This is a genomic window from Rhizobium sp. CCGE 510 (assembly GCF_000292525.1).
GTDB lineage: Bacteria > Pseudomonadota > Alphaproteobacteria > Rhizobiales > Rhizobiaceae > Rhizobium.
Genome location: NZ_AEYF01000002.1, coordinates 1 through 54771, shown reverse-complemented (window position 1 = coordinate 54771; position 54771 = coordinate 1). Strand labels below are relative to the sequence as shown.

The following is a 54771-nucleotide window of genomic DNA, read 5'->3' as shown; positions in this document are numbered from 1 at the left end:
CAAGACACCCCTCATATTGCGGTGCAGCATTGATTCCGCAATGCGCCACGGCGGGATGCAGCCATGCGGAGAACGCATAGATGAATTCATAAAATATTCAACTTTGGCTAATTTCTGAGCAGAGAGAGGGACTTAAGCTTCGCCTGAAAGGCGAGCAGGTCATTCCAGGCCAGCCGCTTGTTGACCGGCGCGGTCAGCAGATCCTGCGGATGCAGGCTGGCTATGGCAGGAATGACACAGTCCGCAGCGGCAATTTCCTTCCAACGGCCACGCAGGCCGTGGATCGTGTCGTTTTCGCCGAAGAAGAAGCGGGCCGAAAAATTGCCGAGCAACAGGATCACCTTGGGTTCGGCCAGCGCGATCTGCCGTTCGATGAAGGGCCGGCAGATGTCCATTTCCGCCGCCGAGGGCGCACGATTGCCAGGTGGCCGCCAGGGGATGACCTGCGTCAGCAGAACGCTCGAGCGCGTCAGCCCGATCGCCGTTAGCATCTTGTCGAACAGCTGGCCGGATTTTCCCGAGAAGGGCACGCCTTCGCGATCGTCTTCGGCACCCGGCGCCGAGCCGATCACCATGATACCGCTTTCGGCATCACCGCTGGCAAAGATGGTCGAGCGGGCGCTGTGCTTGAGGTTGCAGCCGTTGAAGGCTTCGATCGCAGTCTTGAGCTCAGCCAGGGATCGCGCGGTCTCGGCGACGAAACGCGCCTGCTGCACCGCCTCACCATCCGGGATCGCCGGCTGCGGACCGGACGCGGCGCGTTCGGCCGGGGGCGCCACTGCATTCGGACGCGGCGGTGTCCGGCCATCCCGAGCCACAGGCCGTTCCCCAGCGATGGGAGCTTGTGGCTGGGCCTGTGCCGCCGGGCGCCGGGCGGCCTTCATCGCTTCGAACTCGGCGAAGCGGTCGATCGCCTCTTCCTCCAGCAGCCATTCCACGCCGGCATCCGCATGGAAATGCAGAAGCGCTGCAAGCTCGGCGGGGGAGAGGTCGTTGGCGGAGATCATCTGACAGGTTTAGCGGAGAGACAGGGGCATTGGAAGGGCAGGCGACAGATTGCCCTTCCTTGCCTGATCTATTGCACAGTCCATTGCGAAATGTCGTCGCGTTCGCCGATCAGCGCCAGGCCATGGGCGATCGACAACAGCTCGCCGCCGCTCTCGATCCGGTCGCGCTCGAAGCGCTCGGTAAAGATGCGGCGCACCGCCGGCACGAAGGAGGTGCCGCCGGTCAGGAACACCTTGTCGATATCCCCGGGCTTTGTCTTGGTCTTGTCGAGCACGTCATCGAGCGCGCCTTCGATGCGGGCAAGATCCTCGGCGATCCAGCCTTCGAAGTCGCTGCGTCGGATGCTGCGATGTCCGCCGCGGCCGAGCGGCGCGAAATCGAAAGGCGCTTCCTCCGAGGCCGATAACGCCATCTTCGTCGCCGACACCGCCTGATAGAGCGGGTAGCCCTCGTCATGGTCGATGAGGTCGATGAAGATTTCGAGCTTTTCCGGCTCCAGGCTGGTGCGCACCAGCTTTTTCAGATCCTCGAATTCGCGTGTCGTCTTGAAGATCGACAGCTGGTTCCAGCGGCCGAAGCTGGAATAGTAGTTGGACGGAACTTCAAGGATCTTGTCGAAGCTTTTGAAATGGCTGCCCTTGCCGATCATCGGTGCGACGATGTTGTCGATCATCCTGTAGTCGAAATGGTCGCCGGCGACGCCGACGCCGGAATGGCCGATCGGCGTTGCCGTCAGCTTGCCGGCGGCCGTCTCGAAGCGGATCAGCGAATAGTCGGTCGTGCCGCCGCCGAAATCGGCGACCAGCACGGTCGCATCCTGCTTCAGGTTCTGCGCGAAGTAGAAGGCGGCGGCGACCGGCTCGTAGACATAGTGGATTTCCGGGAAGCCGAATCGTGACAGCGCCTCGTTGTAGCGTTGGGTCGCGAGGTCAGGATCTGGGCTGGCGCCGGCAAAATGCACCGGCCGGCCGGTGACGATGCGGCTGACATCCGAAGGCCAGTGGTCGCCGGCGTAATTGCGCAGGCGCCTGACGAAAACCTCCATCAGATCCTCGAAATTATGCCGCTTGGCGTAGATCAGCGTGCCCTGGAACAGCGCGCTTGCCGCAAAGGTCTTGATCGACTGCAGAAAGCGGCATTCGCCGGGATTGTCGATGAACTGGCGGATCGCCGCATGGCCCGCCTCCACCTTCAGTGCTGAAGCGCCGAGTTGCGCATCCTTCATGAAGGAAAGCGCCGTACGCATGCTGTCGGCCGTGCCTTCCGTGCTCGTGAATGCCATCGAGCGCGTCGCCCCGCCATCCGCCATGGCGAGAACCGTATTCGTCGTGCCGAAGTCCAAACCCAGCGCCTGAGCCATGCCCGCACCTCTTCCTGCCGATTGTTATTGGAAACGGAGCAGCACTCCGCGATAGGGCGAAAGGACGCCCCGGATCAAGGAGGGCGGGTGATGCCACAGTGGCGCGACACATTCAAGAGGATCGAAAGTCGATGTGATCGCGGACGCACTTCTTCTCGCGGTCGGAGAAAGGAAGTTCGCAGCAAGGGCTACTGCATAATCCCGGAAATCGGAATCGATTTAAGGATGGATTATGCAGCAATTCAGAGTGTTACAGCGCCGCGCGTCTGAAAGGACGCGCGGCGCTGTAATTGGCAAGACCGAATTCAGAGGGCCGTCATCATTCGGCTGCCATTGCCCTTGCCTCCTGCACCACCGGCTCTTCGGCCTTCTTTCCGCCGATCAGGCGGCCGAGGAAGTTGCCGAAGCGGTCCATCTCGACGAAGATGACGGGGGTGATGAAGAGTGTCAGCATCTGCGAGACGATCAGGCCGCCGACGACGGCGATGCCGAGCGGCTGGCGCAGTTCCGAGCTTGCGCCGCTGCCAAGCGCGATCGGCAGGGCACCGAGCAGGGCGCAGAAGGTCGTCATCATGATCGGCCGGAAGCGGCGGACGCAGGCCTCGTGGATTGCCGCCGTCGCCTTTTCGCCCGTCGTGCGCATGGTCTCCACCGCCACGTCGATCATCATGATCGCGTTTTTCTTGACGATGCCGATCAGCATCAACAGGCCGATAAGAGCGATGATCGACAGGTCGAAGCCCATGATCTTCAGCGCCAGCAGCGCGCCGAAGGCCGCGGCCGGCAGGCCGGAGAGGATGGTGAGCGGATGGATGAAGCTCTCATAGAGCACGCCGAGCACGACATAGATGGTCAGCACCGCCGCCAGGATCAGATAGGGCGTATTGCCCTGCGACTGCTGGAAGATCTCCGCCGTGCCGCCATAGGAGGTGAAGACGTCTGCCGGCGTGGCGATGTCCTTCTTGATCTGGTCGACCGCTGCCGTCGCATCGCTGAGCGAGACGCCTTCCGGCAGGTTGAAGGAAACCGTGGTCGAGACCAGCTGCCCCGTCTGGTTGATGGTGACCGGGCCGGTGGTGCGTTGCACATGGGCAAAGTTCGACAGCGGCACCAAGCTGCCATTGGCGGAGGCGACACGGATTTCCGACAGCTTCTGGTCGTCCCAGGGTTTGCTGGTGTCATATTCAACGATGACGTCGTAACTATCGCCGGTCGACTGGATTTCCGCAGCCGAATAGCCGCTGAAAGACTCCTGCAGCGTCGTGCGTAGCGTGTCGTTGTCGATCCCATAGGCGGCTGCCCGCTCGGTATCGATGACGATATTCGCCTGCAGGGCGTTGTTCTGGGCGTCCGAAGTCACGTCGGTAAACAGGCGGTTCTTGCGCATCTCCGCCTGAATCTTGCCGGCCCAGAGGTTGGTCTGATCGGCACTCAGCGCCTGCACCACCAGCTGATACTGGCTGGCGGTCTGGCGGCCGCCGAAGCGCAGGCTCTGGTTCGGTGTCACAAAGGCCTGCAGTCCGGGGATCTTGTTGATCGCCGTGCGCAGCTCGCGCAGCGTCTGGTCAAGCGGCGGACGCGCCTTCTTGTCCTTGAGTTCGACGAACATCGAGCCGTTGTTCTGCGGTTTGTTCGGATTGCCGCCGATCGTCGACATCACGTGGTTGACCGCCGGGTTCGCTTTGACGGCCGCCGCCGCCTGCTGCTGCAGCGCTTCCATGGCGGAATAGGAAATGTCCTGCCTTGCCTGCGTGCTGATCGTCAGGCGGCCGATATCTTCCTGCGGGAAGAAACTCGTCGGCAGCGTCATGAAGAAATAGATCGTCAGCGCCACCGAACCGAGGAAAACGCCGAGGACTATGGGGCGATGCTGAAGGCACCAGCCGACCGCCCTGTCGTAGCCTTTGAGCGTCCGCTCGAACCCGGCATCGAAGATGCGGATGATGAGCGGTGGGCGGCTGTGATTGTTGGAGAGACGCGAGCCGAGCATCGGCGTCACAGTCAGCGAGACGATGGCCGACGAGATGATGGCGATGGCAACCACCATGCCGAATTCGTTGAACACGCGGCCGACGACGCCGCCCATCAGCAGGATCGGGATGAACACCGCAATCAGCGAGACCGACATGGAAATGATCGTGTAGCTGACTTCGCCCGCGCCCTTGATCGCCGCTTCCCGCACCGGCATGCCTTCCTCGACATGGCGCAGGATGTTTTCGAGCATGACGATCGCGTCGTCGACCACCAGCCCTACGGCCAGCGTCAACCCGAGCAGCGAGATGTTGTCGATGCTGTAGCCAAGCACATACATCATGCCGAAGGTCGAGATCAGCGACAGCGGAACGGCAAGTCCGGGAATGATCGTTGCTGTGGCATGACCGGTGAAGAGGTAGATGACGAGAACAACGAGACCGATCGTCAAGAGCAACGTGAACTTCACGTCTGAAATGGCATCGCGAATGGGTTTTGCTGCGTCGTTCATGACGACGGTATTCACCGAGGGCGGGATTTCGGCGTGAAGCTGCGGCAGCTTGGCGTTGATCGCATCGACGACATCGACCGTGTTGGCATCCGGCTGACGTTGAATGGCGAGGATGATGCCGCGCTGGCCGTCATACCAGCTACCGGTATACTGGTTCTCGACACTGTCCTGCACATCGGCGATATCGCCGAGGTGGATCGGCGCACCGTTCGGACTGGCGATGACGAGCGAGCGGAATTGTTCGGCGTTGGTGCGCTGTGTGTTTGCCGTGATGGTCATGCTCTGCGAGTTGTTCTGCAGCGTTCCCACCGGCTGCTGGCTGTTGGCCGCAGCTAGCGCCTTGTTGACGGTATCGATGCCGATGCCGCGGGTCAAAAGCTTGTTGGGATCGACCTCGACGCGCACGGCATAGGTCTGCGCACCGTAGACGCTGACCTGGGCAACGCCGGGGAGGGTGGAAAGCGATGGCGAGATGATGTCCTCGGCGATCTCGTCGAGCTTGCTGCGCGGCATGGTGTTGCTCTGCACCGAGAGCAGCATCACCGGCGCATCGGCCGGATTGGTCTTGCGGTAACTCGGCGGCGTTGTCAGGTTGTCGGGCAACTGCCTTGTCGCATGCGAGATTGCCGCCTGCACGTCGGCTGCGGCGGCGTCGATATTGCGGTTGAGGTCGAACTGCAGCACGATGCTGCTGCTGCCGAGCGAACTCGAAGCGCTGATTTCGCTGATCCCGGGAATGGTCTCGAACTGCTTGATCAGCGGTGTCGCAACCGAGGTCGCCATCGTCTGCGGCGAGGCGCCGCTCAGCTGCGCCGAAACGTTGATCGTCGGAAAATCGACCTGCGGCAGTGCCGCGACGGGCACGAGCTGGTAACCGGCAAGGCCGGCCAGAATGACGCCGATGGCAAGCAGCGTCGTCGCGACGGGCCGCTGAATACAGAAATTGGGGATCATTGCTGAGCTCCCACCGCGATCGTCTCGGACTGCTGCTTCCGAGGCTCTTCGGCGGACGCGACATCAAGCGCCTTTTCGTCGAACTGCTCGTTGATCGCCTGCTGGTTGCTGAGCTGGCCCTGGCCCTCGACGACGACGTGATCGCCTGCCGAAAGACCCGATTCGATGGCGGTGAAGCCGCCATTTGCGCGGGCGACGGTGAGCGGTGTCAGATACGATTTGCCGTCCTTGGCGACGAAGGCGAAGAATCCCTCCGGGCCAGGACTGACGGCAACCGTCGGCACCACCACCTGCTGTTCGTCATTGTTGAAATGCACCACGATATTGACCGACTGGCCGGGCCAGAGTGCGCCGGAGGCATTCTCGAATTTCGCCTTGGCGAGGATCGTGCCCGAGGCCGTGTCGACCGTATTGTCGTAGAAGCTGATCTCACCCTTTCGGACCTGTCCCTTGGTGGATTTGGGAACCGTGCTGACCTCGACCGGACCGGCTGACAGAGCGCTCTTCAACGTTCGCAGGTAGCGTTCCTGCAGGTGGAATTTCACATAGATTGGGTCGTATTTGGCGATGGTGACAATTGCCGCGCCGGCACTGAGGAAGGCACCTTTGCTGACGGCGATATCGCCGAGCCGACCATCGAAGGGCGCGCGAATGTCGGTGTGCTCGAGGATGACCTGATCGGAGGCAAGCGATGCTTTGTCGGCGTCAACAGTGGCTGCGGCGGTATCACGGGCGGCGACCGCCTGGTCGAGGCTCTGTTGGGTGCCCGCCTTCTGGTCGAACAGGTCCTGCGCGCGCGTCAATGCGGTCGCGGCCTCCGAAAGGGTGGCGGTGTCGCGCACGATCATTGCATTGTCCTTGTCGACCGCTGCCTTGGCGGTGCGGCCGTCCAGCTTGGCGATCAGGTCGCCGGCTTTGACGGTCGCCCCATCCTGCGCATCGATGCTGACGATCAGGCCCTGTTCCTGTGCGGCAATGGTCGTGTTGTCATCGGCATCGGCCCAGCCTGTCGCCGTCACATCGGTCGGCAGCGTCGTTTTCACCGCTGCGACTGTTTTGACGACAGTCGGGCCACCGCCGCCGCGTCTGCGCCCGCCGCCCTGATGTTGCCCACCGTTCTGCGCTTGATCGGCCTGTCCTTGACTGGCCTGCGCCTGATCGCCCTGTGCTTGCTGCCCATCACCATTGCTGCCGGCCGGCTGCTTGATGAACTGCGAGAGGGTGGGAATGCGAGAGGCATAAGGGACGAGATTTCCGAATTGCCAGACGCCGACGGCGGCAACTGCGATAACGCTGACAGTGATCCAAAATTTCTTCATGGGCGACAAACCGGATGTTGAACAAGGTTGCGAATTTTATGCTCCGATTGAGCCACTTATATTGCGGCGCAAAAAAGACATAATTCCCGGGTCGCAATCACTAAGTGGTTATAACGGCTTAAATTTTTGTAATGAATATTCCGTAATATTCAAACTATACTAATATAGGCGGTATGTACCCGATGGCCGTTTGACGGCTGCGGCGGGAGGCCCTTCGCAAGAAGACGACATCAACCCGCAAGCCGTCGATGGCGCGGGAAGACCGCGGAAAAACCAGAGAAGGCAGGTCGTCATGACCGAGTTGAACGCCAGCGAGTTTCGCTCTCTCATCATAAGCGTGTTTCCCGAACTTACGGCCTCCGCCTTCAAGCTGGCGGCGAAGGGTTGGGATTCGCTTGCCGTCGACGTCGATGACACGCTGATCTTCAAGTTTCCCCGCCATTCGGGCGCGGAAAGAGCGCTTGTGAAGGAAGCAGCTTTGCTCGACATCATCAGGCCGTCGCTGTCGATGGCGGTTCCAGACATGCACATTCACGATGGGCCGCCGATCTTCTCCAGCCATGCCAAGCTCGAGGGCGAACATCTCATTGCCGAGGATTATGATGCGCTTGGCGAGAGTTATCGTCGGCGCCTCGCCGATGATCTTGCGCGTTTTTACGCCGAGCTGCACGTGCTCGATGCCGATCGTATGCGGTCGGCCGGCGCCGGGCCGATCCAGCCATGGCAATCGCCGGAAGCGCTGCGAAGCAAGGCCTTACCGCTGCTGCCACCCGACCTCAGGAGCTTTGCGCAGGCCATTCTTGCCGATTTCGAAACCTTGCCGCCTGATCCTCACGGCAACATCTACGGCTTCTTCGACGGCCATGGCTGGAACATGGCTTTCAACCATGCGCAAGGGAGGCTCAACGGCGTCTACGATTTCGCCGATTCGGGCTTCGGTCCGCTGCACCAGGAATTCATCTACTCGAACTTCATCTCGCCCGATCTGACCGCCCGCATCGTATCGGCCTATGAAATGCTGACCGGACGCCGGCTCGACCGGCGGCGCATTGCGATCCTGACGGGTTTCCATCGTCTCTCCGAGCTCGCCGAATTTGCCGACGATCCGGCCTATGTCGAACAGATGATCCGAAGTGCTGCGACGTGGGCGGGGGCCGTCCACGTCGGCTGAAGCGAAGCCCTCAGACCGATCGGGCCGCGCCGCCGTCGCAGCGGATCAGCGAGCCGGTGATGTAGCTTGCCGGCTGGCTGCAAAGGAAGGCCGCCGTTGCGGCAAATTCCTCTACCCTGCCATAGCGGCCGACCGGAATGCGTGCTTCCTTGTCGGTGCGGATATCTTCGAGGCTCTTGCCCGTCCGCTTTGCCGCCGCCCCGTCGAGATCGTCGAGCCTGGCGGTCAGGATGCTGCCCGGCAAGAGCAGGTTGGTGGTAACGCCGAAGCCGCCTACTTCTGAGGCAAGCGTCTTGCTCCAGCCGGCAAGTGCCGGACGCAGCGTATTCGACAGCGCCAGATTGGCGATCGGTTCGATCACCCCCGAGGAGGCGACCGTCAGGATGCGGCCCCAGCCCTGCGCCTTCATGCCGGGCAGCAGCGCATTGGTCAGCGTGATCACGCGGGCGACCATGGAGATAAAATAGGTCTCGAGCTTTTCACCCGTCATGTCTTCGGTCGTGCCGGGCTTCGGCCCGCCGGTATTGTTGACGAGGATATCGAGGCCGCCGAATTTTTCGGTCACCGCCGAAGTCGTCGTCTCGACGAAGCGTTCATCCCCGAGATCGGCCCAGATCCAGTCGGCCCGGCCTTTGCCTTCGGCATTGATTGCCTTGCAATTGGCCTCCAGCTGCTCGCCGCTGCGCCCGCAGAGCAGCACATTTGCGCCTTCGCGCGCCAGTGCTGTGGCGATGCCGAGGCCGAGCCCACGCGAAGAGGCGAGCACGAGCGCCCGTTTGCCTTCGATGCCGAGATCCATGATCGTTCCCTCCAATATCTTCGAGCGATGTATAAGGCGCATGCGGCGGAAAAGGGAAGGGCGTGTGATCGGTCCGGCGTCGTTTGATAATTGACGTTAACGTCAACGGCATATAATTCTGGCGCGCAAAGCACGTCATTGTGCGAATTGAAGATTGGCTGTCGTATCCCGGCTCGACAACGCTTTCTCGTTTTGACAAGAAAGTGCCTATGACGGGGTGACGGCCGCGTGCCGCCAAGCGGAGACAAGTGAATGACCGAGACGACTGAGCTGCCCGAACGCGAGAGCATGGAATTCGACGTCGTGATCGTCGGCGCCGGTCCGGCCGGTCTTTCGGCGGCGATCCGGCTGAAGCAGGTCAATCCGGAGCTGTCGGTCGTCGTGCTCGAAAAGGGCTCGGAGGTCGGCGCCCACATCCTCTCCGGCGCCGTCGTCGATCCGATCGGCATCGACCGCCTGCTGCCCGGCTGGCGCAGCGAAAGCGACCATCCCTTCAAGACCGAGGTCACCGCTGACCATTTCCTGCTGCTCGGTCCAGCCGGCTCGATCCGGCTGCCGAATGTGCTGATGCCGCCGCTGATGAACAATCACGGCAACTACATCGTCTCGCTCGGGCTCGTCTGTCGTTGGCTGGCAACGAAGGCCGAAGAACTCGGTGTCGAGATCTATCCGGGCTTTGCCGCCACCGAGGTGCTCTACAATGACGAGGGTGCGGTGATCGGTGTTGCCACCGGCGACATGGGGATCGAGAAGAATGGCGAACCCGGCCCGAACTACACCCGCGGCATGGAACTGCTCGGAAAATATGTGCTGATCGGCGAGGGCGTGCGCGGCTCGCTTGCCAAGCAACTGATCGCCAAGTTCGATCTGCAAAAGGATCGGCAACCACAAAAGTTCGGCATCGGCATCAAGGAACTCTGGCAGGTCAAGCCCGAGAACCACCGTCTCGGCCTGGTGCAGCATTCCTTCGGCTGGCCGCTCGGCATGAAGACCGGTGGCGGCTCCTTCCTCTATCACCTGGAAGACAATCTGGTCGCCGTCGGCTTCGTCGTCCATCTCAACTACAAGAACCCCTATCTCTATCCCTTCGAGGAATTCCAGCGCTTCAAGACCCATCCGGCGATCCGCGGAACCTTCGAGGGCGGCAAGCGGCTCTCCTATGGGGCGCGTGCCATCACCGAGGGCGGTTACCAGTCGGTGCCGAAGCTCTCCTTCCCCGGCGGCGCGCTGATCGGCTGTTCGGCCGGTCTCGTCAACGTTCCGCGCATCAAGGGCAGCCACAATGCGGTGCTGTCCGGCATGCTGGCGGCTGAAAAGGTCGCTGCCGCCATCGAAGCCGGCCGCAGCCATGACGAGGTCACCGAGATCGAAAACGAATGGCGCAAGGGCGACATCGGCAAGGATCTGAAGCGCGTGCGCAACGTCAAGCCGCTGTGGTCGAAGTTCGGCACGGCGCTCGGCGTAGCGCTCGGCGGTCTCGACATGTGGACCAATACGCTGTTCGGCTTCTCGTTCTTCGGCACGCTTGGTCACGGCAAGACCGACGCGCAGTCGCTGGAGCCGGCCGCACAGCACAAGCCGATCGCCTATCCGAAGCCGGATGGCGTGCTGACCTTCGACCGCCTGTCCTCGGTGTTCCTGTCGAACACCAATCACGAGGAGGACCAGCCGGTGCATCTGCAGGTCAAGGACATAGGCCTGCAGAAGCGATCGGAACACGATATCTATGCCGGCCCGTCGACCCGTTACTGTCCGGCCGGGGTCTATGAGTGGGTGGAGAAGGACGGGCAGGAGACCTTCGTCATCAACGCCCAGAACTGCGTGCACTGCAAGACCTGCGACATCAAGGACCCCAACCAGAACATCAACTGGGTGCCGCCGCAGGGCGGTGAGGGGCCGGTCTATCCGACTATGTGAGGCGGATTATCAACGCCGCCGACATTTTTTACGTGCTGACGCCTTCGTGATTACTTGCGGAGGGCGGTCGTTAGCCGTTCGTTAACCATAATCTTCTTAGCTTGCGACACCATGTTGACGCACTAAGGACACATTCATGACGATCTCCCGCCGGGGCTTCTTGATCGCTCTGCCGCTTTTTGTTGCCGGCTGCTCTTCGACCGGCCTGAACAGCCAGACAAATTATGCCGCACTCCCGGATGAAAAATTCCCGTTGAGGCAGGTGCCGATCGACAAGATCAAGCCGGAACTCCGCCGTCAGGACGTGACCTACGAAACCACCCATGCGGCCGGAACCGTGGTGGTCGATACACCGGCGCGTCGCGCCTACTATGTCCTCGGCGATGGCAGGGCGGTGCGGTACGGCGTCGGCGTCGGTCGCGAGGGGCTGGCATTTGCCGGCGACGCTTATATCGGCCGCAAGGCCGAGTGGCCGAGTTGGACGCCCACCGAAAACATGCAGCGTCGCGAAGAGCGCTATCGCAAGCTCGCCGGCGGCATGCCGGGCGGCCCGAACAACCCGCTCGGCGCACGGGCGATGTATCTTTATCGCGGCGGCGGCGACACGCATTTCCGCATTCACGGCACCAATCAGCCGCAATCGATCGGTCTTGCAATGTCGAGCGGCTGTATCCGCATGATGAACCACGACGTGATCGACCTCTATAGTCGCGTCGAAGTCGGCGCCAGGGTCGTCGTCATCCAGGCTTGAACAATCAAATCAGCTTCATTGAAAGCCGCCGCAGCAATCGCTGCGGCGGCTTTCGACTTTTGTCGGCCCGGCTGGCGGTCAGCGGCGTTGGGAGGCGATCCCCGTGGAAAGCGCTACGCCGATGCCGGTGATCACGGCGGCGCTGATTTCCGTCAGGCCGATCGGTTCTCCCAGCAGGAAGCCGCCGCCAAGCGTTGCCAGCACCGGCGTCAGCGCCGTGAAGGCGGCGGCCTGTGTTCCGCCGAGTGTTTTGACGGCGGTGCCGTAGGCCACCATGGCGACGAGGCCGGAAAGAATGCCCTGGCTCAGCACCTGCAGACCGATTTCCTGGAACGGAGCCTGCGGCAGCGAGATGCCGAAGATCAGCGCAAGCGCGCCCATGATCAGGAAGGACCAGACGGCGATCAGTGCGCTTGCCTGCACGGCCGTCAGACCGGAGCGGCGGAAAGCATGTGTATAGCTTGCCCATAAAGCGGCGCCGGCCGGCAGCAGCACGAAGCTCGTCCATGGTAGCGAGGCGTCTGCGAGGCTGCGCGTGAGCAGGATCAGCACGCCGGCGACGATCGCGACCAGGCCGGCGACGCGGGTGCTATCGGGTCTTTCGCCAAACAGCACGATGCCGATCAGCGCCGCGGCGAGCGGCATCGAGCCGCCGAGCAGGATGCCTGAAGAGGCAGCCGGCGTCGAATGGATGGCCAGCGTGGTCAGTAGGAAGAAAACGGCGCCGGAGCCGGACACCATGATCGCCAGCAGATGCAGCGGCACGGACTTCGGCAACAGTCCGGTCTTCAGCCAGACGGGCGAAAGCACGAGTGCGGGAATTCCAAAGCGGATCAGCCCGATGTCGATCGAGCCGAGCGGCGTTGCGGCGCTGTGGCGGGTGACGAGAAACCATGTCGCCCAGATCAGTACGGTAACAGTGCCGCCGGCATAACCCAGTGCCTGTGAAGGCGACTTGTCGTTCGTCAATGCAATGCTGGTCATCGTCCTGTCCCTTCCTTCATCCGGAGCCTTTCCGGTTGAGGAAAAGATTAGTCCCAGAGGGCAGGGCATGTCCTTGCTATCTCTAGCTCAAAAATCATGCTATGCGCAATCTTCTGCCAATGGACGCCAGCAGGGATCGCGAAAATGCCAAATCTCGATAAATTCGATATTGCCATTCTGAGGTGCCTGCAGGAGGATGCGCGCGCCACCAATGTCGAAATCGCCGAGAAGGTGAACCTTTCGCCGTCGCCCTGCCTGCGCCGCATCCGCAATCTCGAACGTTCCGGTATCATCCGCGGCTACACGGCCGATATCGACCGCAAGGAGGTCGGGCTCGGCCTGACCGTCTTCGTCGAATTCAAGGTCGTCCATCACAGCCGCGAGAATTCCGAGGCGCAGCAGAAGGCGCTGCTGGCCATCCCCGAGATCGTCTCCTGCTTCCTGATTTCGGGCACGGCCGATTTCCTCGCCGAAGTGGTGGTCGAGGATCTCGCCGCCTATGAGCGGCTGCTGACCGAAACGCTGTTGACCTTGCCGAATGTCAGCGACATCCGCTCCAACTTCGCCATCCGCAGCATCAAGACGCACGGACCGTTGAAGCTGCCCGAGGGAAAATAGTTCCCCTCTGGCCTGCGGGCAGTTTGTTGACGAACAATACTCTTTTTTTCGGACTAGTGCCCGGAGCCCGCCCGTCAGACCTCTCGCAAGGCACGTCCCCTCGCCCCGATTTTACGGGGAGAGGGTTAGGGTGAGTGGCATTTTCGCCCTAGAGCAGCGTCCCGCTGAGGATGAGCAGGGCTACCGAGAAGTAGATAACGAGCCCGGTGACGTCGACCAGCGTGGCGACGAAGGGGGCTGAGGCGCTGGCCGGATCGAGCCGCAGCTTCTGCAGCAGGAAGGGCAGCATCGAGCCGCAGATCGAGCCGAAGGTGACGATCCCGATCAAGGCGGCAAACACCGTGACGGCGACCATCTGCCAGTGCGGACCGTAGTCGTACAGCCCGGCCGACTGCCAGAAGACGATGCGGATGAAGCCGACGAGGCCGAGGATCGCGCCGAGCACGATGCCGGTGGGAAGTTCGCGCAGCAGCACTTTCCACCAGTCCGAAAGCTTCAGCTCGCCGAGCGCTAAGGCCCGGATGATCAGCGAGGTCGCCTGCGAACCGGAATTGCCGCCCGAGCTCATGATCAGCGGGATGAACAGCGTCAGCACCACGGCCTTTTCCAACTCGCCCTCGAAATGCTGCATGGCGCTTGCCGTCAGCATTTCGCCGAGGAACAGGGCGGCCAGCCAGCCCGCGCGCTTGCGGATCATGCCGGCGAAGCCGATCTTCATGTAGGGCTGGCCGAGCGCCTCCATGCCACCGAACCTCTGGGCCGCTTCCGTCGTGTCGGAGATCATCGTGTCGATTACGTCGTCGACTGTGACGATGCCGAGCACCTGCCCATGTTCGTCGGTGACCGGCAGAGCGAGCAGGTCGTGTTTGCGGATCAGCCGGGCGACATCCTCCTGCTTCATCAGCGGATTGGCCGAAACCGGCGTGCCCTTCTGCGCCACCGAGAGAATGGAAGAATCCGGCTCGCCGGTGATCAGGCGGCGCAGCGTCACCACATGCATGAGCGCGTGGCTGATCTCGTCGAGAACATAGATGGCGTAGACGGTCTCGCGCGAGCGTTCGACCTGGCGCACATGGTCAAGTGTCTGGGCGACGGTCCAGTTCACCGGCACGCTGACGAATTCCGTCGTCATGATGCCGCCGGCCGTACGCGGCGGGTAGCCCATCAGGTGCTGGATCGCGATGCGAACCGGCTCGTCGAGGCTGGCAAACAGCCGGGCGCGGGTCTCGCCGTCGAGTTCGAGCAGCACGTCGGCAACACGGTCGTTGGACATGCCATGCAGGAGCCGTGCAGCGTCCTCGGCGCTGATCAGCGCCAGGATCTGTGCAGCGTTGCGAAGCTCCGGCCGGTCGAGGATGTTGACGGCATAATCGAGCGGCATGCCGGTCAGCACGCGACCGGCGTCCTGGACGGTCAGTGCGTTCAACGATTCGACGTGTTCGGCGATCGTTGCGCCGCGGCTGTTGTTGATGAAGGCACGGGCGGCATGACCTGCCCGAAGAGGGAAGCGATTGATGTTCATGTGAGGCTCGCCTTTCCGTCGATCCGCCGTAGCGTTCCGACGGGCGAGCCGACAGGAGTCGGTCAGCGCACGAGGGCCGCGTACGGCAAGGGCAATCGACTGCTACTGTCGCTTGGCATCGTTAAGATGGCTCCGTTGAAATCCGTGGAAGACAGGTGTCATTCACGTGAGATGCTAGGTGGTCCCGAACGCGAAAAAAGTCAAGCGGGGTAAAAGCTTAACGCCAGAATGTCGCACCCTGCGATGCGGCATTATGGGCAGACATGCTTTACGCAGTCTTGCAGAGTTCCAAAGGAGTGGCCTGCAGGGTTGCGGCATCAGAATCCGGCAAGCACTACCTTGCCCTTCATCCTGCCGCTTTCGACCATGGCATGCGCCTTCTTGAGATTCGCAGCATTGATCGGCCCGACGATTTCCGAAAGCGTCGTGCGGATCTTTCCGGCGTCGACAAGCTCGGAAACCTTGTTCAGCAGCTTGTGCTGCTCGATCATGTCAGGCGTGCCGTAGAGCGGGCGGGTAAACATCAATTCCCAATGAACCGAGGCGGCCTTGCGCTTGAAGGGCACGATGTCGAGCGTCTTCGGGTCGTCGATCAGCGCGAAGCGGCCCTGCGGCGCAATCGCTTCGACGACGTCGGCGATATGGCTGTCGGTATTGGTGGTCGAAAATATGAATCCCGGCGCGCCGATGCCGAGCGCTTCCACCTGTGGCGCGACCGGCTTGGAATGATCGACGACGTGTTGCGCGCCGAGGTCCTTCACCCACTCCTGTGTTTCCGGCCGCGACGCGGTCGCGATCACGATGAGATCGGTCAGCGTTCGGGCGATCTGGATGGCGATCGAGCCGACGCCGCCCGCGCCGCCGATGATCAGGATGGCGCGTGCCGCTCCGGAAACCGCATCCTGCACCTTCAGTCGGTCGAAAAGAGCTTCATAGGCCGTGATCGCGGTCAGCGGCAGGGCGGCTGCGGCAGCGAAATCGAGGCTTTTCGGTTTGGTGCCGACGATGCGCTCGTCGACGAGATGGAATTCGGCATTGCTGCCCGGCCGGCTGATGACGCCGGAGTAGAATACCGCGTCGCCAGGTTTGAACAGCGTGACCTCAGCGCCGATCGCCTTGACGATGCCGGCGGCGTCCCAGCCGAGCACCTTGAGTTCGTCTGCGGGTGGTGCGGAATGGGCGCGTACCTTCACATCGACGGGATTGACCGAAATCGCCTTGATCTCGACGAGCAGATCGTGACCGTTGGCCTCCGGCATCGGCAACTCGACATCGATCAGCGAGGTCTCGGCGGAAATCGGTTGGGGCGTTTTGTAAGCGACGGCGCGCATGGGAGACTCCTGTGTTCATTGCACGGAAGCTAGATGCGCACTATGTTCCGACAACGCAAGAATGCACAAATTCTGTACGTAGTACCCAAAAGGATACTGTAAAATGTCGTTGCCGCGCGCCAAGCTCGTCAAGAACTTTCCCGGCTGTCCGGTCGAGGCGACGCTGAGTTACCTTGACGGCAAATGGAAGGGCGTGATCCTCTTCCATCTGATGGAAGGTACTCTGCGTTTCAACGAACTGCGCCGCAAACTGCCAGCCGTGACCCAGCGCATGCTGACCAAGCAACTGCGCGAACTGGAAGAGTCCGGTCTGGTGTCGCGCACCGTCTTTCCGGTGGTGCCGCCGCGCGTCGAATATGCAATGACGCCGCTCGGCATGACGCTGAAGCCGGTCATTCGAGCGCTCGCCGCCTGGGGCGATGATTATGTCTTCTGCAACCCTGAAGGCCGCGAGCTGCGCATGACCTCAGACGGCCTGTGCGCTCCGGTCGCGGCGCTCCAGACGTAGCGAGGCTGCAAAAACGAAGAGGCCGAGGAAGGACAGTGCCGCGCCGACATAGCCGGTTGCCGCAAAACCGTAGCCCCAAGCGATGACGAGGCCGCCGAGCCAGGCGCCGATCGCATTGGCGATGTTGAAGGCGGAATGGTTGGAGGCGGCGGCAAGCGTCTGAGCATCGGCAGCGACATCCATCAGCCGCGTCTGCAGCGCCGGGCCGGCGGCGAAACCGCAGCCGACGAGGAAAACCGAGAGGCCGAGCATATAGGGATTGGCGGCAGTCAGCGAGAAGGTGGTCAGCACGACGATATTATAGACGAGCGAGCCACCGATCGTACCGAGCAGCGATTTGTCCGCGAGCCACGAACCTATGAAATTGCCGGCATTCATGCCGACGCCGAAGAGCACCAGCATGATCGGAACGGCTGTTTCCGGCAGCATCGCCACCTCAGTTGTCGTCGAGGCGATATAGCTGAACATCGCAAACATGCCGCCGTAACCGACGGCGGCGATGCCGAGCGTCAGCCATACCTGCGGCCGGCGGAAGGCGCCGAGTTCGCGCAGGAAGCTTGCCTCCTCGGAAACCCTGTCCTTGGGCACGTAGAACCAGATCAGCGCCACCGTCAAAAGGCCAAGCACGCCGACCGAGAAAAATGCGATCTGCCAGTCGAGTGACTGGCCGAAGAACGTCGTCAGGGGCGTGCCGAGAAGTGTCGCAACGGTCAGGCCGAGCATGACGCGGCCGACGGCGCGCGCGCGGCGGTGCACCGGCACCATCGAGGCCGCGACAAGGGCCGCAACGCCGAAATAGGCGCCATGCGGCAGGCCGCTGATGAAGCGCAGCAACGTGAAGGTTTCGAAGGTCGGCGCCATGGCGCTGAAGATATTGCCGGCGGCAAAGATCAGCATCAGTATCAGCAGCAGCGTACGGCGTGCCATCTTCGCGGCGAGCACGGCGATGACGGGCGCGCCGATGACGACGCCGAGCGCATAGGCGCTGATGACGTAGCCGGCTTGCGGGGTCGTGACAGAGAAGGTCTGGGCGACATTGGGCAATAGGCCCATAATCGCGAATTCGCCGGTGCCGATGCCGAAGCCGCCGCAGGCGAGCGCCAGCTGGACCAGCGCTACTGTCGTTGCCGACGGCAGCCCTTGATCCTGGCTCTCGATGGAATCATTGATGGCGATCTCACTCACGAGAGCTCCTCGATACGGTTTCTGATTTTCGATAGCCTTGGCGCAGGCGCGGCCGCGGACCGATCGTTCAAAATGGCGGGAGGTGGAGACCTAGCTCCGATCCTTCCATCTATCCCTAACGTTCAAGCCGGCGTCGAGTGCGTTTTTTGCAGTGCAGCGTCCTGCTATGTGCATATGTCCGTTGCAATTTTTGCATTTCTATCATCTCTAGGAAAAGGCAGTGGCGCTTGAAATCGCCGATATCGCAACCATCTGATGGGCAAGGCAGGATTATTTCCGCGCCAGAGACGGGAGCCCTCATGAAGCTTGTCGGCTTTTTCAATCGCGACGGCGGTACTTTCAAGACCACCGATATGCTGGCCTACGAAAAGAGGGCGGAGGCAGCGTTCCGCGAAGCGGGGCACGATTTCGACGCCATCGTCTTCTCCGGAAAGGAGATCATTCCCGCCATGGAACGGGCGGCCAAGCGCGACGATATCGATGGCATCGTCGCCGGCGGCGGCGACGGCACGATTTCGGCGGCGGCCTCGATCGCCTGGAAGAACGGCATTGCGCTCGGCGTCGTGCCGGCCGGCACCATGAACCTCTTTGCTCGCTCGCTGCGTGTGCCGCTCGATATCTGGCAGGCGCTCGATGTGCTTGCCTCCGGCGAGATCGACAATGTCGATATCGCCAGCGCCAACGGCCGACCCTTTATCCACCAGTTTTCCGCCGGCTTGCATGCCCGCATGGTGCGCTACCGCAACGCCTACAGCTATCGCTCCAGGCTCGGCAAAATCCGGGCGAGCACCAAGGCCGCCTTGGGCGTCATCTTCAACCCGCCGGAATTCGAAGTCGAGTTCGAGGCGGCCGGCATGCGCGAGCGCCGCAGGGTGTCGGCAATCTCCGTCTCCAACAATCCCTTCGGTGAGAATGCGCTGCTTTACGCCGATAATCTGAGAAGCGGCGAACTCGGCTTCTACACGGCAAATCCGCTGAAACCCGTCGGCGTCGCTTGTCTCGCCATCGACATGTTGCGCGGCAAGGTCCGCGAGAATGCGGATGTCATGGTGATGCATCCGGCCGAGGTGCAGCTGCATTTCCCGAAACTGCGTTCCAAGGCCAATTGTGTCATGGACGGCGAGTTGCTGCCGCTCGAACGCGACGTCTCAATCCGGCTGCATCCAGGCGAATTGAAGGTTCTCGTCAAGCAGGGTCTTGCCGCGCAGGTGGATGCGGCCGAGCGCCGCGAGCCGGCTGTGTAGGTGCTCTGCTGAATTTCAGAGCCGCGGCAGATAAGTGCGATAGTCGAAATCCGAGACGGTGCGCAGATGCGCCAGCGCTTCCTTGCGCTTGGTGTCGCCATAGAGCGCCTGATAACGTGCGCCGAAGATATCGGCGATGAACGGCGAGGCGCGGAAGGCCTCGACGGCGCTCAGGAAATCATGCGTCAGCCGCGCGGTATTGGCCGGTGTGTGCGACGGCGTCGTTTCCTCGCCTGGGTTGAGTTCGCCGTCTAGTCCAAGCAGCATGCCGCCCAGGATCGCCGCAAGCAGCAGATAGGGATTGGCGTCGGCGCCGGCGACGCGGTGCTCGATGCGGGCGGCTGGTCCATCCGTGTCTGGTATGCGGATCGCCGTGCCGCGATGGCCGCTGCCCCAGGTCAGATCGACAGGTGCAAACGAGCCCGGCTGGAAGCGGCGATAGGAATTGGCGAAAGGGGCGAAGATCAGCTGCGCCGCGCGCATCGTGTCGAGCAGGCCTGCTGTCACCGATTTGAGCAGCTTCGGTTCGCCGCCCTTGGCATCGAGAATGTTGCGGCCTTGGCCGTCGATGATGCTCGCATGCACATGCAGTCCGGAGCCGGCATGGTCGGAATAGGGCTTGGCCATACAGGTCGATTTCAGCCCGTGGCGGCGCGCCGCCTGCTCGGCGATGCGCTTGAGGTAGAGGCAATCGTCGGCCGCGGCCAGCGCATCCGGGCGATGCAGCAGGTTGACCTCGAACTGACCAGGGCCGAATTCCGCCGTCGTCGCATCCGCCGGCAGCCCCTGCGCCTTCGCATAGGCCCTCAGCGTCCCGAGATAGGTGTCGAGTGCATCGACGACGCTCATGTCGTAGAGCTGAAAACCGTTCGGCTCGCCGCGATAGGTGAGGCTTTCGGGCGGAGAGGGGCGGCCGGCCTCGCGCCAGTCCCCTGACATCACGTAGAATTCCAGCTCGGTCGCCACCACGGGTGTCAGGCCGCGTGCGCGATAGCGATCGAGCACCGAGGCGAGGATGGCGCGCGGGTCCATGAAGCTCGGGCTGCCGTCGAATTCGTGGATGGTGGCAAGCACCTGCATCGAGCCCTCGGGCGCCCAAGGCATCGGCGCCAGGCTCCGCCGGTCGGGGACGAGCTTGCCGTCCGGGTCGCCGATCGTCAGCGACAGACCGGTAATGTCGTCATTGTCGTCGCCCCAGATGTCGAGCGATTGCGTCGAGGTCGGCAGGCGGATGTCGCCGGCCCAGATCTTGTCTTCGGCGCCGGATGGAAGCTGCTTGCCGCGCAGATCGCCGTTCATTCCGACGATCAGGATCTCGAAACGCGGGTCGCCGCCCTCGGCCTTGCCGTCCGTCCTGTCGCTCGCCATGACCTTGAAAATCCTCCGGGACAAGGCCAAGCTCCTATCCCATCGATAACAGCCTTTCAATCCGCGAGGGTCTTCCCAGTGATGCCAGATACTTCCCCACCCTCGAACCTTGCGGCGATCGACTCTGCGCATCACCTGCATCCCTTCGCCGACATGAAGAAACTGAATGCCGAAGGCACGCGCATCATCCAGCGCGGCGAGGGCGTTCATATCTTCGACAATCACGGCAGGAAATATCTCGACGGCTTCGCCGGCCTCTGGTGCGTCAATATCGGTTACGGCCGCCGCGAGATCACCGACGCCGTCGCAAGGCAGATGAACGAGCTGCCCTACTACAACACCTTTTTCGGCACGAGTTCGACGCCGGCGACGCTGCTTGCCCAGAAGGTCACCGCCCATGCCGGCGCGCGTTTCAACCATATCTTCTTCACCGGCTCCGGCTCGGAGGCGAACGACACCTGGTTCCGCATGGCCCGCGTCTACTGGAGTGCCGTCGGCAAGCCGTCGAAGAAGATCGTCATCGCGCGGAAGAACGGCTATCACGGCTCGACCGTCGCCGGCGCCAGCCTTGGTGGTATGAAATACATGCACGAGCAGGGCGACCTGCCGATCCCGGGCATCGTCCATATCGGCCAGCCCTACTGGTACGGCGAGGGCGGCGATCTCTCGCCTGATGAATTTGGGCTCAAGGTCGCCCGCGAGCTCGAAGCGAAGATCGATGAACTGGGCGAGGAAAATGTCGCCGCCTTCGTCGCCGAGCCGGTGCAGGGGGCTGCCGGCGTCATTATCCCGCCGGAAACCTACTGGCCGGAGATCGACCGCATCTGCAAGGCGCGCAATATCCTATTGGTGACCGACGAGGTGATTTGCGGTTTCGGCCGGCTGGGCGCCTGGTTCGGCTATCAGCATTTCGGCGTCGAGCCCGATCTGGCGCCGATCGCCAAGGGACTGTCCTCCGGCTACCTGCCGATCGGCGGCGTGCTGGTCAACGACCGCATTGCCGATGTACTGATCAACGAGGTCGGCGACTTCAATCACGGCTTCACCTATTCCGGCCATCCGGTCTGCGCTGCCGCCGCCCTCGAAAACCTGCGCATCATCGAGGAGGAAAGACTGGTCGAACGGGTGCACGACGATATCGGGCCCTATTTCGGCAAGGCTTGGGCAGCACTCGCCGACCATGACCTGGTCGGCGAGGCCGTCAGCATCGGCCTGATGGGCGCTCTGCAGCTTGCCGCCGACAAGAGCACACGCACCCGTTATGACAAGCCCGATCAGGTCGGTGCGTTGGTGCGCAACCACGCGCTGGCGAACGGCCTCGTGCTGCGCGCCACCGGCGACCGCATGCTGGCCTCGCCACCACTGGTCATCAGCCACGCGGAGGTGGACGAGATGGCAAGAATTACCAGGCTGGCCCTGGACTTGGCCTGGAAGGAGCTGAAATCCTGAATTCGCTCAGCCTGGTTGGTCGACCCAAGCATAGCCGAAACGGTAGCGATCGTCGCCGCGCCCGTAGAAATAGGGCACGTCGATCACCAATCCCTCAGGCGCGGATGCGCCGAGATTGGCCTGCAGCCATTGAGCCATGGCCGGCGGGAGCGCTTCGCTTCCCCCTTTCGGCGGTATCAGCCAGACGAGGAGAACCGGTCGCCGGCCGGTAATATCGGGGTGGAAGCCGGGATAGTCGACGGAGAGAACCGGCACGCCGGGGATATCCTGCCTGAGATTGCCGGCAAGCAGGCTGTCTCCGGCAAGGATTGCCGCCGGCTCTGCCTGTGTGCGCAAGCGTTCCAGCATCGGGGCATAGGGCCTGTTCAATCGTTCGTAATGACCGGTGAAGCGTGCGGCGGCGACGCTGCCGTAAAGGGCGGCCGGAACGCCGATCATGATGATGGCGACGACGACCATGAAACGCCGGAACGCTATGCCTGTCAGGACGCCCGCGGCCTCGATCTTCAGGCAGAAATAGAGCGGCAGGATGAAGAGCATCGGCACCAGCCAGCGATCCTTGATACCGGCCGCGCCGCCGAAAACGATCAGAAACAGAATGCCGGCGAGGAAGACAAGCATCATCCGCTCGATGAGCCGCGACCATTGCGAGCCCGTAGTGAGTGCCGGACGAAGGCTCTTGCCGAAGACGATGGCGAAGACCGCGACCGTCAATCCGGCAAAGCTGATGGTGGCGAGAGCGAGCGAGCTGACACCCATGGTCACCTGCGCGAGGTAACTCGCATGGCCGCTCGCCGTCATCTTCTCCAGGGTGCGTGCGGTGGCGAAATCGAGATTGTCCTTCAGCCAGAAGAGATGCGGCAGGACGATGATCAGCGCTACACCAGCCGTCACCACCAGCCGCCGGTCGAAGATCCGTGGCCGCAGACGCGCATCCGCCAGCGCGGCAATCAGCGCTGCCGCCGGAAGGATCGCAAAATTATATTTGGCAAGCAGGCCAAAACCGATGCCGATGCCGGCGATCAGATAGGAGGCAAGGCTCGGCTGCTTCAGGCTGCGGATGAAGCCGTAAAAGAAGATGCTGGCCGAGAAAAATACGGCGACCGTATGCGTGAGGTCGCGCTGCATCTCGAAAGCCATTTGCGGGATCGTCAGCATCCCGAGCGTCGCCATCGCCACCAGCGCCTTGTCGCGCAGCAGAAGACGCGCGGTCAGGCCGTAGAGCAGGTAGGACATGAACAGCAGAAGGTTCTTCACCACCGAAAGTGCGGCGAGTGAGACGCCTGTAAATTGGAAGACGGTGTACTGCAGCCAGTTGTAGAAGGGCGGCTGCGGGCCGTAGCCGGCGGCAAGCCATTGCGAGCGGAAGGCCTGTTCGGCTTCGTCGAGATCGAGCGAATGCGAGGTTGCCAGCCGCACGCCGATCTGAACCACGAAATAAGCGGCCAGCAGGACGAAAATCCACCGGATGTCGCGGTTGTTGGTCTCGCTCATCTATCTGGCCCCCGGCTGAACCCAGGCGTAACCGAGCGCGAAATTGTTGCCCTGGCGGCCAAAATAATAGGGAAGCGACAGCGAGCCGATCTCCTGCGGCGTGATGCCAGCCGCCGTCAGCGCCGATGAAAACCGTTCCGGCATCACCGCATCGGCGGCGGTCGCCGTCTTCTTGCCGCGCCAGACGACCAGCACCGGCCCCTTCGCCTCGGCATAGGCCGCGATGCCCGGTGCCGGGAAATCAGGGATCACCACGGGCACATCCGGAAATTGCAGCCGCATGTTTCCGCCGACGTAGGTGTCGGAGGCGATCACCAGCGCCGGTTTCTCCTGCCGCGTCATTTCGCGGGAAAGCCCGGCCATCGGCACGTTCGGCCGGCTGTAGACACCGATCAGCCCGGCGCCGACGACACGCAAGCCGAGTGCGACCAGCACACAGGCCATCAGTATCGGCAGCACTGGCCGGAGGCGGCGCAGCCCGGCGGAAAGGTCGATGCCGCCAGCCTGCATTTTCGCCAGAAAATAGATCGGCAACACCAGCAGGAACGGGTCGAGCCAGCGCTCACGCACGGTGGTGGAGCCGGTGAAGAGCACGATGAGAACGATGCCGGCAAGGCTTGCGAGCATCATCCGCTCCATCATCCCAGTCCAGCGGTTGCCGGCCGAAAGGGCACGGACGAAATCCATGCGGAAAGTGGCGGCGAAAATGGCGACCGGCAGCGCCGCAAAGGCAATGATGGCGACGACAAAGGCGATGAGGCCCTTGCCGATTCGCACCATGCCGGCGGGTTCGTTGCCGGCGGCCATCTTGACCAGAGTATCCGAGGATGCGAATGCGAGATTGTCCCGCAGCCAGATCGCATGGGGCAGGACGATGACAAGCGCGACAGCGATCGCCGCCAGCAAGCGCCGGTCGAGCGCCCTGCGGCGCCATTCGGCATCCGGCAATATGGCGATCAAGGCGGCGGCTGGCATCAGTGCGAAATTATATTTCGAGATCAGGCCGATGCCTGTGGCAAGCCCGAGCAGAAGATAGCTGCCGATATCCGGGCGGTCGAGCGTGCGGAAAAAGCCGTAGAGAAACAGCGAACTGGCAAAGAGCAGCGCCGTCGTGTGGGTCAGATCCTGCTGCGCCATATAGGAGACCTGGGGCAGGGTGACCAGCGCCAGCATGGCGATGGCGGCAAGCGCCTCGTCCTTCAGTGCGCGCCGCCCGGCAAGACCATAGAAGAGATAGGAGAGGAACAGCAGAATGTTCTTCGGCACAACAAGCGCGCCGATCGACATGCCCGTCACCGAAACGACGGCGTATTGCACCCAGTTGTAGAAGGGCGGCTGCGGGCCGTAGCCCGCCAGCAGATATTGCGAGAAGAAGGATTGCTCGGCCTCGTCGAGCTCCAGCGAATGCGGAAGCGCGAGGCGCAGCACGATGTTGAGCACGAAATAGGCCACAAGCAGCAGGCCGGCGGTTTTGATCTTCCTCGTCGCGCGCTCCAGCATCGTGCTGCCGGCTTAGGCTTGGTTTCGATCGTCGAAGATCTGCCGCACGATATAATTCGGAGAGGCATCATCCCGGTAATAGGTGCGCGCGATCATCTCCGCCAGGATGCCGGTTGTGATCATCTGCACCGACGATAGCAAGAGCACGACGCCGACCATCAGCATCGGGCGCGTGCCGATATCGTTACCCATGATGAACTTGTCGAAGCCGAGATAGATGAGAATCAGCATGGCGACCGCACCGAGGCCAAGACCCAGCGAGCCGAAGAAATGCCCGGGCCGTGCCTTGTAGCGCATGAAGAACATCACCGACAGCAGGTCGAGGATGACGCGGACGGTGCGCGAGATACCGTATTTCGAAACGCCGTGTTCGCGCGCATGGTGGGTGACGGCCATCTCGCCGATGCGCGAGCTCGGGACGACGCCGGCCACCCAGGCCGGGATGAAGCGGTGCATTTCGCCCATCAGCTTCACCTGCTTGATGATCGAGGCACGGTAAATCTTCAGGCTGCAGCCGTAATCGTGCAGCTTGACGCCGGTGATCCGACCGATCAGGTAGTTGGCGCACCAGGAGGGGATCTTGCGCAAGAACAGACCGTCCTTGCGGTTCTTGCGCCATCCCACAAGGAGGTCGAGTTCGCGCCGTTCCAGTTCGGCAACCATCGCAGGAATGTCCTTCGGATCGTTCTGCAGGTCGCCGTCCATCGTTGCGATCAGCCGGCCCTGGGCGGTGTCGATACCAGCCTGCATGGCAGCGGTCTGGCCGAAATTGCGCTGCAGCTCGACGATCCTGAGGACCAGCCCGTCGCGTCCGACGAACTTGCGGGCGTTGACGAGCGTCGCATCCGTGCTGCCGTCGTCGACGAGGATCAGCTCCCAGTGATGGGGATAGGCTGCCATCGCAGCCACGACACGCTCGACGAGCGGACCGACGCTATCCTCTTCGTTGAAAATCGGCACGACCAGCGACAGCTCGAGCGATTGTACCGGATCATTCGTACCGCGAATGGGCTCTACGGTTGTCTGCAACGTTCATCTCCAAAAGGCCGGACGGCCGAGCAATCTTACTGCTGCCGTCGCGCTTGCGGAAGGCTAGTACATGAACTGTCTGCCGGTTGCCAGCGGGCAATGCCGGTTTCCCCGCAATCGCTTGACCTGCCGAAACGCTATTTCGCGCCGCCCTCCACCCAGGAATACCCGATGGAGAAGCTGCGTTTGCCGTCACCGAAGAGATAGGGCAGCGTCAGCGTGTTCAACTCCTGCAGATGAATGCCTGATCTCATGAGATCGTTGGCGAAGCCGGGGGAAATCGTCGGGTCATCTGCGGTCTCGCCGCGCCAGATAACCAGCACCGGCCCCTTCGCAGCCGCATATTCGGGAACCCCGGGCCCCGGAAAGAAGGGTATCACTACAGGAACATCAGGTAGTTGAAGCTTCAGGTTGCCTGCTACGAACTTGGTTCCAGCCACGATGAGAACCGGCTTGCGGGTCGCGGTCAGTTCGGCGACGTAGCCCGCAAAGGGTACGTTGGTTCTTGTGTACGAGCCGATATATTGAATGCCGATGATCCGGAAGAGAAGGATCGACAGGATGACGACCATAAAGACCGGCACCACCGGCCGGAAGCGCGCAAGGCCGGCGGAAAGATCGACACCTGCGGTTTCCAGTTTCAGGAACAGATAGAGCGGCAGAACGAGCAGGCAGGGGTCGAGCCAGCGCTCGTGGATATCGCTCGCGCCGGCGAAGACGACGATGCCGACAAACGCAAGCAGGCTGACGATCATCATCCGCTCGATCACCCGGATCATCGGGCTGGACGAGGAGAGTGCACGAAAGAAATCCCGCCGGAAGGCGGCTGCGACGAGAACGATCGGCATTGCAACGAAGCCGAGAACGGCGATGAGAAGAGATAATAGTCCTTGTCCGATGCGGGGGATGCCGGCGGGGGCAAGGTCTTCGGCCGTCATCCGCTCCAGTGTCGGCGCAGAGGCGCTGAGGAGATTGACAGGCAGCCATAGCGCATGCGGCAGTACGATTAGAACGGCGATTGCGATCGCCGGCAGCAAACGCCAGTCGATGAGGCGGCTGCGCCATTCCCGATCCGGCAGCACGGCGATGAGCGCTGCAGCCGGCAGGATGGCGAAATTGTATTTCGAGATCAGCCCGATGCCGGTGGCGATGCCGATGATGAGGAAACTTGTCATCGTCGGCTGGCGCAGCGTCCGGAAAAAACCGAAGAGGAAAAGCGAGGTCGCAAACAGCAGGGCGACGGTATGGGTCAATTCGCGCTGCGCCATCAGACCCACTTGCGGCAGCGTAATCAGGCTCAGCATGGCGACGGCTGCAAGCGAACGGTTCTTCAGCACCTCGCGGGCAACAAGTCCATAGAACAGATAGCAGCCGAAGAGAATGATATTCTTGGGCACCGAGAGCACCCACATCGATATGCCGGTCACCGAAACGATGGCATATTGGATCCAGTTGTAGAACGGCGGCTGCGGGCCGTAGCCGGCAAGCAGGTATTGTGAATAGAAGGATTGCTCCGCCTCGTCGAGATCGAGCGTATGCGGCAGGGCGATGCGAAGCGCGATATTGAGCAGGAAATAGACTGCCAGGAAAATGCTTGCGCTCGTAATGCTTTTGGTAATCCGCTCCAACATCGATCTCCACGTCAAGCCGGCAAGGCGTGTGATTTACCGCTCAGCGCTCGGATCGTCGGCGGGGCGGGTTCGCCGCCATCGCCCATCAACTCCGCCGTTGTGCGCAACCGTCATTTCTCTTAAAAGGCCTGGCGACGGGATCGGGCCCTGCCGACCCAAGGCTGGTCGACCCAAGCCCGGCCGACCTAAGCAAGGAATGCCTACTACATGAAGAGTTCGATCGTTGAAAGCCGGCAATCCTGGTTTATGCGCAATCGCATGACGGTGCTGACGGTCGTCATCGTCGCGGCCTATGCGCTCTTCATCCAATGGTTCTGGGGTTGGCCTGTTATTATCAGGCAGTGGGCCGATGTCGGCGCCGGTCCGGTGATCGGCGCGCTGGTGCTCCTGACGAGCACCTATTTCCTGCGCACCTGGCGCATCTATGATTATTTTCCGAAGGAGACGGCCGGCCGGTTCGCAGTCCTATTCCGCGTCACGCAGATCCACAACCTGTTGAACATCATGCTGCCCTTCCGCACCGGCGAGACCAGCTTTCCGCTGCTGATGCGCGCGGAGTTCGGCATTCCGCTGACGCGCGGAACCTCGGCGCTGTTCGTCATGCGGCTGCTCGACCTGCACGCGCTTGTCGCCGCCGCCGGCATCGGTTTCGCCGTTGCCGCCGCCGATGCGGCTGTTGCCTGGTTGCTCTGGACGGTCTTTCTGCTGCTGCCTGTCGCAGCTTTCGCCGCCCGCAAGCCACTGCTGCGCCTCGCCGCCAAGCTCCTGCCGGAGAAGGTGCAGAAATTCGTCGCCGAGATCGAAACCGGGTTGCCGGTCGATGCCATCTCTTTTGCGCGCGCCTGGGCGATGACCATCGTCAACTGGCTGGTGAAGGTGATGGTGCTGGCCTGGGCGCTCGGCCTGATGGGGGTGCTGCCCATGGCGGCAAGTTTCGGCGGTGCGCTCGGCGGCGAACTCTCCTCCGTGCTGCCGGTACATGCGCCGGGCGGGGTTGGCACCTATCCGGCCGGCATCACCGCCGGCGCCATTGCTCTCGGGGCTTCAAGCGAGCGTATGGCCCTGGCCGCACTGGCACAGGCGAGCGTCAATGCCCATCTGCTGATCATCGTCTCAGCGCTCACCGGCACGGCGATCTCACTGCCGCTCGGGCGTCGCGGCAAGCTCTGAAATCCGTTTTCTTAAGAATGCCTGCTCGGGCTCCTGCCCGCAGAGCGACAGCGCCGTTTCATAGGCCGTGATCGCTTCTTGTCTCCGGCCGAGACGGCGCAGGAAATCGGCGCGCGCCGAATGGGCGAGATGATAGGCCCGCAGTTCCTGGCGTCCCAGAATGGCATCGATCAGATCCAGCCCCTTCGCCGGCCCTTCCGCCATCGCGATCGCCACGGCGCGATTGAGCTCGACGATCGGGGAGGGCTGGGCCGCCAGAAGCAGATCGTAATAGAAGGCGATCCGCCGCCAGTCGGTCTCATCGGCAGCAGCTGCCCTGGCATGCTCGGCGGCGATCGCCGCCTGCAGTGTATAGGTGCCGATTTCTGCCGCCCGCATCGCTTCGGCAAGCAGCGACAATCCTTCCGTAATTTTCGCATGATCCCAGAGCGAACGGTCCTGATCGGCAAGCAGCACCAGCGCCCCCTGCTCATTGCTGCGGGCGGTGCGGCGGGAGTCCTGCAGCAGCATCAGCGACAGCAGGCCACGGACGTCGGGATGTGGCAGCAGTGCCAGAAGCAGCCGCGCCAGACGTATCGCCTCCGCGGTCAGGTCGGCACGGACCACGTCCTCGCCGGAAGAGGCGGAATAGCCCTCGTTGAAGACTAGGTAGATGACGTGCAGCACCTGGTCGAGCCGCTCAGGCAGCGCCTCGCGGTCTGGCACCTCATAGGGGATGTTCGCCGTCCGGATCCTGTTCTTGGCGCGCACGATACGCTGGGCGATTGTCGGCGCCGGGACGAGGAAGGCATGGGCGATCTCCTCGGTGGTCAATCCGCAGATTTCCCGAAGCGCCATCGCCGTCTGCGCATCGGAGGGGATGGCGGGATGGCAGCAGGTGAAGATCAGCCGCAGCATGTCGTCTTCGATTGGTTCCATGTCGCCGATGTAAGTTGCCTCAGGCGTGTAGAGGCTGTCCTCGATGTGATGCTGCGACGCATCGAAGCGCGCTCGCCGCCGGATCGTGTCGATCGCTTTGAAGCGCCCCGTGGAAACAAGCCAGGCGAAGGGATTGCCGGGAATGCCGTCGGCCGGCCATGTCCGGGCGGCCGCGGCGAAGGCGTCGTGCAGCGCTTCCTCAGCCCGGTCGAAATCCCCGAGCAGGCGGATCAGCGTCGCCAGCACCCGGCGCGATTGGCTTCGATAAATCTCTTCGATCACGCTTTCCAACGGCGCACCTCAGTCCGGCAGGGTTAGCATCCGCACGGGCCGGAGTTCGACCGCGCCGAAACGCGCCGAAGGTATCCGCCCGGCGATCTTTTTTGCCGTCGCCATATCAGGCGCTTCGATAACGTAGAAGCCGGCCAGATGCTCCTTGGTCTCGACATAGGGACCGTCGGTCGCCGACAGTGTGTTGTCTCGAACACGCAGCACGCTCGCCTTGTCAGGCATTTCAAGGGCATCGGCATGGATCATCACACCGTCGCGGCGCAGTTCCTCGTCGAAGGCGAAATGCGCTTTGATGAGGTCATCGGTCTCTTCAGATGTCAGCGTGCCGTCGGTGTCGGCGCTGTTATAGATCAGGCAGATGTAGCGCATGACTATTTCCCATCTTGGATGGCATAAGTCGGGCGCACTTCGATCGAGCAATATTTGAGGATCGGAAAACTGGACACGATGGTCTTCGCCTCCTCGATATTCTCGGCTTCTACAAGCACGAAACCACCGAGGTGCTCTTTGATTTCGGCAAACGGGCCATCGGTCGCGGAGGCCTCGCCGTTGCGCAGGCGGACCGTGATCGCCGTTGACGGTTGATGCAAGGCGAGCGCCACCAGCAGATGACCGCTCTCGCGCCAGCGATTGTCGCTGACAATGCACTCCTGTGTGAGCGCATCCCACTCGGTCTGAGGGACCAGCTTGCTTTTCTCAGTGTCGAACCAGATCTGGCATAGAAACTTCATTGGTACCTCCTCATTGAGCCCCGAATTCGTGGATGGGCCGCACCTCGATCGCACCGAGCTTGGCGAGCGGGATACCGGCTGCGACGCGGACCGCTTCGTTGAGGTCCTTGGCCTCGATCAATATAAAGCCGCCGAGCGCCTCCTTGGTCTCGGCAAAGGGACCGTCCGTGACCGACATCTCACCGTCCCGCACCCGGACGGTCACCGCCGATGTCGGCGGCTGCAACGCCTGGGCGACGATCATATGGCCGCTTTCGGCGAGGTCCCTGTCATAGTTAAAGGAATTGATGTCGAGTTCGGTCTTCTCCTCTTTCGTCATGGCGTCGAGTACTCCGCCACCGAACCAGACCTGACAGAGATATTTCATCGCAGACAGCCTCCTTGTGAGTGTTCAATAACCCTGGACGACCGAGCTCCACGCATTTCGACAGCAGCGCGCAAAAATCTTTTGTGCCGGTCCGGTGTCGAAATCACAAGGCAGCGCTCGACAAGGCTTCGTCGAAACCTGTCGAGGAGAATGGCAATGAGTATTCTTGAAATTGCGCTGGCAAGCCAGATCTGGGCGCGCCGCCGCGAAAAGCGTGAGCTGGAGTTCCTCGAAAGCGATGGGCTGAAGATTCTCCTGCGCGTCGCTTTCGCCTTCCTGGCCTTCACCCTGTTGATCGCAGGGCTGAATATTGCCGCCGGCAGGCCGCAGATGCTCGCGCAACAGTCGGTGCCTCATATGGCGGACCGGTGAGGAAACGGCCTACTGGAAGGCCGTTTCGAAGAAGCTGCGCAGCTTGCGCGAATGCAGGGCTTCCGTCGGCATGGCGGCAAGCTTCTGCACGGCGCGGATGCCGATTTGCAGATGCTGGTTGACCTGCGTGCGGTAGAAGGCCGTCGCCATGCCCGGCAGCTTCAATTCGCCGTGCAGCGGCTTGTCGGAAACGCAAAGCAGCGTGCCGTAGGGCACGCGGAAGCGGAAGCCGTTGGCGGCGATCGTCGCCGATTCCATGTCGAGCGCGATTGCGCGCGCCTGGGACAGCCGCTTCACCGGCCCGCGCTGGTCGCGCAGTTCCCAGTTGCGGTTGTCGATCGTCCCGACGGTCCCGGTGCGCATGATGCGTTTCAGCTCGAAACCCTCGTAGCCGGTGATTTCGGCAACGGCTGCCTCAAGCGCCACCTGCACTTCGGCCAGCGCCGGGATCGGCACCCAGACCGGCAGATCGTCGTCGAGAACATGGTCTTCGCGCATATAGGCATGGGCAAGCACATAATCGCCGAGCCGCTGGCTGTTGCGAAGACCGGCGCAGTGGCCGAGCATCAACCAGGCATGCGGGCGCAGCACGGCGACATGGTCGGTGATCGTTTTGGCGTTGGAGGGGCCGACGCCGATATTGATCATGGTGATCCCGGCATGGCCCTTCTTCTTCAGATGGTAGGCCGGCATCTGCGGCAGGCGGGTAAGTGCGGCATCCGTTTCCGGCGCGCTCGAGCCGGGCAGGGTGACGATGTTGCCGGGCTCGACGAAGGCCGTATAGCCGTCGCCGCCCTCCGCCATCAGCTTGCGTGCCCAGCTGCAGAATTCGTCGATATAGAACTGATAGTTCGTAAACAGCACGAAATTCTGAAAATGCTCGGCATGCGTTGCCGTATAATGCGACAGACGGGCGAGCGAGTAGTCGATGCGTTGCGCCGTGAACGGCGCAAGCGGCGAGGGCTCGCCCGGTGGTGGAATATATTCGCCGTTGGCGATCTCGTCGTCTGTGGTGTTGAGGTCGGGCGTGTCGAAAATATCGCGCATCGGAATGTCGATGAAGGCATTGGTCGATGCTTCCACATGCGCACCCTCGCCGAAGGCGAAGTGCAAGGGGATCGGCGTCGTCGATTCCGAGACGATGATCGGAACATTGTGGCTCTTCAACAGGAGCGCCAACTGCTCCTTCAAGTAATGCTTGAAGAGCTTCGGCCGGGTGACTGTCGTCGTATAGATGCCCGGTGCCGTGACATGGCCGTAAGAGAGGCGCGAATCGACATGGCCGAAGCTTGTCGTCTCGATGCTGACCTGCGGATAGAAAGCACGGTAGCGCGAGGAGATCGGAGCGCCTTGCGCCAGCTCGGCGAAGCTCTTGATCAGGAACGCCGTATTGCGCTCGTAAAGCGCCGTTAACGCTTCCACCGCCTTGGCGGGATCATCAAAGCTCTGCGGCTGGAAAGGGGGTGGTGAGGATATGTCGAGCGGTGACAAAGGGGAGATTCGTTTGTTCATGACGCATTATAGAGAGTTGTTTTTGACAAGCAAACGACGCGCGCCGGCGGATTCGGATTATTTATCGTTTTGCCTGTCTGATGCGAATGCCTGTCGCCCAAAAGTGCGCAGCGGTTTTGGGACAACGACATGCATAAATCTAAGACCTAAAGCGCATCGCACGATGCGCTTTAGTCACTGCACCGATGGCGCGCAGAAGGTGCCGTTTCTCTCCAGGCAGGTATAGCTCGCCCCGAAATGCGACTGTGCGCCACCGCCGCCATTGTGCACCACCACCGCCGACAACGTGATGGCGAAGATCGCAGCAAACAGTGTGATGATGCTGAAACGCCTTGCCAGAATATACATGTCCATTGCCTTGCCCCCGATACGCAACTCTATCGTGACAAGGGTTTTGCCATGGGGCGGCTGAATGAGTGCTGAGACATCGGTTCATCCAGCGTTCAGCTTGCTGGGCAGATTCGGATAATCGCTGTGCCGGCGCCTCACGAGCCGCTTCTAAGTTGTTTCCGAGGTTGGCCAATCCCGCGCAGTATGGATCACACGCAAGATGACAACGCTTTCACGTCCAGCGATCGATCGCAGTTCGTAGGAAATTATGTAAGGGAGGCGGGCGAGAGACTTTTCATAAGTGCCAGTTACTCGCCCTGACCGGCCGGTTGCAAACTCGCCCAGTTTCTTGCCGGCATCCTCGATGGCGTTCACAACCCTTTCGGCTGCATCGGGGTTGTCCACTGCGATGTAACGCAGAATTTCCAGGTTATCTCGGTGCGCTGCTTCAGACCAGAAAACTGGCCTCATCCGCGCGCAGCCTTCCTGCGCTTGGCATCCTCGATAACCTCACGCATTTCAGCGACGGCCTTTTCGTGTGGTAGAACGCGCCCGGCTTCCGCATCGGCCACGCCCCGCTTGATGCCCTCGATGATTTCGAGCTCGCGGTCCACATAGGCCGCTACGGCCTCGCCGGCGAGGAATGACTTGCTCCGTTGCGTGTCGGCTGCAATTCGGTCGAGCTTTTCTTTTACCTCGGGGCGGACCCGAATCGTCATGGTCGTGCTGGCGGCCATTTGAAAGCTCCTGTGTTTAACTGTGTACAGTCTAACACATGTCGGTCTTGGCGGCTATCCGCCCCCGTTCTCTCAGAGCCGTGTCCATGTTTGCGCCTTGCAGAGAACCTTCATCACACAGCCTTGCATCCTCAACGAATTGCCGGAGATCTTGCCCGAGCCGCTATAAGTCTTGTCGGCCGCCGGGTCGGTGATCTCGCCGGCATAGCTGCCGCCGGTTCCAGCAAGGGTGCCGATCTTCCGGCCGGCATATTTGCCGGTCTTCAGCGTTACGCAATAACTGCCGCCGCAGGAAGCGATCACCGCCGTATCGCCGGCGGCCGTCTTCCAACTGCCGACGATCGGTTCCTCGGCATGCGCGATCCCCGCGATCATTGATATGGCGCCGGCGAGAACGAAGCTGCGGATCATCTTTTCCTCCATGATGTCTCTGACCGGCCGCGAAAATAACTGACGCGAACGTAAAGATAAATAAGCATGGTCGTTATCGCGCAAACGGGGCAAAAGATGCGAGAAAAAGCCGTGCGGCGAGCTTGCGATGATATCGCTTGCTGATTTCATGATGAACGATCCCTTTATTTTCAAATCTGAATCTTTCGTAAAAGTCGAGCGAAAGTCCTTAATTCGCAAGGCATCTGATGTTTAACAAAAATCCAAATTTACCAAGCATTTGCACTTTGTTTGTCTAGAATTAATCATGCATTTTAGGCGTTTTTTGAAGGCCGTTTGGCATAGTGAACCCATCAAACGAGCGGGGCAAACCCGCCGGACCGTAAGGGCCGCAAGCCGCGACAGACGGCAAGGCCCAGAGGTAAAAACAGGGTAAGTCATAAACAGGCTAACAGGGATAAAACCGATGGCACGCTTTGAAATGCATAATGCTGAAACGGCCACCATGGGTGGCGACAACAGCGCCGATGTCTTCTGCGAAATGGGTCTGATGTATGCGACCGGCCGCGGCTGCGAAATCGATCTGGTCGCAGCTCACAAATGGCTGAACATCGCCGCAATCAAGGGCAACGACCGCGCCGCCGAGCTTCGTGCCGACGTGGCCGCCGCCATGGACAAGATGCAGCTCGTGGCAGCGCTGCGCGCCGCCCGCGAGTGGATGACGGTTCACTGATATTATCCTGCCGGCAAATCGGCAGGAACGATATAACAACCTCGGAAAGAGGGAGCTGGCGGGGCGCTTTGAACGGGGCCGACGCCGGGAGAACGGAACCGCGACCGGATCCTCCACCGGCCGCGGTTCTTGCTGTTTTGCAGCATCGAGTGAGAGCATGATGTCATGAGAAAACCTCTGACACTTTTCGGCATCATGCTCTATCAGCCGACTTTTTTCAGCACTTGCGGCAGCATTTCTTCGAGAAGCGCCATATCCGCCTCCGGTCCGACACTGACGCGAATGCAGCGATTGAGCGGCGCCACGCCGGGCATGCGGATGAAGACGCCGCGTTCCATCAGACCGTCGACGATCGCCCTGGCATAAGCGCCGTCGCGGCCGGCGTCGATCGCCACGAAATTCGTAGCCGAGGGCAGGGGCTCAAGGCCGTTTGCCCGGGCGATACCGGCGATCCTCTCCCGCGCTGCGTGGATTTTCCCGACCACCTCGGCGAGATAGGCCTGGTCCCTGAGAGCGGCGAGCGCTGCTGATGTCGCCAGCCGGTTCATGCCGAAATGATTGCGAATCTTGTCGAAAGCTTCAGCCGTCCCGGCCGTCGAGATCACGTAGCCGGTGCGCGAGCCGGCAAGCCCGTAAGCCTTTGAGAAAGTACGGGTGCGAACGACGTTCGGCATATCGATGAGCGAGGAGATCGACGGCAGCGACCGTGTCGGCCCGGTCTCGCTATAGGCCTCGTCGAGCACCATCAGCGTCGTCTCGGGCAGCGCCCGGGCGAAAGCGACGATCCTGTCGGCATCCCACCAGCTTCCCATCGGGTTGTCGGGATTGGCGAAATAGACGAGCGGCGCGTTCTCGCGCTTCACAGCATCCAGTAGCCCGTCGAGATCCTCACGGTCGTTTGCGTAGGGAACGGTCACCAGTCGGCCGCCGAAACCGGTGACATGGAAGTTGAAGGTCGGGTAGGCGCCGAGCGAGGTGACGACAGGCGCACCCGGCTCGACCACCAGCCGGACGATCTGGCCGAGCAATTCGTCGATGCCGCTGCCGATGGCAATATTGGCGGTGGAGATGCCGAGATAAGCGGCAAGCGCTTGCCTCAGCGCGAAATTCTCCGGATCATTGTATTTCCAGATATCGCCAGCTTCCTCGCGCATCGCCGCAAACACCGAGGGGGCTGGACCAAAGCCGTTCTCATTGGCGCCGATGCGCGCCAGAACGGCAAGTCCGCGTTGGCGCTCGATCGCCTCGGGGCCAACGAAGGGGACTGTGGAAGGCAGGGCGCTGGCAAGAGGCGTGAAGCGCGAAAAGGCGGACATGCGACGGCGGGTTCCCGGATAGCGTGACAATTGGCGAAACAATAGGCCCGGGCACGGCCAACGCAAGCAAGATTATTTCCACAAGGACAGCCCAGCGCGTCTTTTCAGACGCGACACGCCGATCCGGATTCAAGGAATTACGCGGCAGCCTGTTGCCGGCCGGTTCACGCCGGGAAGCCCGCCTGTTTACGCGCGAAAGATTGGCGCGCGCCGGGCGGCGATCGCTTCCATATTGCCGACGAGGAAATCGGTGCGGACGACACGGCGCAGAACCTCAGGGTCCATGATGTTGATGAACCGCACGCCGATGCGTTCTTTGTGACGATAGACCTCGGCGCATCCGATGCGATAGGCGAGGCCGAGAATGTTGAGATAATAATGTTTTGGCAGGCCTGCCGTGGTCGATACGACGAAGGTGGCGCCACCCTGGGAAATATCGATGATCTCGGCGCTTCGCATCGAGACGCCTGTGAGGCACGGCCGGACGGCGACGATGCGGGCTGGCCGCTTGACGCTGAATTCTTCCCAGCGCAGGTCGTAGACAGCGGACTTGACCGTGGCAAGGTGTGTGGCGCGGAGCATAGACATTCACATTCTCCGTCAGTCAGGACGCATTTGAGGTCTTTAATCTCGATCGGGCGGGTTTTGATCGAGCAAGCTGGTCTTCATTCCGAGCAAGCTGGTTCTTGCTCCCAACCAAGGTCACATGAATGTTTTGCACATTCGTCAAATATAAAATTACAATTTTAACGAGTTCAAACTTTGTTCCTATGCGGGACGCCGTCATGTCCATTATCGGGACGTGGGCTTCACTCCTGGGTATCGTTTCAGACAAGAATTCTGACGGCGAGATATCCGCCGGCGGCGGTCAGCGCCGTCAGCAACGTGCCCCACGCCATGTCGACCAGGCTCATGGCGAGCGGCCAGTTGCGGAGTGTGGCAAGATTGGTGACGTCATAGGTGCCATAGGCCGCCAATCCTAGAATGGCACCGTGAAGAAATGCTGTGGCGATCGAGTCTGCCGACAGCGCCGGGAGCACTGCAAGCACGACCACCGCGGCGGCGAAGAACAGGTAGAACAGTGCGGCGACCGCCAGATTGGGGGAAGGCAGCATCAGCGCCCCTAGCTGGTCGCGATAAAAGTTGCGGGCGATGAGGCCAAGCCAAATCCCGTCGCAGACGAGAAGGGTGAGAAAGGTGCCGGCATAGGCCAACAGTGATGTCTTCATCGTTAATCTCCCGAACCTGCCTTTTCTACGCAGCAAAGGCCGATCGGATCGCCGCCCGTTCGATTTCGGCGCATTTTCCCGAACTCTTTCAACCGCCGGACGTTCTGCCTTGATCGATGAAGCACCGCGCGCTTCGAATGACGACAGCGAGGAGTTGAAAATGACCAACGTCAAAATCCCTTGGGAATCATGGGTTGTGGTCTGTGATGGAGCCAAGGCTCTGATCATGCAGAATGCTGGCGATGCCCAACTGATGAACCTGAAGGTGCTGGAAACCCTGACGCAGCCGAGCGCACCGGATCGCGAGATTGGCGCGGATAAGCCTGGCCGGACCCATGCCGCAGACGGCTTCAGCGGCAGCGCCGTCGAGGAGACCAGCTGGCAGGATCAGGCAGAAGCCGAATTTCTGAAACAGGTGGCGGAAAAGCTTGACGCGCTGGTGCAGGAAAAGAATGCCCGCCGCATCGTCCTCGTTGCACCGCCAAAGGCGCTCGGCACATTGCGGCCGGCGCTCCGTGCCGATACGCAGGCGGTGATCACCGCTGAAGTAGCGAAGGACTATACAAATATGCCGGTCGGCGAGATCGAGCGGCATCTCGCCGCCTGAGCCGACAGCAGCCTATCGACAGCGCCGCGCGTCTTCCGGCGGGCAAAGGACGCTGCAACATTTTGAATGACGCTTGGAGGACGCGGGTCGAGGCCCGCGTCTTCGTGTCATATCGCCGGCCTCTGCCCGGCAAACAGGTTTTCATGATCGGCAAAGAGCGCCCCCAGGCGGTCGATGACAATCCTGACCTCCGGCCGTTGCCGCTCGTCGTCATGCGCAATGATCCACATTTCATAGGTCAGGTCGTCGATGAGAGGCCCGGCGCGAACAAGGTTGCGTTCCCGATCGCCGATGAAACAGGGGAGCACGCCACGGCCGGCGCCCCCCCGGATTAGGTAAAACAGCATATGCGGCGTGTTGGTCCAACTGGTGATCCAGTAATCCGGCTGTTCGAACGTCCATTTGTCCGCCGGCGTGAAGGCGGCATCGGTGCCGAGCGAGATCCAGTTGCAGTTGGCCTCGTCATAGTCTGCCGCCTGGTAAACCGCATGCGCCACCTTGACCGAGCGGCGGATCGCGACGTTACCGCTGTCCGGCCGGCTGTGGCCAACGGCGATATGCGCCTCGCGGTAGGTGAAATCGACGCTGGTATCGCAGGTCTTGTAGCACATGCGGAAACTGTCCTTGGGGGTCCAGACACTGGCCAGATGATCGGCGATGAAGCGCGACGTCCAGCTGTCGGCGGCTGTCGAGACGATCGGCAGTGTCAGCACCTCGCCGCGCCAGTCGGAGATCGCACGCGCCGCATCCTGCATCAGCCGGACGCGGTCGAACAATTCCTGTCCATCCCTCGCGAGCAGATAACCGGTGGGGCCGCGGCTGAACAGCGATCGGCCAGTTACCCGTTCAAGTGCCAGCATCCGCCTACCGATCGTCGGCGCGCTGAGCCCGGTGCGCGCAGCTGCGGCCGAGAGCCCGCCGCCGGTTGCGACATGGAAGAAAAGCTGCAGGTCGTCCCAGCTTGCATCTTTCATGGATGAAAACCCCCTTTCCCCAGCGCCTCTACATCCGAAGGGCGCGAAGGCTTAGCTCAAGTGCATGAGCCAATAGATGGAGGATGAAGCAATGGATCTCAACTGGGTTGTTCTCTTCAAGGAAATCGAGATCCGCAATCGCCGGATCCGCCGCGATGCTTTTGCCGACCCGCTCGATCGACCGGAGTGGCGGGGAATTCTCTGGATCCTTCCGATCATTGCGCGCCTGGCCGCAAGGCGGGACGCGGAAACGAAGGTGCCGCGCCGCGTTGATTCGCCGATCGCAAAAAGCCTCAGGTTTCGAAGCTCAGCCGCAGCACGTGGTGGAGGAATTCAGGATTAAGCAGCATGTTGAAGCTGACCGTCACCCACTCGCCTTCGCGCTTGACCATGGTTGAGCCGATCTCGTCATGGATGCCGAGGATTTCGAGGAAGAAATGGCTCGGCATTTCCAGGTTCGGGCTTACTTCGAGCAGTGCGCCGGCAAGCGTGATCGTGCGGATCAGGCAGCGCACCTGCGTTCCGGTGCTGAGGTGATGGCCGACGAAGATGATGTTGCCGGGCCTGTCGAGATTGAATTCCCTGTAAGCACGTTCCGGCTTGGGGTGTTCTGTGTCGAGGTGCATCTGAAAGGCCCTTTTAGCCTCCGCTTGTTCTACCACAGGATATTAGTTGAAGAATGCTGACAGCTGCTGAACAACATCGATAAGATTGGATGTTTATGTGGAACTTGCGGGAAAACCGCATCGATTTCGTGCAGATTTGCCCCAAATTTGCTCATTCCAAGTGCGCATGCGCCATTCTTGACATGCCGGCAGCGTTCGCGCATACAGAGGCCGGTTCGAGGCACCAGCCGCTCGCGGATGAAAATCCATGGTGAAGTCCTTGCGATCATGGTCACGGCCCCTTGTGCATGCTGACTGGCGGCAATGCGAGCTCCCATTCATAGTCGAAGAGCATGCCTTGCGAAGGCTCACTCCATGACGGCGACCTATCCTGCCATTGAAGACTTGAAGGCTCAGGCCAAGCGCCTGCGCCAGGCGATGAATGATCGCGGTACCACACTGACGCACAGTGCCGCCCTCGAAATGATTGCCCGCCAGCACGGCGTCCGCGATTGGAACACGCTTGCAGCCCTCGCGGCAAAGCCCAACGCCAGCCCGAAGACACAGCTCTTCGTCGGTGCCCATATTCGCGGCCGCTATCTCAATCAGCCGTTCACCGGCGAGATCCTGGCGCTTTCGGCTTTGCCGGGCGGCGATCTCCACAGGATCACCATCCATTTCGACGAGCCGGTGGATGTCGTCACCTTCGAGAGCTTTTCGGCCTTTCGCCGGCGCGTGAACGCGCAGATCGATGCCGACGGCGTCTCGCCGAGGAAGACCTCGAACGGCGTGCCGCATCTGGTACTCGATCTCTAGATTGCTCCTTTTCTTTTGAGGCCGTCCGGATCCGCATGATTTTAAGCGGATTGGGTTGCCTCCTATTGCACGGATTTCTCCATGACCGCTCACTCCCAAGGCAATGCCTTTCTCACCGGCCGGCTGCCAGCCGTGTTCATCAAAACGGCGGCGCCGATTGTCGCGATCACCACCGTCAACGGCCTCTTCACCGTCGTCGACGCCTATTTCCTCGGTGCCTATGTCGGCCCGGACGCGCTTTCTGCCGTCAGCCTGATTTTCCCGGGGCTGATGTTGCTGATCGCCTTGCAATCACTGGTCTCGAACGGCATGGCGAGCATTCTTGCCCGCCGGCTCGGCGCCGGCGATCGCCACGGCGCGCGCCGGGTATTCACCGGTGCCCATACGCTGGCGCTGGCCGTCACCTTGATGCTCAACGCGGTCTACTGGACCCTCGGCCGGCAGATCATCGACGCCGGTGCTGCCGGCAATGCTGCGGTGGCCGAGGGCGCCAGGTTGTTCATGGGCGCGATGATCGCCTTTGCGCCGGTCAACTTCTTCCTGTCGCTGCATCTCGACGGATTGCGCTGCGAAGGCAAGATCGGTTTCATGACGCTGGTGACGCTGTCGGCCTCGCTGCTCAACATCTTCGCCAATTGGCTGTTCATGGCGGTCATGCATTGGGGCGTGCTCGGTTCGGCGGTCGGCTCCATCGCAACGCAATTCGTCTGTCTTGCAGCCGTGCTTGCCTATATCCAGCGCCGGCCTGCAGCACTCAGGCCTTCTTTGGAAACCGCATTGAGCGAGTGGCGCGGCATCGTCGCCTTCGGCGCGCCGATGAGCCTCGGTTTCATCGGCATATCGCTGGCCTCGGCGGCCATTCTCATCAACGTCTCGCTATGGAGTGCGCATGACCACGTCGCGACGATCGCTGCCTACGGCATCATCACCCGGATCATGACCTTCACCTATCTGCCGCTGCTCGGCCTCAGCATCGCCCTGCAGACGATCGCCGGCAACAATCACGGTGCTGGTCTAGGGCTTCGTGTCGGCCGAAGCCTGCAGATTGCCATGCTCGCAGCGCTGGTCTATTGCACTCTGGTGGAGATCACCGTCGAGTTGCTGGCTGGCCGCCTCGGCGCCGTCTTTGTCGCCGATCCCGCCATTATCGCCGAGGTCAGGCGAATTCTGCCCTGGACGATCGGCGCCTATTTTCTTTTCGGGCAGATGCTGATTCTGTCGTCCTATTTCCAGTCGATCGGCGATGCGCCGCGCGCGGCGATCTTTGGCCTGTCGCGGCCCTATCTGCTGACCCTGCCGCTCACTTTCTTGATGCCCTTTATCTTCGGCGAGCAGGGGATCTGGATGGTGCCGGTCTTTGCCGAGGCAGGCATGTTTATCCTCGCCTTCCTGGTCCTGTCACAGAATGCAAAACGTCGCGGCTGGCGCTACGGGCTTCTGCCGGCCTGAATCGCAAGAGCCGCGCTGGGGAGCGCGGCTCTTGCCTGATGTCGTCTATTCCTTGCCTGTTGGAGCTGCCGAGGTCGCGGCTTCCGCCTCGTTCAACGCCTCGGCGCATTCCTGGCAACAGACCTCGACGGTCTTGCCGCCGAGCTTGACGGTGATGGTCTCGGCGCCGAGTTCGCAGTCGCAGGCGGCACAGGTTGTCTTCTTCATCTGGTGATCCTCCGGTTGATCGTCCACGGATCGGGACGGGCTGATAAGATCATCGAAGACCGCAATGCCGCTGTCGAAATCTTTAGCGATCGACCTGGACCATCACCTCCGGCGCAGCTGCGTCGCGCGCTGGAATTCGGCCGGGGTCTGCCCGAAGGATTGTTTGAAGGAGGCGCTGAAATGGCTGTGGCTGGAAAAGCCGAGATCGAGCCCGAGCGCAGTCAGATCGTCGTACTCTCCGAGTAGATCGAGCGCGCGGGCAAGTCTCAGCCGCAGCTGATAGCGATAGAGCGGTGTCGCCTCGACCTGCTGGAACACCTGGGTGAGATAAACCGGCGAGACGCCCACTTCGACGGCGATTTCGCCGAGCGTCCAGCGCCGCGCGAGATCGGAGGAAAGCACCAGCTTTGCCCGGTCGACGAGTTTCTGCCGGCCGGTGCTGGCGCCCGGCGCATGCGATGTGCGCTCGCCGAGCGAGCGGCGGACCAGCGTCAGGGCGAGTGTTTCTGCCTCCAGCGTTTCGGCGACATTGCGGCTCAAACCGTGACGGAGGAGGGCGACCAGCGCTTGCGCGCGCGGATCGATCCGTCGGCGCTGGCGCCGGAAGGAAAAGGCCGGGCCGGGCTGCACCTGATCTTTCGGCGCGAGTTCTTCGAGCATGGTCTCGTCGATCGCCAGATCGATGCAGGCGTCGCCGCCCTCGATCGGATGGCTGATGCGATATCCCTGGCCGGCATTGAAGAACAATAGCTGATTGGCTTCGGCCACCGTGTCATTGCGGCCGACATGCCGCATGAAGACGCCGCGATAGGGATAGACGAGGCTTGTTGCGTGGGCGCATTCCTCGTCGCTCTTATGGCGGCACTCACCATTGCAGACGATGTCACGAATGGTGATCATCTTCGTTTGCAGGAGCGGTGCTGTTGAATACTGCGACATTTGATGTTCCGGATCAGCGCAGGCCGCCGACGAGGCGGCCCGAGGCATAGTATCACAACTGACGCCTGTATTTCAGTAGCGACTATAGACGTGAACGTCGCTTTCTGTCTGCCCCCTGGAGAGACCGATATCTTTTAACTGATCGTCGGAAAGTTCCATTAGCGCATTGCTGTTGCGCCGTTCGTCAATCTTGCGCGCCAGCCAGCGTGCTGCCGTGATGACGGCAACAAGCAGGCCGGGACGGAAATGACGCGAAGAGCGAATATTCCGGGCCGAGATTGTCACATTCGGGCTGTACATGGTGGTCCTCCATCCGTGTTTGGATGGAGGCAGTGAACCATTAACGGCGGCTTGCCGCTGTCAGATTATTTAGCGATCTGCCGCAGTCCTCACGCCTTGACCAGCCACTCGTGCTCGACGGCATTGTGGAATTTCCAGATCCGCTTCGGCCCGGCCATGACGTTGAGGTAATAGAGATCGTAGCCATGGCAAGCGGCGCAGGGGTGATAGCCTTTCGGCACCAGCGTCACGTCGCCGTCCTCGATCGCCATTGCCTCGTCAAGCGAGCGATCGTCGGTGTAGACGCGCTGGAAGCCGAAGCCCTGCGGCGGGTTGAGGCGATGGTAATAGGTCTCTTCCAGGAAACTCTCGTTCGGAAGGTCGTCCTGGTCGTGCTTGTGCGGCGGATAGGACGATGTATGGCCGCCGGGCGTAATCACCTCGACGACAAGCAGCGAATGCGCCGAGCTGTCGTCCTCAGGCATGATATTGTTGACGTAGCGCACATTTGTGCCCTTGCCGCGCGTCATCTGCGCATGCGTGCCCGGCGGGATTTCCTTCGCCGGATAGCTGCCACCGCCGGGCGCCGAGCAGACGGCGAGCTCCAGATCGGTCTCCGCCGTCACCGACCATGTCGATCCCATCGGGATGTAGAGCGCATGCGGCGCGCCTTCGAACGGGTTCATGCGGCCGCCGAGCGTGCCGAAATCCTTTGTGCCTGCCGACGCCTTGCCCTTGCCGCTCACCCAGACGAGGCAGACTTCGCGGTCTCCCGTCTCTCCGGAAACGGTCTCGCCCGGCTTCATCCGATGCAGGTCGAAGCCGACATAAGTCCAGCCGGCATTCTCAGGGGTCACGTGCGTGACGCGGCCATGGGTGCCCGATGGTTTAACCTTGAGGTTTGGCATTGGTGTTTCTCCTCGTAAATTGGTGGGCGTGGCCCCTCATCCGGCTGCCGCCACCTTCTCCCCGAGGGGGTCCGAAGGACGGGTCGAGACCCGTGGCTCGACCCCGGTCGGCTTCCGGCGAATGAGGGGGGCGTCTTGCTCCAGCAGGCCGGCAGGTCTTTCGATTATCCCTTAGGAAAACCTTCGGTCTCCACCGTATAACCTGCGGCGGTCATGACCCGCATCAATTCCGCATGGCCGATCTCGGCCATCTTCTGCGGAGGTGACTTGCGTGGATCCTGTTCTGCTTCGACAACGAACCAGCCCTCATAGCCGTGATCGGCCAGCCGCTGGACGATAGCGCCGAAACCGAGCGAGCCGTCGCCCGGCACCGTGAAGGCGCCGAGTGCCACTGCGTCGAGGAAGGATTGCCGGCTGCGGTCGAGCCCGTCGACGACAGGCTTGCGGATGTCCTTGACGTGAACATGGTTGATGCGGGCGTGGTGGTTGCCGATGGCGCGCAGGACGTCGCCGCCGGCAAAGGCGAGATGGCCGGCATCGAGCAGCAGTGGAATGCCTTCGCCCGAGGAACGCATGAAGGCGTCGAGTTCCGGCTCGGTTTCGACCACGGCCGCCATATGGTGGTGATAGGAGAGCGGCATGCCCTGTTCGGCGCACCATTCCCCGAACTCGGTGACGCGGCGCGCATAGGCCTTCATCTCGTCGTCGGAAAGGCGCGGCTTGGTCGCGAGCGGCTTGGACCGGTCGCCCTGGATCGAGCGGCCGACTTCACCATAGACGATGCAGGGTGCATTGACCGCCTTGAACAGCTCGATCATCGGCGCGATGCGGTCCTTATTGGCCGCAAGCTCCTCATTGACCAAGGTGCCGGAGAACCAGCCGCCGCAGAGCGTCACGTCGGCGGCGCGCAGGATGGGCAGCATCTCTTCCGGGTTGCTGGGGAAACGGCGGCCTTGCTCCATGCCGGTGAAACCGGCGCCGCGGGATTGCCGCAGGCATTCCTCGAGGGATACGTCGTCGCTGAGTTCAGGAAGGTCGTCGTTCCACCAGGCGATGGGCGACATGCCGAGTTTGGCCTTCATCAGTAATCTCCTTGAAAATAGTGCGGAGGAGCGCTTCCGCTCCCCCGGAAATCATAGCAATCGATCAACCGACGCGCTGGGCAGCGCGCGCTTTGACATAGGCCTCATGGGCTCTGTTGACCTCGCCGCGCGGGCTGACCTCAGGCACCGCGACATCCCACCAGTGGCCGCCGGCATCGGTCGTGATCAGCGGATCGGTGTCGATGACGAAGACCGAGGTGCGGTCGTTTCTCTTCGAATCGGCGATCGCCTGTTCCAGTTCGGTGATGGAGGAAACCTTGACGGCGATGGCGCCCATGCTTTCGGCATGCGCGCGGAAATCGATCTCCGGCATCACCTCGTGATAGGAGTCCTTCAGCAGATTGTTGAAGTTGGCGCCGCCGGTGCCCATCTGCAATCGGTTGATGCAGCCATAACCGCGATTGTCGAGCATGACGATGTTGAGCTTGAGACCGAGCATGACCGAGGTCGCGATCTCGGAATTCATCATCATGTAGGAACCGTCGCCGACCATGACGACGACATCCCGTTCGGGATGCGCCATCTTGGCGCCGAGCCCGCCGGCAATCTCGTAGCCCATGCAGGAAAAGCCATATTCCATGTGATAGCTGCCCGGCGCAGTTGCCGGCCAGAGTTTGTGCAATTCGCCGGGAAGGCCGCCCGCAGCGCAGAGAACCGTCGTATTATCGCCGCCGATCGCGCGCGCCACCGCGCCGATCACCTGGGCATCGGAGGGCAGGGCGGCATTGGTCGTCGCCATCGCTTTGGCGGCAGCCTCCATCCAGACCTTTTTCTCCGCGGCTGCCTTTTCGGCCAGGGCCGCCGGCGCCTTCCAGCCGGAAAGCCCCGCCGAAAGCGCCTTCAGCCCTTCGCGGGCGTCAGTCACCAGCGGATGGCTGTCATGCTTCAGGGCGTCATAGGCGGCGATATTGAGGCCGATCATCCTGAGGCTATCGTTCTTGAACAGCGCCCAGGAGCCGGTGGTGAAATCCTGGCAGCGGGTGCCGACGGCGATGACGAGATCCGTCTCTTCGGCAATCGCATTCGCCGCAGACGTGCCGGTGACGCCGACCGAGCCGAGCGCCAGCGAATGGGTTTCGTTGATCGCCGACTTGCCGGCCTGGGTAACGACGACCGGAACGCCGTGGGCCTCGGCAAAGGCGGCAAGCTCTTTGGTCGCCTGTGAATAGAGCACGCCGCCGCCGGCAACGATCACCGGCTTCTGCGAGGCCTTGATCAGCGCGATGGCATTTGCCAGCTCGTCCGCATCCGGTTGCGGCCGGCGCGTCGCCCAGATTTTTTCATCAAACAGGCTTTCCGGGTAATCGTAGGCTTCCGCCTGGACATCCTGGCAGAGCGACAAGGTAACCGGGCCGCAATCCAGCGGATCGGTCAGGACTTGCATGGCGCGCTTCAGCGCCGAAATGATCTGCTCGGGCCGGGTGATGCGGTCGAAATAGCGCGAAACCGGACGGAAGGCATCATTGGCTGAAACCGTGCCGTCGCCGAAATCCTCGATCTGCTGCAGCACCGGATCCGGCGCGCGGTTGGCGAAGACGTCGCCCGGCAGGAAGAGAACGGGAATGCGGTTGACATGCGCGACGCCGGCGGCGGTCACCATGTTCAGCGCGCCGGGACCGATCGAGGTGGTGCAGGCCATGAAGCGCGTGCGGAAATTCGCCTTGGCATAGGCGATGGCGGCATGCGCCATGCCTTGTTCGTTGTGGGCGCGATAGGTCGTCAGTTCGCCACGCACCTGATAGAGCGCCTCGCCGATGCCGGCGACGTTGCCGTGGCCGAAGATCGCCCAGACACCGCCGAAGATCGGCACCTTTTTGCCGTCGACAACAGTCATCTGCTTTTTGAGGAAATGCGCGACGGCCTGCGCCATCGTCAACCGTATCGTCTTGCCCATCGGATCCTCCGGACTTTTGACTCTCTGTCTGTTTTCCCCTCCCCAACCCCTCCCCACAAGGGGAGGGACTTAATTGGCGGCGCCGCTTCAAGCAGGTTTCAGCGTCTCTTCCCGCAGGACGGCGCTTCTGATGCCGGATGGTGCCCCGCATAAGTCCCTCCCCCTTGTGGGGAGGGGTTGGGGAGGGGTCTTAATTTTCCTACTGACGCTCGCGCGTCTTCAGCCACGCCTCTGTCAGTTGCCGGAAGCGGCCGGCCATATCGCTGATCGCTTCCTCGTCGTTCATTGCGCCCGAAAGCCAGGCGCGCGCCGCATCGGCAAAGATCGTTCGGCCAACAGCAAAGCCCTTCACCGAAGGAGCAGCCAGCGTCGCCTCGAAGCAGGAAATCAGCTCGTCGGCAGGCGCCTCGAGCCCGAGCAGCACGATACCGCGGCACAGGGGATCATTTTTGGCGATCACCGCATCGATCTTCTTCCAGGCTTCGCTCGATGCCTGCGGCTCGAGCTTCCACCAATCAGGCTTGATGCCGAGTGCATAGAGCTCCTCCAGCGCGGTTGCGATCGTATCGTCCGTCAGCGGTCCGTTCTTGCCGGCAATGATCTCCACCAGCAGTTCGCGCCCGACCTTGCGGGCTGCCTCGAACAGCGTGCGCAGCTTCTCCTGCTGCTCGGTCTTCAATTCGGCCGGGTCGTCGGGATGATAAAAGCACAGGCACTTGATGCAATGACCAAGCGGCCATTCCACAAGCTGCGAGCCGATATCCTGGCTGAATTCGAAGCGCAGCGGCTTCGAGCCCGGCAATTCCACCGGCCGGCCGATCCAGGAAAAATTCTTCGTTGCCGCGTCGAAAAAGGCGTCACGGCCGAAACGTTCGTCGATCAGCATGCCGTAACCGTCGCGGCCATTCGAAACCCGCGACGCTGCGGCGACTGCCAGCCGCTTGAAGGCGACGATCTTTTCGTGGCCGACGCCGAGTTCATCGGCAACGCTGACGAGTTGTGAACGATGATCGATCGCCAGCGCCATCAGCAGCGGGATTTCGCCGCGCCGGGTCGATGCCCAGTGGATATGGTTGATCGCCTCGTCCTTGCGCAGCGCCCGGTGTTTGCTGCCGGTCGTCAGGAAGAAGTCAAGCTCCGCCCAGGTCGGATATTCCGGCGAGCAGAGCAGGCGGGAGACGGCAAACGCGCCGCAGGCATTGGCCCAGGTGGCGCAGGTCTTCAGTGGCTCGTCACGCAGGAAGCCGCGCAGGAAGCCGGACATGAAAGCATCGCCGGCGCCGAGCACGTTGAAGACTTCGATCGGGAAACCCTGGCCGACGATGCCGGCTTCGAGGTCGTCGGCGATCGGCCCGTCATAGACGATGCAGCCCATGGCGCCGCGCTTGAGCACGATCGTCGCCGGCGACAGGCGACGAATCTCCTTCAGCGCGCCGAGCACGTCGTCGGCGCCGGAAGCGATCAGGATTTCCTCTTCGGTGCCGATGATGAGGTCGCAATCCGGCAGAGTCTCCTTCATCTTCGAGGACACCCGGTCGGATTTCACGTAGCGCTCGAAGCCTTCCGCATGGCCGGCAAGGCCCCAGAGGTTCGGCCGGTAGTCGATGTCGAAGATCACCTTGCGGCCATTCGCCTTGGCGATGCGAATCGCCTTGCGTTGCGCGGCCTCGGTATTCGGCCTCGAGAAATGCGTGCCGGAAACGAGAACGGCGCGCGACGATCGGATGAAATTCTCATCGATATCGCCTTCATCGAGCGCCATGTCGGCACAGTCGGACCGATAGAAGATCATCGGCGACACGCCCTCGGCCTCGACCGCAAGCAGCACCAGCGCCGTCAGGCGCTCCTTGTCGGTGACGATGCCGTCTGTTGCCACACCTTCGCGCGCCGATTGCTCGCGGATGAAGCGTCCCATCTGTTCGTCGCCGACGCGGGTGATGAGGCCGGATTTGAGGCCAAGCCGCGCCGTGCCGATGGCGATATTGGCCGGGCAGCCGCCGACGGATTTGGCGAAGGAGGCAATATCCTCCAGCCGCGAACCGATCTGCTGGCCGTAAAGGTCGACCGAGGAGCGGCCGATAGTGATTACATCAAGCGCCGGCTCCGGCTGTGAGCTCGGATTCGATTGTACCATGATGTCCTCCCGCTAGATTTTGCGCGGCTTCCAGTGCCTGCGAATTTTCAATAATGAAACATCGGTTCCGTTATTTTGTCAATTCGGAATGTTTATTCCATTTTCGCTTTTCCAGCTTTTGGATGCTGAAGCTTGCGGCGCCGTTCGGCGATCGCCACCGGAAGCGCCATGGTGAGCGCCATCGAGGCAGAAAGCGAGCGGAAACCGGCGAAATCGGCTTCCGCCACCTCGAACCAGTGCGTGGCGCAGGCGGCAAGCGGCGAGAAAGCCGAATCGGTGATCGCGATGACGGGGACGCCGCGGTCGGCAAGCTCCTGGCTCTGACTGAGGCTGTCTGCCGCATAGGGCGAGAAGCTCGCGGCGATCGCCGCATCCTTCGGTGTTGCGAACTGCACCATTTCGGGGTCGACGCCGTTCGGCGAGGCGACGATCTGGTGGCGGATGTTGAGCTTGGAAAATGCGTAGGTCATGTGCGCCGTCAACGGGTAGGAACGCCGTTTGGCGATCAGATAGATCGTTTCGGCGGCGGCAAGGATACTCACCGCTTTCGTGAACGTATCGCTCTGCACCGTCGCCGCCAGCCGGTTGACCGACTGGCTGGCCGCGGCAATGAAACCGGAAAGCAGATTGGCGTCCTCGTCGTCGCCGCTCGTTTGCTCCAGCGTGACGAGCCGTTCTTCATAGCTCAGCGTTCGGTCGCGCAATCTTTCGCGGAAGATGCTCTGTAGGTCGGAGAAACCTTCGTAACCCAGATGATGCGCCAGGCGCACCAGCGTCGAAGGCTGGACGTCGGAGGCGGCTGCAATGCTCGCCGTCGTGCCGAAGGCAATCTCGTCGGGATTGCCGAGCGCGAAGGCGGCAACCTGCGCCAGCCGCTTCGGCATATTTGCCTTGCGCTCGATGATGGTGCTGCGCAGGCTTTCGAAATCGCGCGGAACGCGCGCCGGCCTCTGGGGATCGTTATCCATGCTTGCTGCCCGCGAGATGAAACAAATATTCCATATTTGTGAGCATAGACGATTTCAAATCCCACGCCTAATTGTTTTTAATCCCCTGTAATTGAAGGATTTTGAACAATTTTCCGCGAAAAACGTAGAAATGCGCGCGCGCAGGTCTCTTGTCAAAATGATCTAAATATTCCAAAAATCGGCGCGCAGCTTTGGAGGAGACGGAAATGAAGTCACTTGGCATCGGTTTGATCGGCACCGGCTACATGGGCAAATGCCATGCGCTGGCGTGGAATGCGGTGAAGGCGGTGTTCGGCGATGTCGAGCGTCCGCGTCTCGTCCATCTGGCCGAAGCCAATGCCGGGCTAGCGCAGGCGCGTGCCGGCGAATTCGGCTTCGAGAAGGCAACGGCCGACTGGCGGGCGCTGGTCGCCGACCCCGAGGTCGACGTGGTCTCTGTCACCACCCCCAACCAATTCCACGCCGAGATGGCGATTGCAGCCCTCGAAGCCGGCAAGCATGTCTGGTGCGAAAAGCCTATGGCGCCGGCCTATGCCGATGCCGAGCGCATGCTGGAGACGGCGGAGCATTCCGGCAAGGTTGCCGCTCTTGGCTATAATTACATTCAGAATCCCGTCATGCGACACATCAAGACGCTTGTCGGCGAGGGTGCCATCGGCACGGTCAACCATATCCGCGTCGAGATGGACGAGGATTTCATGGCCGACCCCGATGTCTTCTTCTATTGGAAGAGCGAGCTTTCCGCCGGCTACGGCGCGCTCGACGATTTCGCTGTGCACCCACTGTCGTTGCTCTGGTATCTCTTCGGCCATGTTGAGGCTGTTATAACCGACATGCTGAAGCCCTATGCCGACCGACCGCTCAGCCAGGGCGGCCGTCGTGCCGTCGAAAATCACGATGCCGCCAACGTGCTGATGCGGCTTGGGGGCGGCATCTCCGCTGTTTTGATGGCGAATCGCGCCGCCTGGGGCCGCAAGGGCCGTATCGCCCTGCAGATTTATGGTTCGAAAGGCTCGATCGTCTACGACCAGGAGCGGATGAACGAATTCGAACTCTATCAGGCCGAAGGCCGAGGCTCCGAACAGGGTTTCCGCAAGATACTGGCGGCGCCCGCCCATCGGCCCTATGATCGCTTCATCCCGGCACCCGGCCACGGCCTCGGCTTCAACGATCTGAAGATCATCGAATGCCGTGAGCTGATCCGGGCGATATCCGGTGAGCCGTCGTCGATCGTGACATTTAAAGACGGTCTCAGGATAGAGAAGTCGGTGCATGCCATGGCACAGTCCTTCCACGAGCGTCGCTGGATCGAGATCGGCTGATTGTAAGAAGCCGCTTTCCGTTGACGGCGCGCGGGGCAGGGAATAGGCCTGACATAGTTGTCGGGCGCAAGTTCAGGAGTGGGATCGTGACGGATAGACTGGTGATCATCGGCGCGGGACAGGCCGGTTTCGCATTGGCGGCCAAGCTGCGTGCCTTGAAGGATACGCGCCCGATCACTCTCATCGGCGCCGAAGACGTTGCGCCTTATCAGCGCCCGCCGCTTTCGAAGAAATACCTGCTTGGCGAAATGGCTTTCGACCGCCTGCTGTTCCGCGACCAGCATTGGTATGGCGATAATGACGTCGATCTTCGCCTTTCCACCTGGGCCGAGCAGATCAAGCCGGACAGCAAGCAGGTCCTGCTGCAGGACGGCTCCATTCTCGATTATGGCACGCTGGCGCTCGCCACCGGCTCGACGCCGCGCCGGCTGCCGGCCGCAATCGGCGGCGATCTCGAAGGCGTCTATGTCGCCCGCGACAAGCGCGATGCCGATCTGCTCGCCGACGAGATGCGCCCAGGCCGCCGCGTCCTCATCATCGGCGGCGGTTATATCGGCCTCGAGGCGGCAGCCGTCGCCCGCCACCGCGGCCTTGAGGTCACGGTCATCGAGATGGCTGACCGCATCCTGCAGCGCGTGGCTGCGAAGGAGACCGCCGACATCATGCGCGGGATCCATCAGACCCATGACGTGGTGATCCGCGAGAAAACAGGGCTCAAGCATCTGGTCGGCAGGGATGGCCGCGTCTCTGGCGCCGCTCTGTCCGACGGAACGGTTATCGACATCGACTTTGCCGTCGTCGGCATCGGCGTCGTGCCGAATGACCAACTTGCCAAGGAAGCCGGCCTCGAAGTCGCCAACGGCATTGTCGTCGACGAATTCGCCTGCACCTCCGATCCGGCGATCTTTGCCGCCGGCGATTGCGCAGCGCTTCCCTGGCAGGGTGGCCGCATCAGGCTCGAATCGGTGCAGAACGCCGTTGACCAGGCCGAAGCGGCGGCAGCCGTCATTGCCGGTGGCAGCGCGCCCTACGATCCGAAGCCGTGGTTCTGGTCCGACCAGTATGATGTCAAGCTGCAGATCGCCGGCTTCAATCTCGGTTATGACGAAACGCTGCTGCGGCCCGGCGCCCGCGAAGGGGCCTATTCGGTCTGGTACTTCAGGCAAGGCCTGCTGATTGCCGTCGATGCCATCAACGACGCCAAAGCCTATGTGACCGGCAAAAAGCTGCTGGAATCCGGGACCAACCCCGACAGATCGATTCTCGCCGACCCCTCTGCCGACCTCAAGCGCCTGCTTGGCTGAACTCAAGACCGATCGTCGCAAGGAATCACCGCCAGCGGAAACGCCGTGCTCGGCTCGCTGATCCTATCGGGCGCCGGGCGGCAAGGCTCAGCGTTTTCGCCAAAGAGAACGAAGCGCGATCAAACTCCGCGGATCACCCGAGGAAATGCGGTCTGTCTACGCAACCGGCCCAAATGCCGCCCACTGCATTTCTTCTGGTGAAATCTGAAAAAACCCTTGCATTCCCAGACCGGTCACCATAGTTAGGCCGCACCGGAGAGGTGGCCGAGTTGGTCGAAGGCGCTCCCCTGCTAAGGGAGTATACGTCAAAAGCGTATCGTGGGTTCGAATCCCATCTTCTCCGCCATTTTGATTTTTCCCAGCTCAGTTCAATTCTTATCGTGCGGCAGAGAACCACCTGCGCTTAGGCAGTTATGTCTCGCGGTCGCTATGTCGCGCAAAAGTGTGCAGCGGGTTTGCGGCAACGACATGCGCAAAACGAAGAACTAAAGCGGGAGGAGCGAATCTGAAAGATCGCGACGCGCTTTAGATGGTCATGCTTCATGGTCGCGCCATGAGAAAATCGCTCCGCCTTGAGCAGGAGAATCGCCAGCGGGGAATCACCGCCCGCTCCCATGTTCCGGCAAGCGGCGAAACTGGTTCTGTGCATGTCTGATTACGCTTGCCGCAGCAGCGATATCCCTTCGGCATCCGGATTTCGTCGAAAAAGCGTCGCAAATGTGTTGCCAAACGCATATCCAGTTCACGGTTGATCCGACCTAAGCCGCCGCAAAATCAGGGTTTTCTTAACAAAGAATAAAGGAAATCGCGGCCGCTTGCCCGACTTGTGTCCTTTCAGCAACAGGATTTCGGGAAGGCTCCCCAACCCCGTTCGAGTAAGTTGGTGATTGCGTGACCGGCCCCGTCTTGTATTTTCACTCTCGGAAGCAAGGGCGACGGATCGTCCACTTCTTCAAACACGGGGATGGGGCAGGGAACGCTGCTCAGCGAAAGATCCCAAACCCGATCGAAACTTTGAATTGGAGGTCATTTATGAACATCAAGAGCCTTCTTCTCGGCTCCGCTGCTGCTCTCGCAGTAGTTTCCGGTGCTCAGGCTGCTGACGCTATTGTTGCTGCCGAGCCGGAACCGGTTGAATACGTTCGCGTCTGCGACGCTTACGGCACCGGCTACTTCTACATCCCGGGCACCGAAACCTGCCTCAAGATCGAAGGCTACATCCGTTTCCAGGTCAACGTTGGCGAAGATGTCGGCGGCGATTCTGACTGGGATGCGGTTACCCGCGGTCAGGTTCAGTTCACCGCCAAGAGCGATACCGAGTATGGTCCTCTGACCGGCGTCATCGTCATGCAGTTCAATGCTGACAACGCCACCGATCAGGAAGCCAAGCTCGACTCCGCTTACCTCGACATCGCAGGCTTCCGCGCTGGTCTCTTCTACTCGTGGTGGGACGATGGCCTCTCGGGCGAAACCGACGATATCGGCTCGCCGGTCACGCTGCATAACTCCATCCGTTATCAGTACGAAACCGACGCCTTCTAC

The 54771-nt window shown here is 61.4% G+C and carries 53 protein-coding genes and 1 tRNA gene; 18 read left to right on the top strand and 36 right to left on the bottom strand.

What is annotated here, in order from left to right; all coding sequences use genetic code 11:
- Window positions 1-107: 107 nt before the first annotated feature.
- From RCCGE510_RS01950 to RCCGE510_RS01935, 4 genes are all read right to left on the bottom strand, one after another.
- Window positions 108-1007, bottom strand: coding sequence for a uracil-DNA glycosylase (locus tag RCCGE510_RS01950; RefSeq protein ID WP_007626612.1), 900 nt, complete (start codon window positions 1005-1007; stop codon window positions 108-110).
- Window positions 1008-1075: 68 nt separating this feature from the next.
- Window positions 1076-2368 (bottom strand): Hsp70 family protein, encoded by a 1293-nt coding sequence (locus tag RCCGE510_RS01945; protein WP_007626611.1) that lies wholly within the window; start codon window positions 2366-2368, stop codon window positions 1076-1078.
- A 319-nt stretch (window positions 2369-2687) separates the two neighbouring features.
- Window positions 2688-5804, bottom strand: a complete 3117-nt coding sequence (locus RCCGE510_RS01940) for an efflux RND transporter permease subunit (protein WP_007626610.1) — start codon at window positions 5802-5804, stop codon at window positions 2688-2690.
- Window positions 5801-7123, bottom strand: coding sequence for an efflux RND transporter periplasmic adaptor subunit (locus tag RCCGE510_RS01935; protein ID WP_007626609.1), 1323 nt, complete (start codon window positions 7121-7123; stop codon window positions 5801-5803). Before RCCGE510_RS01935 ends, RCCGE510_RS01940 begins: the two co-directional genes overlap by 4 nt.
- Before the next feature lie 292 nt (window positions 7124-7415).
- Between RCCGE510_RS01935 and RCCGE510_RS01930 the strand changes: the two genes are divergently transcribed.
- Window positions 7416-8294 (top strand): aminoglycoside phosphotransferase family protein, encoded by an 879-nt coding sequence (locus RCCGE510_RS01930; RefSeq protein WP_007626608.1) that lies wholly within the window; start codon window positions 7416-7418, stop codon window positions 8292-8294.
- A 10-nt stretch (window positions 8295-8304) separates the two neighbouring features.
- On the opposite strand, the gene RCCGE510_RS01925 is transcribed toward RCCGE510_RS01930, so the two are convergent.
- Window positions 8305-9093 carry an SDR family oxidoreductase gene (locus RCCGE510_RS01925; protein WP_007626607.1) on the bottom strand — a complete coding sequence of 263 codons (789 nt, stop codon included), beginning with the start codon at window positions 9091-9093 and terminating at the stop codon, window positions 8305-8307.
- A 252-nt stretch (window positions 9094-9345) separates the two neighbouring features.
- Between RCCGE510_RS01925 and RCCGE510_RS01920 the strand changes: the two genes are divergently transcribed.
- Entirely contained in the window at window positions 9346-11010 is a 1665-nt protein-coding gene (locus RCCGE510_RS01920; RefSeq protein ID WP_007626606.1) for an electron transfer flavoprotein-ubiquinone oxidoreductase, read from the top strand.
- Window positions 11011-11146: 136 nt separating this feature from the next.
- Window positions 11147-11761: a L,D-transpeptidase gene (locus RCCGE510_RS01915; RefSeq protein ID WP_007626605.1), complete on the top strand. Its 615-nt coding sequence runs from the start codon at window positions 11147-11149 to the stop codon at window positions 11759-11761.
- Window positions 11762-11839: 78 nt separating this feature from the next.
- Here RCCGE510_RS01915 and RCCGE510_RS01910 read toward each other — a convergent pair whose 3' ends face one another.
- A complete protein-coding gene (locus RCCGE510_RS01910) occupies window positions 11840-12745 on the bottom strand; it encodes a DMT family transporter (protein WP_007626604.1) in 906 nt (301 codons plus the stop codon).
- Between the two features lie 96 nt (window positions 12746-12841).
- On the opposite strand from RCCGE510_RS01910, the gene RCCGE510_RS01905 reads away from it, so the two are divergent.
- Window positions 12842-13363: an Lrp/AsnC family transcriptional regulator gene (locus RCCGE510_RS01905; protein ID WP_192815266.1), complete on the top strand. Its 522-nt coding sequence runs from the start codon at window positions 12842-12844 to the stop codon at window positions 13361-13363.
- A 148-nt stretch (window positions 13364-13511) separates the two neighbouring features.
- On the opposite strand, the gene mgtE is transcribed toward RCCGE510_RS01905, so the two are convergent.
- Complete coding sequence (mgtE, locus tag RCCGE510_RS01900; RefSeq protein WP_007626602.1) at window positions 13512-14885, bottom strand: magnesium transporter; 1374 nt, start codon at window positions 14883-14885, stop codon at window positions 13512-13514.
- A gap of 317 nt (window positions 14886-15202) precedes the next feature.
- Entirely contained in the window at window positions 15203-16216 is a 1014-nt protein-coding gene (locus RCCGE510_RS01895) for a zinc-binding alcohol dehydrogenase family protein (RefSeq protein WP_007626601.1), read from the bottom strand.
- Between the two features lie 103 nt (window positions 16217-16319).
- On the opposite strand from RCCGE510_RS01895, the gene RCCGE510_RS01890 reads away from it, so the two are divergent.
- Window positions 16320-16724: a helix-turn-helix domain-containing protein gene (locus RCCGE510_RS01890; protein WP_007626599.1), complete on the top strand. Its 405-nt coding sequence runs from the start codon at window positions 16320-16322 to the stop codon at window positions 16722-16724.
- Here the strand turns inward: RCCGE510_RS01890 and RCCGE510_RS01885 are convergent.
- Complete coding sequence (locus RCCGE510_RS01885; RefSeq protein ID WP_007626597.1) at window positions 16683-17909, bottom strand: MFS transporter; 1227 nt, start codon at window positions 17907-17909, stop codon at window positions 16683-16685. The genes RCCGE510_RS01890 and RCCGE510_RS01885 overlap by 42 nt on opposite strands.
- Before the next feature lie 299 nt (window positions 17910-18208).
- Here RCCGE510_RS01885 and RCCGE510_RS01880 point away from each other — a divergent pair, with 299 nt between their 5' ends.
- The gene (locus RCCGE510_RS01880) at window positions 18209-19153 is read left to right on the top strand and encodes a diacylglycerol kinase family protein (protein WP_007626594.1); all 945 of its coding nucleotides are present in this window, start codon (window positions 18209-18211) and stop codon (window positions 19151-19153) included.
- A gap of 15 nt (window positions 19154-19168) precedes the next feature.
- On the opposite strand, the gene RCCGE510_RS01875 is transcribed toward RCCGE510_RS01880, so the two are convergent.
- Window positions 19169-20521 (bottom strand): glutamine synthetase family protein, encoded by a 1353-nt coding sequence (locus tag RCCGE510_RS01875; RefSeq protein ID WP_007626593.1) that lies wholly within the window; start codon window positions 20519-20521, stop codon window positions 19169-19171.
- Between the two features lie 81 nt (window positions 20522-20602).
- Here RCCGE510_RS01875 and RCCGE510_RS01870 point away from each other — a divergent pair, with 81 nt between their 5' ends.
- Window positions 20603-21970 (top strand): aspartate aminotransferase family protein, encoded by a 1368-nt coding sequence (locus RCCGE510_RS01870; RefSeq protein ID WP_007626592.1) that lies wholly within the window; start codon window positions 20603-20605, stop codon window positions 21968-21970.
- Window positions 21971-21976: 6 nt separating this feature from the next.
- On the opposite strand, the gene RCCGE510_RS01865 is transcribed toward RCCGE510_RS01870, so the two are convergent.
- From RCCGE510_RS01865 to RCCGE510_RS01850, 4 genes are all read right to left on the bottom strand, one after another.
- Complete coding sequence (locus tag RCCGE510_RS01865; protein WP_007626591.1) at window positions 21977-23464, bottom strand: glycosyltransferase family 39 protein; 1488 nt, start codon at window positions 23462-23464, stop codon at window positions 21977-21979.
- Window positions 23465-24964 (bottom strand): glycosyltransferase family 39 protein, encoded by a 1500-nt coding sequence (locus tag RCCGE510_RS01860; protein WP_007626590.1) that lies wholly within the window; start codon window positions 24962-24964, stop codon window positions 23465-23467.
- A gap of 12 nt (window positions 24965-24976) precedes the next feature.
- Window positions 24977-25993, bottom strand: a complete 1017-nt coding sequence (locus tag RCCGE510_RS01855; RefSeq protein ID WP_007626589.1) for a glycosyltransferase family 2 protein — start codon at window positions 25991-25993, stop codon at window positions 24977-24979.
- Between the two features lie 137 nt (window positions 25994-26130).
- Entirely contained in the window at window positions 26131-27624 is a 1494-nt protein-coding gene (locus tag RCCGE510_RS01850; RefSeq protein ID WP_007626588.1) for a glycosyltransferase family 39 protein, read from the bottom strand.
- Window positions 27625-27831: 207 nt separating this feature from the next.
- Here RCCGE510_RS01850 and RCCGE510_RS01845 point away from each other — a divergent pair, with 207 nt between their 5' ends.
- A complete protein-coding gene (locus tag RCCGE510_RS01845) occupies window positions 27832-28794 on the top strand; it encodes a lysylphosphatidylglycerol synthase domain-containing protein (protein WP_007626587.1) in 963 nt (320 codons plus the stop codon).
- Here RCCGE510_RS01845 and RCCGE510_RS01840 read toward each other — a convergent pair.
- Genes RCCGE510_RS01840 through RCCGE510_RS01825 form a run of 4 tightly spaced genes read right to left on the bottom strand, consistent with a single transcriptional unit; the run spans window position 28762 to window position 31101 of the window.
- Window positions 28762-30003 (bottom strand): RNA polymerase sigma factor, encoded by a 1242-nt coding sequence (locus tag RCCGE510_RS01840; RefSeq protein ID WP_007626586.1) that lies wholly within the window; start codon window positions 30001-30003, stop codon window positions 28762-28764. The genes RCCGE510_RS01845 and RCCGE510_RS01840 overlap by 33 nt on opposite strands.
- A gap of 9 nt (window positions 30004-30012) precedes the next feature.
- Window positions 30013-30372 carry a YciI family protein gene (locus RCCGE510_RS01835; RefSeq protein ID WP_007626585.1) on the bottom strand — a complete coding sequence of 120 codons (360 nt, stop codon included), beginning with the start codon at window positions 30370-30372 and terminating at the stop codon, window positions 30013-30015.
- A 2-nt stretch (window positions 30373-30374) separates the two neighbouring features.
- Entirely contained in the window at window positions 30375-30734 is a 360-nt protein-coding gene (locus RCCGE510_RS01830; protein ID WP_007626584.1) for a YciI family protein, read from the bottom strand.
- Window positions 30735-30744: 10 nt separating this feature from the next.
- A complete protein-coding gene (locus RCCGE510_RS01825; protein WP_007626582.1) occupies window positions 30745-31101 on the bottom strand; it encodes a YciI family protein in 357 nt (118 codons plus the stop codon).
- A 156-nt stretch (window positions 31102-31257) separates the two neighbouring features.
- Between RCCGE510_RS01825 and RCCGE510_RS01820 the strand changes: the two genes are divergently transcribed.
- On the top strand, window positions 31258-31473 hold the full coding sequence (locus RCCGE510_RS01820) for a hypothetical protein (RefSeq protein ID WP_007626580.1): 216 nt from the start codon (window positions 31258-31260) through the stop codon (window positions 31471-31473).
- Between the two features lie 9 nt (window positions 31474-31482).
- Here the strand turns inward: RCCGE510_RS01820 and RCCGE510_RS01815 are convergent, their stop codons facing one another.
- The 5 genes from RCCGE510_RS01815 to RCCGE510_RS01795 all read right to left on the bottom strand — a co-directional run bounded on the left by RCCGE510_RS01815 (window position 31483) and on the right by RCCGE510_RS01795 (window position 34463).
- Window positions 31483-32985, bottom strand: a complete 1503-nt coding sequence (locus tag RCCGE510_RS01815) for an AMP nucleosidase (RefSeq protein WP_007626578.1) — start codon at window positions 32983-32985, stop codon at window positions 31483-31485.
- Window positions 32986-33159: 174 nt separating this feature from the next.
- On the bottom strand, window positions 33160-33339 hold the full coding sequence (locus RCCGE510_RS01810; protein ID WP_007626577.1) for a hypothetical protein: 180 nt from the start codon (window positions 33337-33339) through the stop codon (window positions 33160-33162).
- Between the two features lie 144 nt (window positions 33340-33483).
- A complete protein-coding gene (locus RCCGE510_RS01805; RefSeq protein WP_007626576.1) occupies window positions 33484-33786 on the bottom strand; it encodes a type II toxin-antitoxin system RelE/ParE family toxin in 303 nt (100 codons plus the stop codon).
- Window positions 33783-34052 carry a CopG family ribbon-helix-helix protein gene (locus RCCGE510_RS01800; protein ID WP_007626575.1) on the bottom strand — a complete coding sequence of 90 codons (270 nt, stop codon included), beginning with the start codon at window positions 34050-34052 and terminating at the stop codon, window positions 33783-33785. Before RCCGE510_RS01800 ends, RCCGE510_RS01805 begins: the two co-directional genes overlap by 4 nt.
- 72 nt (window positions 34053-34124) lie before the next feature.
- The gene (locus RCCGE510_RS01795; protein ID WP_007626574.1) at window positions 34125-34463 is read right to left on the bottom strand and encodes a DUF2147 domain-containing protein; all 339 of its coding nucleotides are present in this window, start codon (window positions 34461-34463) and stop codon (window positions 34125-34127) included.
- A 445-nt stretch (window positions 34464-34908) separates the two neighbouring features.
- On the opposite strand from RCCGE510_RS01795, the gene RCCGE510_RS01790 reads away from it, so the two are divergent.
- A complete protein-coding gene (locus RCCGE510_RS01790) occupies window positions 34909-35175 on the top strand; it encodes a sel1 repeat family protein (RefSeq protein WP_007626573.1) in 267 nt (88 codons plus the stop codon).
- Between the two features lie 203 nt (window positions 35176-35378).
- Here RCCGE510_RS01790 and RCCGE510_RS01785 read toward each other — a convergent pair whose 3' ends face one another.
- The 3 genes from RCCGE510_RS01785 to RCCGE510_RS01775 all read right to left on the bottom strand — a co-directional run bounded on the left by RCCGE510_RS01785 (window position 35379) and on the right by RCCGE510_RS01775 (window position 37720).
- Window positions 35379-36491, bottom strand: a complete 1113-nt coding sequence (locus tag RCCGE510_RS01785; RefSeq protein ID WP_007626570.1) for a pyridoxal phosphate-dependent aminotransferase — start codon at window positions 36489-36491, stop codon at window positions 35379-35381.
- Window positions 36492-36677: 186 nt separating this feature from the next.
- Entirely contained in the window at window positions 36678-37079 is a 402-nt protein-coding gene (locus RCCGE510_RS01780; protein WP_037077506.1) for a pilus assembly protein PilZ, read from the bottom strand.
- 239 nt (window positions 37080-37318) lie between these two features.
- Entirely contained in the window at window positions 37319-37720 is a 402-nt protein-coding gene (locus RCCGE510_RS01775; RefSeq protein ID WP_007626565.1) for a DUF2177 family protein, read from the bottom strand.
- Between the two features lie 160 nt (window positions 37721-37880).
- On the opposite strand from RCCGE510_RS01775, the gene RCCGE510_RS01770 reads away from it, so the two are divergent.
- A complete protein-coding gene (locus tag RCCGE510_RS01770; RefSeq protein ID WP_007626563.1) occupies window positions 37881-38327 on the top strand; it encodes a host attachment family protein in 447 nt (148 codons plus the stop codon).
- 107 nt (window positions 38328-38434) lie between these two features.
- Here RCCGE510_RS01770 and RCCGE510_RS01765 read toward each other — a convergent pair whose 3' ends face one another.
- Entirely contained in the window at window positions 38435-39301 is an 867-nt protein-coding gene (locus RCCGE510_RS01765; protein ID WP_007626561.1) for a LysR family transcriptional regulator, read from the bottom strand.
- Window positions 39302-39392: 91 nt separating this feature from the next.
- On the opposite strand from RCCGE510_RS01765, the gene RCCGE510_RS35430 reads away from it, so the two are divergent.
- On the top strand, window positions 39393-39644 hold the full coding sequence (locus RCCGE510_RS35430; protein ID WP_081525665.1) for a hypothetical protein: 252 nt from the start codon (window positions 39393-39395) through the stop codon (window positions 39642-39644).
- On the opposite strand, the gene RCCGE510_RS01760 is transcribed toward RCCGE510_RS35430, so the two are convergent.
- Window positions 39595-39927, bottom strand: coding sequence for a hypothetical protein (locus RCCGE510_RS01760; RefSeq protein ID WP_007626559.1), 333 nt, complete (start codon window positions 39925-39927; stop codon window positions 39595-39597). The genes RCCGE510_RS35430 and RCCGE510_RS01760 overlap by 50 nt on opposite strands.
- Before the next feature lie 354 nt (window positions 39928-40281).
- Here RCCGE510_RS01760 and RCCGE510_RS01755 point away from each other — a divergent pair, with 354 nt between their 5' ends.
- Together RCCGE510_RS01755 and RCCGE510_RS01750 are read left to right on the top strand one after the other, a co-directional pair.
- Window positions 40282-40722: a glyoxalase superfamily protein gene (locus RCCGE510_RS01755; protein ID WP_007626558.1), complete on the top strand. Its 441-nt coding sequence runs from the start codon at window positions 40282-40284 to the stop codon at window positions 40720-40722.
- Window positions 40723-40803: 81 nt separating this feature from the next.
- Window positions 40804-42171: an MATE family efflux transporter gene (locus RCCGE510_RS01750; protein ID WP_007626557.1), complete on the top strand. Its 1368-nt coding sequence runs from the start codon at window positions 40804-40806 to the stop codon at window positions 42169-42171.
- Window positions 42172-42216: 45 nt separating this feature from the next.
- On the opposite strand, the gene RCCGE510_RS35070 is transcribed toward RCCGE510_RS01750, so the two are convergent.
- From RCCGE510_RS35070 to RCCGE510_RS01715, 8 genes are all read right to left on the bottom strand, one after another.
- A complete protein-coding gene (locus RCCGE510_RS35070) occupies window positions 42217-42378 on the bottom strand; it encodes a hypothetical protein (protein ID WP_007626555.1) in 162 nt (53 codons plus the stop codon).
- A gap of 102 nt (window positions 42379-42480) precedes the next feature.
- Complete coding sequence (locus RCCGE510_RS01745) at window positions 42481-43317, bottom strand: helix-turn-helix domain-containing protein (protein WP_007626554.1); 837 nt, start codon at window positions 43315-43317, stop codon at window positions 42481-42483.
- A 72-nt stretch (window positions 43318-43389) separates the two neighbouring features.
- Complete coding sequence (locus RCCGE510_RS01740) at window positions 43390-43617, bottom strand: DUF1127 domain-containing protein (protein WP_007626553.1); 228 nt, start codon at window positions 43615-43617, stop codon at window positions 43390-43392.
- A gap of 89 nt (window positions 43618-43706) precedes the next feature.
- The gene (gene iolB, locus RCCGE510_RS01735; RefSeq protein WP_007626552.1) at window positions 43707-44504 is read right to left on the bottom strand and encodes a 5-deoxy-glucuronate isomerase; all 798 of its coding nucleotides are present in this window, start codon (window positions 44502-44504) and stop codon (window positions 43707-43709) included.
- Window positions 44505-44668: 164 nt separating this feature from the next.
- Window positions 44669-45586: a myo-inosose-2 dehydratase gene (gene iolE / locus RCCGE510_RS01730; protein ID WP_007626550.1), complete on the bottom strand. Its 918-nt coding sequence runs from the start codon at window positions 45584-45586 to the stop codon at window positions 44669-44671.
- A gap of 64 nt (window positions 45587-45650) precedes the next feature.
- Window positions 45651-47501 carry a 3D-(3,5/4)-trihydroxycyclohexane-1,2-dione acylhydrolase (decyclizing) gene (gene iolD / locus RCCGE510_RS01725; protein ID WP_007626548.1) on the bottom strand — a complete coding sequence of 617 codons (1851 nt, stop codon included), beginning with the start codon at window positions 47499-47501 and terminating at the stop codon, window positions 45651-45653.
- A 199-nt stretch (window positions 47502-47700) separates the two neighbouring features.
- Window positions 47701-49635 carry a 5-dehydro-2-deoxygluconokinase gene (gene iolC, locus RCCGE510_RS01720; RefSeq protein ID WP_007626547.1) on the bottom strand — a complete coding sequence of 645 codons (1935 nt, stop codon included), beginning with the start codon at window positions 49633-49635 and terminating at the stop codon, window positions 47701-47703.
- A 92-nt stretch (window positions 49636-49727) separates the two neighbouring features.
- Window positions 49728-50603 (bottom strand): MurR/RpiR family transcriptional regulator, encoded by an 876-nt coding sequence (locus RCCGE510_RS01715; RefSeq protein ID WP_007626546.1) that lies wholly within the window; start codon window positions 50601-50603, stop codon window positions 49728-49730.
- 206 nt (window positions 50604-50809) lie between these two features.
- Between RCCGE510_RS01715 and RCCGE510_RS01710 the strand changes: the two genes are divergently transcribed.
- The 4 genes from RCCGE510_RS01710 to RCCGE510_RS01695 all read left to right on the top strand — a co-directional run.
- Complete coding sequence (locus RCCGE510_RS01710; RefSeq protein WP_007626545.1) at window positions 50810-51925, top strand: Gfo/Idh/MocA family oxidoreductase; 1116 nt, start codon at window positions 50810-50812, stop codon at window positions 51923-51925.
- 86 nt (window positions 51926-52011) lie between these two features.
- Window positions 52012-53229 carry an FAD-dependent oxidoreductase gene (locus RCCGE510_RS01705; RefSeq protein ID WP_007626544.1) on the top strand — a complete coding sequence of 406 codons (1218 nt, stop codon included), beginning with the start codon at window positions 52012-52014 and terminating at the stop codon, window positions 53227-53229.
- A 254-nt stretch (window positions 53230-53483) separates the two neighbouring features.
- Window positions 53484-53575, top strand: a tRNA-Ser gene (locus RCCGE510_RS01700).
- Between the two features lie 686 nt (window positions 53576-54261).
- Window positions 54262-54771: porin (locus tag RCCGE510_RS01695; RefSeq protein WP_007626543.1), on the top strand; the 510-nt coding region annotated here is incomplete at its 3' end.

What these genes read in the sequence shown, in the direction of transcription:
- RCCGE510_RS01950 (WP_007626612.1), bottom strand. Translation starts at nt 1,007, where the DNA reads ATGATCTCCGCCAACGACCTCTCCCCCGCCGAGCTTGCAGCGCTTCTG.
- RCCGE510_RS01945 (WP_007626611.1), bottom strand. Translation starts at nt 2,368, where the DNA reads ATGGCTCAGGCGCTGGGTTTGGACTTCGGCACGACGAATACGGTTCTC.
- RCCGE510_RS01940 (WP_007626610.1), bottom strand. Translation starts at nt 5,804, where the DNA reads ATGATCCCCAATTTCTGTATTCAGCGGCCCGTCGCGACGACGCTGCTT.
- RCCGE510_RS01935 (WP_007626609.1), bottom strand. Translation starts at nt 7,123, where the DNA reads ATGAAGAAATTTTGGATCACTGTCAGCGTTATCGCAGTTGCCGCCGTC.
- RCCGE510_RS01930 (WP_007626608.1), top strand. Translation starts at nt 7,416, where the DNA reads ATGACCGAGTTGAACGCCAGCGAGTTTCGCTCTCTCATCATAAGCGTG.
- RCCGE510_RS01925 (WP_007626607.1), bottom strand. Translation starts at nt 9,093, where the DNA reads ATGGATCTCGGCATCGAAGGCAAACGGGCGCTCGTGCTCGCCTCTTCG.
- RCCGE510_RS01920 (WP_007626606.1), top strand. Translation starts at nt 9,346, where the DNA reads ATGACCGAGACGACTGAGCTGCCCGAACGCGAGAGCATGGAATTCGAC.
- RCCGE510_RS01915 (WP_007626605.1), top strand. Translation starts at nt 11,147, where the DNA reads ATGACGATCTCCCGCCGGGGCTTCTTGATCGCTCTGCCGCTTTTTGTT.
- RCCGE510_RS01910 (WP_007626604.1), bottom strand. Translation starts at nt 12,745, where the DNA reads ATGACCAGCATTGCATTGACGAACGACAAGTCGCCTTCACAGGCACTG.
- RCCGE510_RS01905 (WP_192815266.1), top strand. Translation starts at nt 12,842, where the DNA reads ATGCTATGCGCAATCTTCTGCCAATGGACGCCAGCAGGGATCGCGAAA.
- mgtE (WP_007626602.1), bottom strand. Translation starts at nt 14,885, where the DNA reads ATGAACATCAATCGCTTCCCTCTTCGGGCAGGTCATGCCGCCCGTGCC.
- RCCGE510_RS01895 (WP_007626601.1), bottom strand. Translation starts at nt 16,216, where the DNA reads ATGCGCGCCGTCGCTTACAAAACGCCCCAACCGATTTCCGCCGAGACC.
- RCCGE510_RS01890 (WP_007626599.1), top strand. Translation starts at nt 16,320, where the DNA reads ATGTCGTTGCCGCGCGCCAAGCTCGTCAAGAACTTTCCCGGCTGTCCG.
- RCCGE510_RS01880 (WP_007626594.1), top strand. Translation starts at nt 18,209, where the DNA reads ATGAAGCTTGTCGGCTTTTTCAATCGCGACGGCGGTACTTTCAAGACC.
- RCCGE510_RS01875 (WP_007626593.1), bottom strand. Translation starts at nt 20,521, where the DNA reads ATGGCGAGCGACAGGACGGACGGCAAGGCCGAGGGCGGCGACCCGCGT.
- RCCGE510_RS01870 (WP_007626592.1), top strand. Translation starts at nt 20,603, where the DNA reads ATGCCAGATACTTCCCCACCCTCGAACCTTGCGGCGATCGACTCTGCG.
- RCCGE510_RS01865 (WP_007626591.1), bottom strand. Translation starts at nt 23,464, where the DNA reads ATGAGCGAGACCAACAACCGCGACATCCGGTGGATTTTCGTCCTGCTG.
- RCCGE510_RS01860 (WP_007626590.1), bottom strand. Translation starts at nt 24,964, where the DNA reads ATGCTGGAGCGCGCGACGAGGAAGATCAAAACCGCCGGCCTGCTGCTT.
- RCCGE510_RS01850 (WP_007626588.1), bottom strand. Translation starts at nt 27,624, where the DNA reads ATGTTGGAGCGGATTACCAAAAGCATTACGAGCGCAAGCATTTTCCTG.
- RCCGE510_RS01845 (WP_007626587.1), top strand. Translation starts at nt 27,832, where the DNA reads ATGAAGAGTTCGATCGTTGAAAGCCGGCAATCCTGGTTTATGCGCAAT.
- RCCGE510_RS01835 (WP_007626585.1), bottom strand. Translation starts at nt 30,372, where the DNA reads ATGCGCTACATCTGCCTGATCTATAACAGCGCCGACACCGACGGCACG.
- RCCGE510_RS01830 (WP_007626584.1), bottom strand. Translation starts at nt 30,734, where the DNA reads ATGAAGTTTCTATGCCAGATCTGGTTCGACACTGAGAAAAGCAAGCTG.
- RCCGE510_RS01825 (WP_007626582.1), bottom strand. Translation starts at nt 31,101, where the DNA reads ATGAAATATCTCTGTCAGGTCTGGTTCGGTGGCGGAGTACTCGACGCC.
- RCCGE510_RS01820 (WP_007626580.1), top strand. Translation starts at nt 31,258, where the DNA reads ATGAGTATTCTTGAAATTGCGCTGGCAAGCCAGATCTGGGCGCGCCGC.
- RCCGE510_RS01815 (WP_007626578.1), bottom strand. Translation starts at nt 32,985, where the DNA reads ATGAACAAACGAATCTCCCCTTTGTCACCGCTCGACATATCCTCACCA.
- RCCGE510_RS01810 (WP_007626577.1), bottom strand. Translation starts at nt 33,339, where the DNA reads ATGGACATGTATATTCTGGCAAGGCGTTTCAGCATCATCACACTGTTT.
- RCCGE510_RS01805 (WP_007626576.1), bottom strand. Translation starts at nt 33,786, where the DNA reads ATGAGGCCAGTTTTCTGGTCTGAAGCAGCGCACCGAGATAACCTGGAA.
- RCCGE510_RS01800 (WP_007626575.1), bottom strand. Translation starts at nt 34,052, where the DNA reads ATGGCCGCCAGCACGACCATGACGATTCGGGTCCGCCCCGAGGTAAAA.
- RCCGE510_RS01795 (WP_007626574.1), bottom strand. Translation starts at nt 34,463, where the DNA reads ATGATCCGCAGCTTCGTTCTCGCCGGCGCCATATCAATGATCGCGGGG.
- RCCGE510_RS01790 (WP_007626573.1), top strand. Translation starts at nt 34,909, where the DNA reads ATGGCACGCTTTGAAATGCATAATGCTGAAACGGCCACCATGGGTGGC.
- RCCGE510_RS01785 (WP_007626570.1), bottom strand. Translation starts at nt 36,491, where the DNA reads ATGTCCGCCTTTTCGCGCTTCACGCCTCTTGCCAGCGCCCTGCCTTCC.
- RCCGE510_RS01780 (WP_037077506.1), bottom strand. Translation starts at nt 37,079, where the DNA reads ATGTCTATGCTCCGCGCCACACACCTTGCCACGGTCAAGTCCGCTGTC.
- RCCGE510_RS01775 (WP_007626565.1), bottom strand. Translation starts at nt 37,720, where the DNA reads ATGAAGACATCACTGTTGGCCTATGCCGGCACCTTTCTCACCCTTCTC.
- RCCGE510_RS01770 (WP_007626563.1), top strand. Translation starts at nt 37,881, where the DNA reads ATGACCAACGTCAAAATCCCTTGGGAATCATGGGTTGTGGTCTGTGAT.
- RCCGE510_RS01765 (WP_007626561.1), bottom strand. Translation starts at nt 39,301, where the DNA reads ATGAAAGATGCAAGCTGGGACGACCTGCAGCTTTTCTTCCATGTCGCA.
- RCCGE510_RS35430 (WP_081525665.1), top strand. Translation starts at nt 39,393, where the DNA reads ATGGATCTCAACTGGGTTGTTCTCTTCAAGGAAATCGAGATCCGCAAT.
- RCCGE510_RS01760 (WP_007626559.1), bottom strand. Translation starts at nt 39,927, where the DNA reads ATGCACCTCGACACAGAACACCCCAAGCCGGAACGTGCTTACAGGGAA.
- RCCGE510_RS01755 (WP_007626558.1), top strand. Translation starts at nt 40,282, where the DNA reads ATGACGGCGACCTATCCTGCCATTGAAGACTTGAAGGCTCAGGCCAAG.
- RCCGE510_RS01750 (WP_007626557.1), top strand. Translation starts at nt 40,804, where the DNA reads ATGACCGCTCACTCCCAAGGCAATGCCTTTCTCACCGGCCGGCTGCCA.
- RCCGE510_RS35070 (WP_007626555.1), bottom strand. Translation starts at nt 42,378, where the DNA reads ATGAAGAAGACAACCTGTGCCGCCTGCGACTGCGAACTCGGCGCCGAG.
- RCCGE510_RS01745 (WP_007626554.1), bottom strand. Translation starts at nt 43,317, where the DNA reads ATGTCGCAGTATTCAACAGCACCGCTCCTGCAAACGAAGATGATCACC.
- RCCGE510_RS01740 (WP_007626553.1), bottom strand. Translation starts at nt 43,617, where the DNA reads ATGTACAGCCCGAATGTGACAATCTCGGCCCGGAATATTCGCTCTTCG.
- iolB (WP_007626552.1), bottom strand. Translation starts at nt 44,504, where the DNA reads ATGCCAAACCTCAAGGTTAAACCATCGGGCACCCATGGCCGCGTCACG.
- iolE (WP_007626550.1), bottom strand. Translation starts at nt 45,586, where the DNA reads ATGAAGGCCAAACTCGGCATGTCGCCCATCGCCTGGTGGAACGACGAC.
- iolD (WP_007626548.1), bottom strand. Translation starts at nt 47,501, where the DNA reads ATGGGCAAGACGATACGGTTGACGATGGCGCAGGCCGTCGCGCATTTC.
- iolC (WP_007626547.1), bottom strand. Translation starts at nt 49,635, where the DNA reads ATGGTACAATCGAATCCGAGCTCACAGCCGGAGCCGGCGCTTGATGTA.
- RCCGE510_RS01715 (WP_007626546.1), bottom strand. Translation starts at nt 50,603, where the DNA reads ATGGATAACGATCCCCAGAGGCCGGCGCGCGTTCCGCGCGATTTCGAA.
- RCCGE510_RS01710 (WP_007626545.1), top strand. Translation starts at nt 50,810, where the DNA reads ATGAAGTCACTTGGCATCGGTTTGATCGGCACCGGCTACATGGGCAAA.